The 54,645-nt window shown below is 69.7% G+C and carries 60 protein-coding genes, 2 tRNA genes and 1 riboswitch (1 of these 63 only partly in view); of the genes, 27 read left to right on the top strand and 35 right to left on the bottom strand.

All coding sequences use genetic code 11. The features are described from left to right. The 5 genes from accD to FWJ67_RS05855 form a co-directional block, all read right to left on the bottom strand. Window positions 1–275, bottom strand: the 5' portion of a protein-coding gene (gene accD, locus FWJ67_RS05875) for an acetyl-CoA carboxylase, carboxyltransferase subunit beta (protein ID WP_304173220.1). The gene continues 601 nt to the left of window position 1, outside the view; only the first 275 of its 876 coding nucleotides appear in the window; its start codon is at window positions 273–275; its stop codon lies beyond the left edge, outside the window. Window positions 276–322: 47 nt separating this feature from the next. Further along, on the bottom strand, window positions 323–526 hold the full coding sequence (locus FWJ67_RS05870) for a putative signal transducing protein (RefSeq protein ID WP_304173218.1): 204 nt from the start codon (window positions 524–526) through the stop codon (window positions 323–325). 57 nt (window positions 527–583) lie between these two features. Then, window positions 584–838 carry a trp RNA-binding attenuation protein MtrB gene (gene mtrB / locus FWJ67_RS05865; protein ID WP_304173216.1) on the bottom strand — a complete coding sequence of 85 codons (255 nt, stop codon included), beginning with the start codon at window positions 836–838 and terminating at the stop codon, window positions 584–586. 91 nt (window positions 839–929) lie between these two features. Beyond that, window positions 930–1,478 carry a phosphatidylglycerophosphatase A gene (locus FWJ67_RS05860; protein WP_304173214.1) on the bottom strand — a complete coding sequence of 183 codons (549 nt, stop codon included), beginning with the start codon at window positions 1,476–1,478 and terminating at the stop codon, window positions 930–932. Next, window positions 1,475–4,897, bottom strand: a complete 3,423-nt coding sequence (locus FWJ67_RS05855; RefSeq protein WP_304173213.1) for a DNA polymerase III subunit alpha — start codon at window positions 4,895–4,897, stop codon at window positions 1,475–1,477. The genes FWJ67_RS05860 and FWJ67_RS05855 overlap by 4 nt, the downstream gene beginning before the upstream one ends. Window positions 4,898–5,077: 180 nt before the next feature. On the opposite strand from FWJ67_RS05855, the gene FWJ67_RS05850 reads away from it, so the two are divergent. Beyond that, on the top strand, window positions 5,078–5,404 hold the full coding sequence (locus FWJ67_RS05850; RefSeq protein ID WP_304173250.1) for a YtrH family sporulation protein: 327 nt from the start codon (window positions 5,078–5,080) through the stop codon (window positions 5,402–5,404). 9 nt (window positions 5,405–5,413) lie between these two features. Next, window positions 5,414–5,920 carry a hypothetical protein gene (locus FWJ67_RS05845; protein ID WP_304173211.1) on the top strand — a complete coding sequence of 169 codons (507 nt, stop codon included), beginning with the start codon at window positions 5,414–5,416 and terminating at the stop codon, window positions 5,918–5,920. A gap of 2 nt (window positions 5,921–5,922) precedes the next feature. On the opposite strand, the gene murA is transcribed toward FWJ67_RS05845, so the two are convergent. Together murA and FWJ67_RS05835 are read right to left on the bottom strand one after the other, a co-directional pair. Further along, window positions 5,923–7,227: a UDP-N-acetylglucosamine 1-carboxyvinyltransferase gene (gene murA / locus FWJ67_RS05840; protein ID WP_414482628.1), complete on the bottom strand. Its 1,305-nt coding sequence runs from the start codon at window positions 7,225–7,227 to the stop codon at window positions 5,923–5,925. A gap of 35 nt (window positions 7,228–7,262) precedes the next feature. Further along, a complete protein-coding gene (locus tag FWJ67_RS05835; protein ID WP_414482196.1) occupies window positions 7,263–7,766 on the bottom strand; it encodes a carbohydrate-binding protein in 504 nt (167 codons plus the stop codon). Window positions 7,767–7,976: 210 nt separating this feature from the next. On the opposite strand from FWJ67_RS05835, the gene FWJ67_RS05830 reads away from it, so the two are divergent. The 4 genes from FWJ67_RS05830 to FWJ67_RS05815 all read left to right on the top strand — a co-directional run bounded on the left by FWJ67_RS05830 (window position 7,977) and on the right by FWJ67_RS05815 (window position 10,873). Next, entirely contained in the window at window positions 7,977–8,195 is a 219-nt protein-coding gene (locus tag FWJ67_RS05830) for a hypothetical protein (protein WP_304173205.1), read from the top strand. Window positions 8,196–8,404: 209 nt separating this feature from the next. Continuing rightward, on the top strand, window positions 8,405–9,211 hold the full coding sequence (gene mtnP, locus FWJ67_RS05825; protein ID WP_304173203.1) for an S-methyl-5'-thioadenosine phosphorylase: 807 nt from the start codon (window positions 8,405–8,407) through the stop codon (window positions 9,209–9,211). Window positions 9,212–9,272: 61 nt separating this feature from the next. Beyond that, a complete protein-coding gene (gene gltX, locus FWJ67_RS05820; protein WP_304173201.1) occupies window positions 9,273–10,760 on the top strand; it encodes a glutamate--tRNA ligase in 1,488 nt (495 codons plus the stop codon). A 39-nt stretch (window positions 10,761–10,799) separates the two neighbouring features. Continuing rightward, window positions 10,800–10,873 (top strand) — tRNA-Gln (locus tag FWJ67_RS05815). A 95-nt stretch (window positions 10,874–10,968) separates the two neighbouring features. Here the strand turns inward: FWJ67_RS05815 and FWJ67_RS05810 are convergent. From FWJ67_RS05810 to FWJ67_RS05760, 11 genes are all read right to left on the bottom strand, one after another. Beyond that, window positions 10,969–11,044 (bottom strand) — tRNA-Glu (locus tag FWJ67_RS05810). A gap of 168 nt (window positions 11,045–11,212) precedes the next feature. Then, window positions 11,213–12,157, bottom strand: coding sequence for an ABC transporter permease (locus FWJ67_RS05805; RefSeq protein WP_304173199.1), 945 nt, complete (start codon window positions 12,155–12,157; stop codon window positions 11,213–11,215). Window positions 12,158–12,177: 20 nt separating this feature from the next. Continuing rightward, complete coding sequence (locus FWJ67_RS05800) at window positions 12,178–13,173, bottom strand: ABC transporter permease (protein WP_414482627.1); 996 nt, start codon at window positions 13,171–13,173, stop codon at window positions 12,178–12,180. A gap of 103 nt (window positions 13,174–13,276) precedes the next feature. Beyond that, complete coding sequence (locus FWJ67_RS05795) at window positions 13,277–14,815, bottom strand: ABC transporter substrate-binding protein (RefSeq protein ID WP_304173195.1); 1,539 nt, start codon at window positions 14,813–14,815, stop codon at window positions 13,277–13,279. Between the two features lie 127 nt (window positions 14,816–14,942). Next, entirely contained in the window at window positions 14,943–15,944 is a 1,002-nt protein-coding gene (locus FWJ67_RS05790; RefSeq protein ID WP_304173193.1) for a carbon-nitrogen hydrolase family protein, read from the bottom strand. Window positions 15,945–15,985: 41 nt separating this feature from the next. Then, a complete protein-coding gene (locus FWJ67_RS05785) occupies window positions 15,986–16,369 on the bottom strand; it encodes a sulfite exporter TauE/SafE family protein (RefSeq protein WP_304173191.1) in 384 nt (127 codons plus the stop codon). Continuing rightward, entirely contained in the window at window positions 16,369–16,722 is a 354-nt protein-coding gene (locus FWJ67_RS05780) for a sulfite exporter TauE/SafE family protein (RefSeq protein WP_304173189.1), read from the bottom strand. The genes FWJ67_RS05785 and FWJ67_RS05780 overlap by 1 nt, the downstream gene beginning before the upstream one ends. A 73-nt stretch (window positions 16,723–16,795) precedes the next feature. After that, window positions 16,796–17,107, bottom strand: coding sequence for a metal-sensitive transcriptional regulator (locus FWJ67_RS05775; RefSeq protein ID WP_414482085.1), 312 nt, complete (start codon window positions 17,105–17,107; stop codon window positions 16,796–16,798). 279 nt (window positions 17,108–17,386) lie between these two features. Next, window positions 17,387–17,539 (bottom strand): CcmD family protein, encoded by a 153-nt coding sequence (locus FWJ67_RS05770; protein WP_304173185.1) that lies wholly within the window; start codon window positions 17,537–17,539, stop codon window positions 17,387–17,389. A 37-nt stretch (window positions 17,540–17,576) separates the two neighbouring features. Beyond that, the gene (locus FWJ67_RS05765) at window positions 17,577–17,975 is read right to left on the bottom strand and encodes a cytochrome c maturation protein CcmE (RefSeq protein ID WP_304173183.1); all 399 of its coding nucleotides are present in this window, start codon (window positions 17,973–17,975) and stop codon (window positions 17,577–17,579) included. A 111-nt stretch (window positions 17,976–18,086) separates the two neighbouring features. Continuing rightward, complete coding sequence (locus FWJ67_RS05760; RefSeq protein ID WP_304173181.1) at window positions 18,087–18,758, bottom strand: metal-dependent transcriptional regulator; 672 nt, start codon at window positions 18,756–18,758, stop codon at window positions 18,087–18,089. Between the two features lie 155 nt (window positions 18,759–18,913). On the opposite strand from FWJ67_RS05760, the gene ccsA reads away from it, so the two are divergent. After that, complete coding sequence (gene ccsA, locus FWJ67_RS05755) at window positions 18,914–19,603, top strand: cytochrome c biogenesis protein CcsA (RefSeq protein ID WP_304173179.1); 690 nt, start codon at window positions 18,914–18,916, stop codon at window positions 19,601–19,603. 148 nt (window positions 19,604–19,751) lie between these two features. Here ccsA and FWJ67_RS05750 read toward each other — a convergent pair whose 3' ends face one another. Further along, the gene (locus tag FWJ67_RS05750; protein WP_414482086.1) at window positions 19,752–20,822 is read right to left on the bottom strand and encodes an isocitrate/isopropylmalate dehydrogenase family protein; all 1,071 of its coding nucleotides are present in this window, start codon (window positions 20,820–20,822) and stop codon (window positions 19,752–19,754) included. Between the two features lie 147 nt (window positions 20,823–20,969). Continuing rightward, window positions 20,970–21,197, bottom strand: coding sequence for a hypothetical protein (locus FWJ67_RS05745; RefSeq protein ID WP_304174697.1), 228 nt, complete (start codon window positions 21,195–21,197; stop codon window positions 20,970–20,972). 138 nt (window positions 21,198–21,335) lie between these two features. On the opposite strand from FWJ67_RS05745, the gene FWJ67_RS05740 reads away from it, so the two are divergent. Genes FWJ67_RS05740 through lgt form a run of 3 tightly spaced genes read left to right on the top strand, consistent with a single transcriptional unit; the run spans window position 21,336 to window position 24,233 of the window. Continuing rightward, complete coding sequence (locus FWJ67_RS05740) at window positions 21,336–22,793, top strand: sensor histidine kinase (RefSeq protein ID WP_304174696.1); 1,458 nt, start codon at window positions 21,336–21,338, stop codon at window positions 22,791–22,793. Beyond that, a complete protein-coding gene (locus tag FWJ67_RS05735; RefSeq protein WP_414482626.1) occupies window positions 22,765–23,421 on the top strand; it encodes a response regulator in 657 nt (218 codons plus the stop codon). The genes FWJ67_RS05740 and FWJ67_RS05735 overlap by 29 nt, the downstream gene beginning before the upstream one ends. Then, complete coding sequence (gene lgt, locus FWJ67_RS05730; protein ID WP_304174691.1) at window positions 23,418–24,233, top strand: prolipoprotein diacylglyceryl transferase; 816 nt, start codon at window positions 23,418–23,420, stop codon at window positions 24,231–24,233. The genes FWJ67_RS05735 and lgt overlap by 4 nt, the downstream gene beginning before the upstream one ends. On the opposite strand, the gene FWJ67_RS05725 is transcribed toward lgt, so the two are convergent. The 8 genes from FWJ67_RS05725 to FWJ67_RS05690 form a co-directional block, all read right to left on the bottom strand. Further along, complete coding sequence (locus tag FWJ67_RS05725; RefSeq protein WP_414482089.1) at window positions 24,230–24,907, bottom strand: heme exporter protein CcmB; 678 nt, start codon at window positions 24,905–24,907, stop codon at window positions 24,230–24,232. The two genes, lgt and FWJ67_RS05725, sit on opposite strands and share 4 nt — an antisense overlap. Window positions 24,908–24,922: 15 nt before the next feature. Continuing rightward, window positions 24,923–25,654, bottom strand: a complete 732-nt coding sequence (locus FWJ67_RS05720) for an ABC transporter ATP-binding protein (RefSeq protein ID WP_414482625.1) — start codon at window positions 25,652–25,654, stop codon at window positions 24,923–24,925. Window positions 25,655–25,773: 119 nt separating this feature from the next. Then, on the bottom strand, window positions 25,774–26,475 hold the full coding sequence (locus tag FWJ67_RS05715) for a response regulator (RefSeq protein WP_304174685.1): 702 nt from the start codon (window positions 26,473–26,475) through the stop codon (window positions 25,774–25,776). 186 nt (window positions 26,476–26,661) lie between these two features. Next, on the bottom strand, window positions 26,662–27,120 hold the full coding sequence (gene sufU / locus FWJ67_RS05710; RefSeq protein ID WP_304174682.1) for a Fe-S cluster assembly sulfur transfer protein SufU: 459 nt from the start codon (window positions 27,118–27,120) through the stop codon (window positions 26,662–26,664). Further along, window positions 27,104–28,330 (bottom strand): cysteine desulfurase, encoded by a 1,227-nt coding sequence (locus FWJ67_RS05705; protein ID WP_304174680.1) that lies wholly within the window; start codon window positions 28,328–28,330, stop codon window positions 27,104–27,106. Before FWJ67_RS05705 ends, sufU begins: the two co-directional genes overlap by 17 nt. Window positions 28,331–28,435: 105 nt before the next feature. Further along, on the bottom strand, window positions 28,436–29,764 hold the full coding sequence (gene sufD, locus FWJ67_RS05700) for a Fe-S cluster assembly protein SufD (protein ID WP_304174678.1): 1,329 nt from the start codon (window positions 29,762–29,764) through the stop codon (window positions 28,436–28,438). A 2-nt stretch (window positions 29,765–29,766) separates the two neighbouring features. Beyond that, window positions 29,767–30,522: a Fe-S cluster assembly ATPase SufC gene (gene sufC / locus FWJ67_RS05695; protein WP_304174676.1), complete on the bottom strand. Its 756-nt coding sequence runs from the start codon at window positions 30,520–30,522 to the stop codon at window positions 29,767–29,769. Between the two features lie 247 nt (window positions 30,523–30,769). Beyond that, the gene (locus FWJ67_RS05690) at window positions 30,770–31,225 is read right to left on the bottom strand and encodes a DUF420 domain-containing protein (RefSeq protein WP_304174674.1); all 456 of its coding nucleotides are present in this window, start codon (window positions 31,223–31,225) and stop codon (window positions 30,770–30,772) included. A gap of 200 nt (window positions 31,226–31,425) precedes the next feature. After that, a riboswitch (TPP riboswitch) is annotated at window positions 31,426–31,525 on the top strand. A gap of 54 nt (window positions 31,526–31,579) precedes the next feature. On the opposite strand from FWJ67_RS05690, the gene thiM reads away from it, so the two are divergent. From thiM to thiD, 4 genes are read left to right on the top strand one after another with little or no spacing between them, the layout of a single operon-like run. Then, a complete protein-coding gene (thiM, locus tag FWJ67_RS05685) occupies window positions 31,580–32,398 on the top strand; it encodes a hydroxyethylthiazole kinase (RefSeq protein ID WP_414482091.1) in 819 nt (272 codons plus the stop codon). After that, complete coding sequence (gene thiE / locus FWJ67_RS05680; protein WP_304174670.1) at window positions 32,399–33,076, top strand: thiamine phosphate synthase; 678 nt, start codon at window positions 32,399–32,401, stop codon at window positions 33,074–33,076. Continuing rightward, a complete protein-coding gene (thiL, locus tag FWJ67_RS05675; protein WP_304174668.1) occupies window positions 33,076–34,113 on the top strand; it encodes a thiamine-phosphate kinase in 1,038 nt (345 codons plus the stop codon). Before thiE ends, thiL begins: the two co-directional genes overlap by 1 nt. A gap of 12 nt (window positions 34,114–34,125) precedes the next feature. Further along, window positions 34,126–35,046: a bifunctional hydroxymethylpyrimidine kinase/phosphomethylpyrimidine kinase gene (thiD, locus tag FWJ67_RS05670; RefSeq protein WP_304174666.1), complete on the top strand. Its 921-nt coding sequence runs from the start codon at window positions 34,126–34,128 to the stop codon at window positions 35,044–35,046. Here the strand turns inward: thiD and FWJ67_RS05665 are convergent. The 5 genes from FWJ67_RS05665 to argF all read right to left on the bottom strand — a co-directional run bounded on the left by FWJ67_RS05665 (window position 35,043) and on the right by argF (window position 39,393). Further along, window positions 35,043–35,855 carry a CBS domain-containing protein gene (locus FWJ67_RS05665; protein WP_414482092.1) on the bottom strand — a complete coding sequence of 271 codons (813 nt, stop codon included), beginning with the start codon at window positions 35,853–35,855 and terminating at the stop codon, window positions 35,043–35,045. The two genes, thiD and FWJ67_RS05665, sit on opposite strands and share 4 nt — an antisense overlap. A 60-nt stretch (window positions 35,856–35,915) precedes the next feature. Further along, on the bottom strand, window positions 35,916–36,329 hold the full coding sequence (locus FWJ67_RS05660) for a DUF3054 domain-containing protein (RefSeq protein ID WP_304174661.1): 414 nt from the start codon (window positions 36,327–36,329) through the stop codon (window positions 35,916–35,918). A 146-nt stretch (window positions 36,330–36,475) separates the two neighbouring features. Then, the gene (rlmD, locus tag FWJ67_RS05655; RefSeq protein WP_414482624.1) at window positions 36,476–37,873 is read right to left on the bottom strand and encodes a 23S rRNA (uracil(1939)-C(5))-methyltransferase RlmD; all 1,398 of its coding nucleotides are present in this window, start codon (window positions 37,871–37,873) and stop codon (window positions 36,476–36,478) included. A 70-nt stretch (window positions 37,874–37,943) separates the two neighbouring features. Then, window positions 37,944–38,243 carry a hypothetical protein gene (locus FWJ67_RS05650; RefSeq protein WP_414482623.1) on the bottom strand — a complete coding sequence of 100 codons (300 nt, stop codon included), beginning with the start codon at window positions 38,241–38,243 and terminating at the stop codon, window positions 37,944–37,946. A gap of 178 nt (window positions 38,244–38,421) precedes the next feature. Further along, on the bottom strand, window positions 38,422–39,393 hold the full coding sequence (gene argF, locus FWJ67_RS05645) for an ornithine carbamoyltransferase (RefSeq protein ID WP_414482093.1): 972 nt from the start codon (window positions 39,391–39,393) through the stop codon (window positions 38,422–38,424). 206 nt (window positions 39,394–39,599) lie between these two features. Here argF and FWJ67_RS05640 point away from each other — a divergent pair, with 206 nt between their 5' ends. The 10 genes from FWJ67_RS05640 (at window position 39,600) to dusB (ending at window position 49,550) form a co-directional block, all read left to right on the top strand. Beyond that, a complete protein-coding gene (locus FWJ67_RS05640) occupies window positions 39,600–40,148 on the top strand; it encodes a peroxiredoxin (RefSeq protein ID WP_304174652.1) in 549 nt (182 codons plus the stop codon). A gap of 28 nt (window positions 40,149–40,176) precedes the next feature. Further along, the gene (locus FWJ67_RS05635) at window positions 40,177–40,644 is read left to right on the top strand and encodes a redoxin family protein (RefSeq protein WP_304174650.1); all 468 of its coding nucleotides are present in this window, start codon (window positions 40,177–40,179) and stop codon (window positions 40,642–40,644) included. A 169-nt stretch (window positions 40,645–40,813) separates the two neighbouring features. Then, window positions 40,814–41,866, top strand: a complete 1,053-nt coding sequence (locus tag FWJ67_RS05630; protein ID WP_304174648.1) for a glycoside hydrolase family 130 protein — start codon at window positions 40,814–40,816, stop codon at window positions 41,864–41,866. Between the two features lie 222 nt (window positions 41,867–42,088). Continuing rightward, window positions 42,089–43,375: an extracellular solute-binding protein gene (locus FWJ67_RS05625; RefSeq protein ID WP_304174646.1), complete on the top strand. Its 1,287-nt coding sequence runs from the start codon at window positions 42,089–42,091 to the stop codon at window positions 43,373–43,375. 11 nt (window positions 43,376–43,386) lie between these two features. Then, on the top strand, window positions 43,387–44,271 hold the full coding sequence (locus FWJ67_RS05620) for a carbohydrate ABC transporter permease (protein WP_304174644.1): 885 nt from the start codon (window positions 43,387–43,389) through the stop codon (window positions 44,269–44,271). Window positions 44,272–44,283: 12 nt separating this feature from the next. Further along, the gene (locus FWJ67_RS05615; protein WP_304174642.1) at window positions 44,284–45,174 is read left to right on the top strand and encodes a carbohydrate ABC transporter permease; all 891 of its coding nucleotides are present in this window, start codon (window positions 44,284–44,286) and stop codon (window positions 45,172–45,174) included. A gap of 421 nt (window positions 45,175–45,595) precedes the next feature. Further along, window positions 45,596–46,597: an ABC transporter substrate-binding protein gene (locus FWJ67_RS05610; protein ID WP_304174639.1), complete on the top strand. Its 1,002-nt coding sequence runs from the start codon at window positions 45,596–45,598 to the stop codon at window positions 46,595–46,597. 1 nt (window position 46,598) lies between these two features. Then, window positions 46,599–47,396 carry an ABC transporter ATP-binding protein gene (locus tag FWJ67_RS05605; RefSeq protein WP_304174636.1) on the top strand — a complete coding sequence of 266 codons (798 nt, stop codon included), beginning with the start codon at window positions 46,599–46,601 and terminating at the stop codon, window positions 47,394–47,396. Further along, window positions 47,393–48,349, top strand: coding sequence for an ABC transporter permease (locus FWJ67_RS05600; protein WP_304174634.1), 957 nt, complete (start codon window positions 47,393–47,395; stop codon window positions 48,347–48,349). Before FWJ67_RS05605 ends, FWJ67_RS05600 begins: the two co-directional genes overlap by 4 nt. A gap of 70 nt (window positions 48,350–48,419) precedes the next feature. Beyond that, window positions 48,420–49,550 (top strand): tRNA dihydrouridine synthase DusB, encoded by a 1,131-nt coding sequence (gene dusB, locus FWJ67_RS05595; protein WP_414482094.1) that lies wholly within the window; start codon window positions 48,420–48,422, stop codon window positions 49,548–49,550. A 69-nt stretch (window positions 49,551–49,619) separates the two neighbouring features. Here dusB and FWJ67_RS05590 read toward each other — a convergent pair whose 3' ends face one another. Beyond that, on the bottom strand, window positions 49,620–50,423 hold the full coding sequence (locus FWJ67_RS05590) for an alpha/beta fold hydrolase (RefSeq protein WP_304174630.1): 804 nt from the start codon (window positions 50,421–50,423) through the stop codon (window positions 49,620–49,622). Between the two features lie 159 nt (window positions 50,424–50,582). On the opposite strand from FWJ67_RS05590, the gene FWJ67_RS05585 reads away from it, so the two are divergent. The 3 genes from FWJ67_RS05585 to FWJ67_RS05575 all read left to right on the top strand — a co-directional run bounded on the left by FWJ67_RS05585 (window position 50,583) and on the right by FWJ67_RS05575 (window position 53,387). Further along, on the top strand, window positions 50,583–51,434 hold the full coding sequence (locus FWJ67_RS05585; RefSeq protein ID WP_304174627.1) for a DUF4384 domain-containing protein: 852 nt from the start codon (window positions 50,583–50,585) through the stop codon (window positions 51,432–51,434). A 312-nt stretch (window positions 51,435–51,746) separates the two neighbouring features. After that, window positions 51,747–52,520, top strand: a complete 774-nt coding sequence (locus tag FWJ67_RS05580; RefSeq protein WP_414482622.1) for a C-GCAxxG-C-C family protein — start codon at window positions 51,747–51,749, stop codon at window positions 52,518–52,520. Between the two features lie 78 nt (window positions 52,521–52,598). Continuing rightward, the gene (locus FWJ67_RS05575; RefSeq protein ID WP_304174623.1) at window positions 52,599–53,387 is read left to right on the top strand and encodes a C-GCAxxG-C-C family protein; all 789 of its coding nucleotides are present in this window, start codon (window positions 52,599–52,601) and stop codon (window positions 53,385–53,387) included. Between the two features lie 59 nt (window positions 53,388–53,446). On the opposite strand, the gene FWJ67_RS05570 is transcribed toward FWJ67_RS05575, so the two are convergent. Then, window positions 53,447–54,645 (bottom strand): alpha/beta hydrolase family protein (locus FWJ67_RS05570; RefSeq protein WP_414482095.1); only part of this gene is annotated, 1,199 nt, incomplete at its 5' end.

The following is a 54,645-nucleotide window of genomic DNA, read 5'->3' as shown; positions in this document are numbered from 1 at the left end:
AGGTGGTCCTCCCAGACGGTGAAGGAACCCTCGTCGGCCAGCTGTTCCAGCCGCTCCCAGCCGCCGATACGGAAGTGGTAGCCGCACTTGGGGCAGATCTGGGCGTGCTGCTGCAGCTCTTTTCTGTACAGGATCGTCTCGCAGCCGTCACACTTGAGCCAGAGGCCGTCGGGCGCCTCCTTGGGCGCCACGGGACGGGGCTCCTGGCGGCTCTCCCCGGGCGTGGGGTTGATGGTGGCATACCGGGGCCGGCCCCGGAACAGATCCTTCAGCACGGGTCACGACTCCTCCCAGGATGCTGGTCTCGCCGGCTCCGCCGGGCTTATGCGCCGCCGATCACCTGGCTCAGGATCTCCTGGGCCTCCTCCACCTCCGCCTCGGGCACCAGGATCTGCACGTTGGCCGAGTCGCCCAGGTGGGGCACGCCCAGCGGGCGGAGCATGGTGAGCAGACCCTCCTTCTCCAGGAGTTCCTTCAGCATCTCAGCTACCGGACGGTTCGGCGCGATGTAAACCACCGTCCACATGTGCCTGCCCCCCAACCGGCCTCGGGCGCCCACCGGGCTGATCAAAAAAGATCCAGGCTACCGCCTGGACTCGCTCTGGGGGCCCGATTCCACCGTACCGTGGGAGGTGAGGATTCGAGCCCTGCCCCGTATCTTCATCGCCGAGGTGTGCCGGGTAAACTGGGCGATCATGACCTCGCCCGCGTCCAGCTTCTCACTGTGGTGGAAGCGGGTCTCTTTCCCCCGGGTAAGGCCGAAGATGGTCACCCCGTCCTCCAGAGCCTGGATCACCACGAAGTCACCGGCGACCGGTTCGTCCCAAGCCTGATCCATGCCGCCGGTCCCTCCTCTGGACAGCCCGGAAATCGCCATCATTATAGTCGGCGGCCAAAAGGGGTGTCAACCAGCGCCAGGGCCGCCGGAATCAGCCTTCCGCCGCCGTCGCCAGGCCGTTGGGCGGGCTCTTCTCCAGACCGGGCAGGCGGGCGGCCCCCTTCAGGGCCGCATGCTCGATCCGGGCCACGGTGGCCGCCACGATCCCCGCCACCAGATCATCCATGAAGGTGTGGATGGCGCCGCCCTTCAGCTTCCGGTTGAGCAGGCCCACCAGCCCCGGCTTCTTCTTGTCCAGGTAGCCGAAGCGGGTGAGGGAGACGGCCCCGTAGATGTTGGTGATGGAGGTGGCCAGGATCTCGTCCACGCCGTACAGGGGCAGGTCGTTGGCCACCGCCTCCTGGAGGGGCTCGGGCAGGGCCCCCGCCTCAGCCAGCTCATCCAGGGTCACCCCGGTGAGGATGGCGTAGAGGACCTCCCGCTTCTCCAGCACCTTCTCCAGATGGTTCCGGCACTCGGCCAGGGAGAGGTCCATCCCCTGCTCCTGGACCACCTGCTGGACCAGCCGGGCCATCTCCTCCAGCTGGACACCCCGTCGCGCCAGGGCCTGGAAGGCCGCTTCCTGCAACCCGTTCTTCATGCTCGTGCACGCTCCTCTCCCAACGTCCGCGCGGTGCGGACCGGGATGCCTTCCATGGCCGCCAGCCGCTCCGCCATTCGCCCACTCTCTCCATCGGCAAGCCAAAGGGACCGCGGCAGGAGGATGAGCGCCCGCTCCTGCTCCCCCTCCACCAGCAGCCAGACGGGGACCGATCCCCGCCGGCCCCGGAGGAGGGCCGCCAGGCGCTCGGTCCAGTCCAAGCCCCCGCCCGCCTCCACCTCCAGGCAAAGCCCCTGGGGGGTGAGGGGGGCGACCCAGCGGGCCTCCAGCTGGAGCTCTTCACCGCCGCTGGTGGTCCGGGTCCGGGCCTGGCCGGCCACCAGGAGGGGCTGGCCCTCCTCCAGGAGATCCCGGCACCCTTGGTAGACCGCCGGGAAGAGGACCGCCTCCAGCTGGTCCACCCCGTCGGCCACGGTGAGGAAGGCCATGGGCTCCCCCCGCCGGGTGGTGATCGCCTTGACACCAGCCACCGTGCCGCCCACCAGCACCTCCCGCCCAACGTGCCGGCCCACCTCCCGCAGGGGAAGGGCCCCCGCCCGGGCCAGCCACTCCCGCCAGGGGGCCAGGGGATCGCCCGAGAGGGTGAAGCCGAGGACCTCCTTCTCCAGGGCCAGCTCCTCCTGCCGGTCGAAGGGGGGCACGTCGGCCGGGCGGCTCCCCAACCCCCCCGTTCCCGGCTCTTCCGGGCCGAAGAGGCTGGTCTGGCCCCGGGCCCGGGGCTGGCCCGCGGCCCGGGCGTTCATCAGCACCTCCAGCTCCGCGAGCAGCCAGCGCCGGTGGCCAAAGGCGTCCATGGCGCCCGCCTTGATCAGGCTCTCCAGGGCCTTCCGGTTGGGGTGGGCCTCTTCCAGGCGATCGAGCAGGTCCGCCAGGCTGGTGAAGGGCCCCTCCTGCCGGGCCTCTTCCAGGGCCCGGACCAAATCCCAGCCCACGTTCTTCACCGCGCCCAGCCCGAAGCGGATCCCGCCGCCCTCGGGCCGGAAGACCCAGCTGCTGGCGTTGACGTCGGGCGGCAGGACGGGGATCCCTTCCCGGCGGCACGCTTCAAGGTATTCGGCCACCCGGTGGTCCTGTCCCATCACACTGCTCAGCTGGGCGGCCATGAAGGCCACGGGGTAGTGGGCCTTCAGGTACGCCGTCTGGTAGGTGATGTGGGCGTAGGCGACCGAGTGGCTCTTGGCAAAGCCGTACCCGGCAAAGTCGGCCATCTCCCGGAAGAGGGCCCGGGCCTTGGCCTCGGCCACCCCCCGGGCCATCGCCCGCTGGACGAAGCGGTCCTCCTCGGCCGCCATGGCCGCCGGGTCCTTCTTCCCCATGGCCCGCCGGAGGAGGTCGGCCTCCCCCGCGGTGTAGCCGGCCACCGCCATGGCCACCTGCATCACCTGCTCCTGGTAGAGCATCACCCCGTAGGTCTCGGCCAGGACCGGCTCCAGCTCGGGCAGGAGGTAGGTGACGGGCTGGCGGCCGTGCTTCCGCTCGATGTACTCCTGAACCCGCCCCGACGGCCCGGGCCGCCCCAGGGCGAGCAAGGCGACCAGATCCTCAAAGCGGTCAGGCCGGACCTCGGGCAGGAGGGAGCGGAACATGGAGGTCTCCAGCTGGAAGACCCCTTCCGCCCGCCCTTCGGCCAGCATCTGGTAGACCGCCGGATCGTCGGGCAGGTTCTCCAGGTCGGGAACCGCCCCCTCCCCCGCCTCCGCCCGGGCCAGCTCCACCGCCCGCTCCAGAACGGTGAGGGTCCGCAAGCCCAAGAAGTCCATCTTGAGCAGGCCCAGCCACTCCAAATCCTCCATGGGGTACTGGGTCACCAGGACCCCCTCGTGGGTCCGGGCCAGGGGCACCCGCTCCACCAAAGGCTCCCGGGTGATCACCACCCCCGCCGCGTGGACCGAGAGATGCCGGGGCGCCCCCTCCACCTGCTGGGCCAGGCGGAGCCAGCGGGCGTAGAGGGGGCCCTCCTCGCCCTGGAGCATGGCCCGCAGGCGGGGCTCCTGGTCGATGGCCTGCTGGAGGGTGACCCCCGGCCCCGGTGGGACCAGCTTGGCCACCCGGTCCACGTCGGCCACGGGCACGTCCAGCACCCGGCCCACATCCCGCAGGGCGGCCCGGGCGGCCAGCTGGGAGAAGGTGGCGATCTGCCCCACCCGCTCGGGGCCGTAGCGGCGGGCCACGTACTCCAGCACCTCACCCCGCCGGGCGTCGCTGAAGTCCACGTCGATGTCGGGCATGGAGACCCGGGCCGGGTTGAGGAACCGTTCGAAGACCAGCCCGTACCGAAGGGGGTCCACCTGGGTGATCCCCAAGCAGTAGGCGACCAGGCTGCTGGCGGCCGAGCCCCTTCCCGGGCCCACCGCGATCCCCTGCTGGCGGGCCCAGCCGACGAAATCGGCCACGATGAGGAAGTAGGACGCGTACCCCATGGAGGTGATCACGTCCAGCTCGTGGTCCAGCCGCTCCCGGACCGCCTCGCTGATCGTCCCGTACCGGCGCCGGGCCCCCTCCTCGGCCAGCTTCCGGAGGCAGGCCGCCGGGTCGCCCCCCGCCTCCGGGGGGAGGGGCGGGTCGGGCAGCTGGGTGGGTTCCGGCTCCAGCACGGGCTCGACGCTCTCGGCAATCTGAAGGGTGTTGGCCAGCGCCTCCGGTAGCTCCCGGAAGTGGGCGGCCATCTCCTGGGGCGACTTCAGGTAGAAGCGGTTGGTGGGAAAGCGGAGCCGGTCGGGGTCGGCCAGGCGCTTCCCCGTCTGGATACAGAGCAGCACATCCTGAGCCTCCGCGTCCCCCGGGTCGACGTAGTGGACGTCGCCCGTGGCCACCAGGGGCAGCTCCAGCTCCCGGGCCAGCGCCACCAGCTTCCGGTTGAGGGCCTCCTGGCGGGCCATGCCGTTCTCCTGAAGCTCGATGTAGTACCGGCCGGGGAAGCGTTCCTGGTACCACCGGGCTGCCTGGCGGGCCTCCTTCTCCCGGCCGGCCAGGAGCAGCTCGGGCACCTCGCTGGACATGCAGCCCGACAGGACGATGAGGCCCTCGCTGTGCGCCTCCAGAAGGCTCCGGTCGATCCGGGGCTTCTGGGAGGCGGTGTCGGTGAAGCCGGCGGTCACCAGGCGGGCCAGGTTCCGGTACCCTTGCGCGGTCTGGGCCAGGACCAGGAGGTGGTGCCGCCGGCGCCCCCGGTCCGCCTCGTGGGGCGGCGCGACGTACAGCTCGCAGCCCAGAATGGGCTTCAGCCCGTAGGCCTGGGCCGTCCGGTAGAAGGCGGCGGCCCCGTACATGGCCCCGTGATCGGTCAAGGCCAGAGCGGGCATCCCGTGCTCGGCCGCCCGCCGGCAAAGCCCGTCGATGGAGGCGGCACCGTCGAGGAGGCTGTAGACGCTGTGGACATGCAGGTGGACAAAGGACATGGAGCCCGCTCCCGTCAAACCGTCCGTGGCAGGCCCGTTCTCGCGGCCTTCGAATTCGTGTTCGAATTGTTTTCAGTATACCACAGGCCGGCGCGGGAAAACCACCGGCCCCCGGGTCTGCTGGCGTCCGGCGCCGCATAGGACCAAAGGAGGACGGGTCACAAGGGGGCGGGCCAGGTGATGCTCCGGGTGGCCAAAGAGCTCCTCCTCCCCTTTTGCACCGCCTTCGGGGTGGTGATGGGCGGGTCGTTGCTGGGCGCCCTGGCCATCGTCCTCACCCAGGGGTCGCCCTTCGCCTCCATCGCGGAGCTCTCCCGCCGGATCCGGCTCTGGGCCATGGCGGTGGCCATCGGGGGCACCTTCGACACCCTGACCGCCATCGAATCGGGCCTCCTCCGGGGCCAGGTCTTCCTCCTGGTCCGGCAAGGCGCGGTGATCGCCGCCGCGCTCTTCGGGGCCCACGCCGGGCACTGGCTCTTGACCGCGCTGGTCAACCTGCGGGAGTAGCCCTGATCCATGGGGAGCCGAGCCCTCTTCATCACCTGGAGCCGCCGGCAACTGCAGAGCCACCTGGCCTGGCTCCTCCTGGGCATCGTCGTGGGGATGGTGGCCGGGACCCTGCTTCTGGGCGGGGAGGTGGACCGGCTGGAGCTGGAACGGCGCCGCCTGGAAGTGGAGCTGGCCCGCCGGACCGACCAGATCAGCCGCCTGGAGGAGAGCCTGGAGGTGGCCCGGCGGCGGCCGGCCATCCGGGAGGTGGAGGCCCGCCTCCTCGAGTTCCCCGACCCCCGCCGGAAAGTGGAGCTGGAGGCGGCCGCCCACGAGCTGTACCGCCACGCCATCGGGAGCGACCTCTCCGAGCTGGACCCGTCCATCCTCCGGGCGGTGGCCCACAACCGGACCGTCCGCCTGGAGGAGGCCACCTACACCTTGACCGTCGACTTCATCTGGGCCGTAGGGGACCGGCTGGTCGTCTGGCTTCGGGCCGCAGAGGGGGGCGCAGACCGGGCCCCCGGCCCCTGAGCCTACGACTCCAGGAGGACGACGGGCGAGTGGTTGGGCGACGGCCGGTCGGGGTCGAGGCGGCGGGTTCGGGCCCCCAGGCGGTTCAGCTTCGCCTCCAGCCGGTGGTAGCCCCGGTCCACGTGCTCCATCCCTTGTACCTCGGTCACCCCCTGGGCGGCCAGACCGGCCAGGATCAGGGCGGCGCCCCCCCGGAGGTCCGTCGCCTCCACGGGCGCGCCCGTCAGCCGCTCCACCCCCTCCACCAGGGCTTGCTGCCCCTCCACCCGGATGCGGGCCCCCATCCGCCGGAGTTCGTCGACGTACCGGAACCGGTCGAAGATGGTCTCCCGGATAACACTCGTCCCCCGGGCCAAACTGAGGAGGGAGACGAAGGGCTGTTGCAGGTCGGTGGGAAAGCCGGGATAGGGCGCGGTCTCGATCTCCAGGGCCTGGGGCCGGCCCTCCATGACCAGGCGGAGCTGGTGGGGCCCTTCGGCCGTCACCTGGGCCCCCGCCTCTTCCAGCTTCCGCAAGGGGGCCCGCAAGTGATCGGGGTTCACCCCGTGGAGGACCACCTCCCCTTGGGTGATGGCGGCCGCCAGGAGGAAGGTGCCCGCCTCCACCCGGTCGGGGATGATCCGGTGGCGGGCCGGGCGGAGCCGGTCCACCCCGGTGATGCGGATCTGGTCCGTCCCCGCCCCCTCCACCAGCGCGCCCATCCGGTTGAGGAAGGTGGCCAGATCGCTCACCTCCGGCTCCCGGGCCGCATTCTCGAGGACGGTGGTCCCCTCGGCCAGGACGGCGGCCAGCATCAGGTTGACGGTGGTCCCCAGGCTGGCCCGCTCCACATAGATGGGACGGCCCTGGAGGCGGCCCCCGGTGCGGGCCACCATGTAGCCGTGCTCCACCGTCACCCGGGCCCCCAGCCGCTCGAAGCCCCGCATGTGGAAGTCGACGGGGCGGGAGCCCAGGGCGCAGCCCCCGGGCAGGGGGACCTGAGCCCGCCCCAGCCGGGCCAGGAGGAGACCGGCCACATAAAAGGAAGCCCGCATCCGCCGGACCAGGCTGTAGGGCGCCCGGTGGTGCCGGAGCCGGGTGCCGTCGATGGCGCACGCACCCTCCGGCAGGAAGGCGACGGTGACGCCCAGCTCCCGGAGGATGCGGGCCATGATGAGGGTGTCGGTGGTGGGGGGAACCCGCTCCAGCACCGACTCCCCCTCGGCCAAGGCCGCGGCCACCATGATGGGCAGGGCCGCGTTCTTCGCCCCGGAGATCTCCACCTCCCCGCAGAGGCGGTGCCCCCCTTCGATCAGGAGCCGAGCCACGGCGGTTCCCCCCTTCGGCCTTCACCCCTCACCGGCTACCAAGGCATGCGGCCATCATGGATCTCGTAACTCCAGTTCCGCCCGGCGTTGTTGTCCCAGTTGTAGGCGTTGTCCCGGAAGCAGAAGCTGAAGCGGCCGCCTTCGTTCAAGGTCACCAGGGCCTCCCAGTGGCCCTCGGGCGTCCGTTGCATCACCTGCTCCTGCACCTTCCGCCAGGGCCCGGGGCCGTACCCCCAGTGGAGGATCACCTGCTGGGCTCCGGCTTTGGCCAGGAGGCCGTCGTAGGTGACCGTCACCGTCTCGTACCGGGTGATGGGGACGGGCTCCACCTTCACGCCGTCATTGGGGCGCAACTGGTACGCCTCCAGGGCCGGCTCCGCCGTGGCGGTGCGGGCGCTACTCTGGCCGTTGTAGAAGCTGGCCAGCTCCTCGGCCGCTTCCATCCGGGCCCCACTCACCCGGCGCAGGCGTTCCTGCTCTTTGAGGCTCACCTCATCGCTCCAGCCCAAGAGGTCCTTCAGTGTCTCCCACCAGCTCACGCGCGTCCCTCCCTTCGCCCTCGCCGCTAGTCTGAACCCGCCCCCGCGGCCCTATGGCCGGGACTTGGAGGCACGATCCGCCCAGGGCTCCCTTTCCCGCCCGGCCCCTCCCTCCGGCTCCCGATCCCTCCCTCCAGTCCCGGATGGCCCCGCGGGATCGGGCCGGCATAAGGGCCGGCGCCGGCGCGCCAGACTAGCCCCAGGAAGCGAGTGGAGGGATGGTCCCTGGCCCAAGCCAAGGAACGGGTGGAGCGGATTCTGGACTTTGTGCGACGCCATCCCGAGTCCTACGCCAGCCTGGCCGTCTGCCGCCGGGCGCTGGACGGTGAGGTGGCCCGGGTGACCCCGGAGATCGTCGACGAGCTGGCCCGCTCCCTGGAAGAGGCGCCGGAAGATGAGGTGATGGCCTACTTCTCCATCGTCAGCTGACATCCCAGGGTCGGCGGGCCTGCGGCAGGCGATGGTCAGCGCTCCGGGGCCCCCGGGGAGGGGGGCGGTCCGGCGCCGGGGCGGCGAGCCCCGCCGGCGGGACCCGGCTGGCAGGGGAACCCAGGGCCCAGGGAGGAGGCGGCCACCTCCTGGCGAAGGAAATGATGACTCCGGCGGCACGTGGGTTCTCAGGCGGAGGAGGGGTGCCGATGCGCGTCGGACTCATCGGTGGCACCGGCCTGTACCAGATCGGCTCGGGTGAGGCCCAGGAGGTGCGGGTCCAGACCCCCTTCGGCCCCGTCCGGCTGCGCCAGACCGAGTGGGCGGGCCAGGAGGTCTTCTTCGTGCCCCGGCACGGGGAGCAGCACCAGACGCCGCCCCACCGGATCAACTACCGGGCCAACATCTGGGCCTTGCGCGAGGTGGGCGTGGAGCGGGTGCTCTCCAGCTCGGCCGTCGGCTCCCTGCGGCGGGAGATGCGCCCCGGCGACCTGGCGGTGGTGGACCAGTTTCTCGACTTCACCCGGGGGCGGGTGAGCACCTTTTATGAAGGGGGGCCGGCGGGCGTCTACCACGTGGACGTCACCGAACCCTACTGCCCCGAGCTGCGGGCCACCATCCAGGCGGCGGCCGCCGAGCTCTTCGGAAACCAAGAGGCGTTTACCGTCCACCCCTCCGCCACCTACGTCTGCGCCGAAGGGCCCCGGTACGAGACGGCCGCGGAGATTCGCGCCTTCCGCCAGCTGGGCGGGGATCTGGTGGGCATGACCAACGTCCCTGAGGTGGTTCTGGCCCGGGAGGCGGGCCTCTGCTACGCCACCATCGGCATCGTCACCAACCTGGCCGCCGGCCTGGCGGACACCCCCCTGTCCCACCAAGAGGTCGTCGACGTGATGAACCGCGCCTCCGAGCGGCTCCAGCGCCTGCTGGAGACGGTCATCGGCCGCCTCCCTGCCCGGGGCTGCGCCTGCGCCTCCCTCGGCGGTCCGTGGCCCCCAGCCGTGGCCGCCCCGTAACCCGTCCGCGCTCGGCACGGGACCTCGTGGGACGCCATCTCGTTTAAGGAGAGGATCGGGCTTGGCAGAGGTTCGGACCCGTTTTGCGCCCAGTCCCACCGGCTACCTGCACGTGGGTGGGGCTCGCACGGCGCTCTTCAACTGGCTCTTTGCCCGCCACTACGGCGGCACCTTCGTCCTCCGCATTGAGGACACCGACACCCAGCGCTCCACCGAGGAGTCCCTCGCAGCCATTCTCGACGGCCTGCGCTGGCTGGGCCTCGACTGGGACGAGGGGCCCGAGGTGGGCGGCCCCTATGGGCCGTACCGGCAGACGGAGCGGCTGGAGATCTACCGGGAGTACGCCCAGAAGCTCCTGGAGGCGGGCCGGGCCTACTTCTGCTACTGCACCCCCGAGGAGCTGACCGAGCGCCGCCAGGCCATGCTGAAGCGGGGCGAGGCCGTCAAGTACGACCGCAAATGCCTCCACCTCACCGAGGCCGAGCGCCAAGCGTACGAAACCGAAGGGCGGAAGCCCGTCATCCGCTTCCTGGCCGAGGATGAGGGTGAGACGGTGGTGGAGGATCTGATCCGGGGGCCCGTCCGCTTCGACAACCGCCAGCTGGACGACCTGGTGCTGATCAAGTCCGACGGCATGCCCACCTACAACTTCGCGGTGGTGGTGGACGACGCGCTCATGCGGATCACCCACGTGATCCGGGGCGAGGATCACCTCTCCAACACGCCCCGGCAGATCCAGATCTACCGGGCGCTGAACCTCCCCGTCCCCCACTTCGCCCACGTCCCCATGATCCTGGGCGCGGACCGCCAGCGGCTCTCCAAGCGCCACGGGGCCACCTCCGTCGACCAGTACCGGGAGCAGGGCTACCTGCCCGAGGCGATGATCAACTACCTGGCCCTCCTGGGCTGGTCCTTGGATGACCGGACGGAGCTTTTCACCCGGGAGGAGCTCATCCGCCACTTCTCCCTGGAGCGGGTCTCCAAGAACCCGGCCATCTTCGACCTGAAGAAGATCGAGTGGATGAACGGCGTCTATCTCCGGCAGATGCCTCTGGACCGCCTGGCCCAGGAGGCGGCCGCCCGCCTGGAGGCGGCGGGCTACACCAAGCCCGAGGAACGGGAGGCGGTCCTGCCCCGGCTGGAGACGATCCTGAAGGAGGTCCAGACCCGCATCAAGCGGCTGGATGAGCTGGTTCCCTGGACCTACTACTACTTCACCGACGACATCCAGTACGACCCGGCCGCGGTGGAGAAGTTCCTCAAGCAGGAGGCCATCCCTGAGATCTTCGCGGAGGCGGCCGATGGCCTGGAGGCCTTGGAGCCCTTCACCCTCGAGGGGATCGAGGCCGTCTTCGAGGGGATCCGGGAGCGGCGGGGCATGAAGCTGGGGGCCGTGCTCCAGCCCGTGCGGGTCGCCCTGACAGGGACCACGGTCTCCCCCGGCATGTATGAGGTGATCCACTTCCTGGGCAAGGAGGCCACCTGCCGGCGCCTCCGCCGGTGGGCCGGCCGCGGCCGAACGGGTCTTGACAGGCAGCAGGAGTCATGATACCCTCTTAGGCGTCGGAGGCGTGCCTTCCGACCCCGTTGGGGAGTGGTGTAACGGGAACACGCTGGACTCTGGATCCAGTAATGAAGGTTCGAATCCTTCCTCCCCAGCCAAAGCCGGTGGGTGTTCCACCGGCTTTCTTCTTTCTCCACCGCGCCCGAAAAGGGAAAGAGCGCCGGCGATTGTCGCCGGCGCTCTTCGAAACGATTGGTACCCCCACCGGGATTCGAACCCGGGTCTCATGGCTGAGAACCATGCATCCTAGGCCGCTAGACGATGGGGGCTTGTCTGGAGGCTTTCCCTCGGCCGTGCGGCCATGAGCAAGTATAGCAGGGTCGCTACCAAGATGCAAGCCCTTTTTCAGCTTCTCGTCGGAGGGGGCCCCGCCCCTACCCTGCCCCCTATCCCTACCCCTCCGGCGGGCCCACACCGGGCGGCTCTTCCCCGGGCGCTCACTCTCTCAGCCGGGGGTCCAGGGCGTCCCGGAGGCCTTCCCCCAGCAGGTTGATGGCGAGCACCGTCACCAGGATGGCCAGGCCCGGAAAGGTGGAGATCCACCACTGCTGGAAGATGGCGCTCCGCCCGTCGGCCACCATCACCCCCCACGAGGGCGTGGGCGGCTGCACCCCCAGCCCCAGAAAGGAGAGGGAGGCCTCCATCAGGATGACCCAGGCCACCCGGAGGGTGGCGATCACCACCGCGGAGGCGAGCACATTGGGTAGGATGTGCCGGAACATGATGCGGGTCCCGCTGGCGCCCAGGGCCCGGGCGGCCTCCACGTACTCCCGGCTCTTCACCGCCAGCACCTCGGCCCGGACCACCCGCGCGGCGGTAACCCACTCTTTGTAGACCAAGGCCACCAGGAGGTTGACCAACCCCGGGCCCATCACCCCCATGAGGGCGATGGCCAGCACCAGGTAGGGGAAGGCGAGGAGAATCTCCACCACCCGCTGGATGACCGTATCGATCCACCCGCCGAAGTAGCCGGAGATCAGCCCCATGACCACGCCCACGGTGGTGGCGATGAGGACCACCACCGCGCCCACGGCCAGGGAGACCCGGGAGCCGTAGATCAACCGGCTGAGGAGGTCCCGGCCCAGGTGGTCGGTGCCCAGAGGGTACTCCCAGCTCCCGCCGGGCATCCACGCCGGGGGCTGGAGGCGCCGGAAGGGGTTGATCTGGGCCGGATCATGGGGGGCGATCCAGGGAGCCGCCAGGGCGACGCCGATGAGGATGAGCACCACCACCGCCCCGACCAAGGCCGGCCGGTTCTTCCGGAACTCCCGCCAGACCAGGCGCCAGCTGGTGGGGGCGCCCTCCCCTTGCCTGGGGTCCGCCTCCACCTCCAGCCAGGGCGTGGCCATCTCGCGGATGGGCAGCGATTCCAACTCCTTCAAGGGTCCACCTCCCCTGCCTGCTAGAGGGTCACCCGCGGGTTGAGCCAGGTGTAGAGCCAGTCGGCCACCAAGTTCATCAGGATGTAGGTGAGGGCGTAGATGAAGACCGCCGCCTGGACCACCGGGTAGTCGCGCACGTAGATGGAGTCCACCACCAGCCGGCCCAGCCCCGGCCAGCCGAAGATGGTCTCGACGATCATGTTGCCGCCGAGCAAGGTCCCCGCGTTGAGGCTGACCACCGTCACCGTGGGGATGAGGGCGTTCCGCAGCCCGTGGCGGACCACCACCGCCCACTCGGACAGCCCCTTGGCCCGGGCGTAGGTGATGTACTCCTGGCGGATCACCTCCAACATGGAGGAGCGGGTGATCCGCATGGTGAGGGCGGCCATGGCCGTCCCCAGGGTGACGGCGGGCAAGACCAAGTGCCGTAGGGCATCGCCGAAAGCGGCCCAGTCGCCGGCCAGGAGGCTGTCCACCAGGTAGAGCCCGGTCACGGGCGGGGGTTCCATCCCGTAGGTGATCCGCCCCGCAATGGGCAGCCACCCCAGGGAGACGGAGAAGAGGAGGATCAGCACCAAACCCAGCCAGAAATCGGGGAGGGAGACACCCAGCATGGCGCCGACGCTCCCCACCCGATCGGCCAAGCGGTTGCGGCGGACCGCGGCCAGCACCCCGGCCGGCAAGGCGATCACCACCGAGATGACCATGGCCGCCACCGTCAGCTCGATGGTGGCCGGCAGCCTGTCGGCGATGAGCCGGCCGACGGGCGCCCCCCGGTAGTAGAAGGAGTGGCCCAGGTCGCCCCGGGCGAGACCGGCCAGGAAGCGGAGGTACTGGCGCCAGAGGGGCAGGTCCAGCCCCAGCTCCCGCCGGAGCTGGTCCATCTGCTCCTGGGTGACGCTCCCCTGCCCGGCCATCATGGCCTCCACGGGATCGCCGGGGGTGAGATGGATGAGGGTGAAGACGAGCAGGGTCACCCCCAGCACCACGGGGACCGTCTGGAGCAGGCGTCGCACAAGATACGGGCCGCTCAGGGGCCTCACCTCCCCAAGGGCTCGCCACCCACCCAAGGGCGGCAGGGATGGGCCCGGCCAGAGCCGGGCCCCTCCGGTTCCAGGGCTAACGCTTCACCGCGTCGTGGAGGTTGATCCGGCTGTCGGGGCTGGGCCGCCAGCCCTCCACCCGCCGGTTGATGGCGTAGAGGTCCTGGGCGACCCACCCGAAGAGCATGGGGGCTTCGTCGTAGATGATCTGCTGGACCTCCCGGTAGGCCGCCTCCCGGGCAGCCGGGTCGCTGCTGCGCGCCGCGAGGGCGAGGAGCTCATCCACCCGGGGGTTGGAATAGCCGCTGTAGTTCCCCCGGCCGCCCGTCTGGAGCTTGGGCTCCGCGATGTCGCTGGGATCGAGGGTGGCGTTCCCCCACGAGTCGACCCAGGCGTCCCGATCCCCCCGGCGGATGGCGTCGATCATGGCGCCGTAATCGCCCCAGGTCTGGACCTGGGCCTGGATGCCCACTTGCTGGAGGTAGAAGGCGATCACCTCGGCGGCCGAGCGGTTGTCCGGCATGGTGTCGATGGTCATGGCGAACCCCCGCCCCACACCGGCCTCCTCCAGCAGGGCCCGGGCCCGCTCGGGATCGTAGGGGTAGGGCTCCAGGCTGTCGTCGAAGGCGAAGGCCTGGGGCGAGAGAAGGGTGGGCGTGCGGGTGGCCAAGCCGTTGAGGACCCCGTCCACGATGGCCTGGACATCCACCGCGTAGTTGATGGCCTGCCGCACCCGGGGGTCGGTGAAGGGCGGCTTCTGGACGTTCATCTCCATGAAGAAGCTCCGGGTCCCGTTGACCGCGAGGAGTTCCAGGTTGGGGTCGGCCTCGATGGCGCCCATCTGATCGACGGGCACGTCGACCATGATGTCGATCTCGCCGGCCCGCAAGGCGGCAAGACGGGTCGCCGGCTCGGGCAGGACCTGGAAGATCACCCGCCGCACCTGCGCGGGCCCCACGGGCGGGAGCTCCGGGGAGCCGCCGTAGTACCCGTCGTACCGTTCCAGCACCACCCGCTGACCCCGCTGCCACTCCACAAAGCGGAAGGGCCCGGTTCCGATGGGCTGCTCAATCAACCCGTCGCCCGTGGCGGCGGGCACCATCAGGTGGAAGGGGAGGAAAGAGAGGAGGGCCGGCCACGGTCCATCGGTCTCGATCTTGAGGGTGTACTCATCCAGTGCCTCCGCCCCGATGACGTTCCCCAGAAGTCCCTGGCGCGGCGAGGTCTGGCCTCCCATGGCCCCTTCTTTCACGGTGCGGTTGATGCTGTAGGCGGCATCGGCGGCGGTGAACGGTGTTCCATCGTGAAAGGTCACACCTCGGCGCAGTCGGAAGATCCAGGTGGTCTCATCCACCTGCTCCCACGATTCGGCCAGTTCCGGGACAATTTCCATATCGGGGGTCCGGGTGACCAGCCCGTCGTAGATGTTCCGCAGAATGGTCTCCGTCTGCCGGTGGCGGAAGTTCATGGGATCCAAGGTGATGGCATCCTCATCAATGCCTACGACCAGCGTGTCGGCAGGCGCGGCAGCTTGAGCTGGGAGGGTCAGGGCGGTGAGCACCAGCAGGCTCACGGACGCCACGGAACGCCATACCACAGCCAGCCTGCGTCGCACGGGCATGCTCCTTTCCGAAAGAAAATGAAGATGGGAATCGATCCCATCTTCCTTGCCCGTTTCGCTGCGCAGGTCTGAAACTCCTGTCACCAGACGACAAATCGGCTCAGAAAGGGCGTCCTGTGGCTCAAAGGGGCACCTCGTCGGGGTGGGGCACGGCGACGGCCAGCACCTCGCCCTCTTGCCAGCTCCGGGCCAGGGCGAGCACCCCCGGCCGGGCGGGCCGGCCGGCGTAGCCCGCCTCCCGCCCGAGGGCGGGATGCCCTGTGAAGATTCCCGATTGACCCTCGAAGCCCAAGTCGAAGAGGGAACCAACCAGCATGGGGTTGACCGCGTAGAGGGGGCATCCCGGGTGGGCCAGCACCGCCGCCCAGGCGCCCCGAACCCAGTCGTCCCGCTGCCACTCGTCCCAGACCCGGGGGTTGGCCGAAGGCTGGACCAGGATCTGGACGCCCTGCGCCTGCAGGCGCTGGAGCACATCCTCGTGGAAGGCATCGAAGCAGATGGCGACCCCTACCCGGCCCACGGGCGTGGGCACCACCGTGAGCGCCTCAAGGGGCGCGGGGGTGAGGTCCAGGTAGCCCTCCCCTTCCAGCTCCACCAGATGGACTTTCTTCTGGCTGGCCACCACCCGGCCGTCGGGGTCGAAGAGGTAGCTGGTGTTGTAGACGTGAGGGCCCGGGAGCAGGCGAGCTTGGCCGTCTTCCAGGCGATGGTCGGGGAAGACGCCGCTCCCGGCCACCAGGTAACAGCCGTACCGCCGGGCGAGGCCCCCGAAGAGCTCCACGTACGCCTGATGGGCCCGGGCCGCCCGCTCCAGAAAGAGGGCCCGGATGGTGCTCACCCGTCGGGTGAGGCGGAGCCGGAGGGCCCCCCACAGGTGCCGCAGGGCCAGGGCCCGCACCGCCGCCGCGAGCTCCCCGTGGGCGGTGAGCAGGTCGCCGTCCTCCGCAAAGGCCAGGAGGGTGCCCGTGTCTTCCGGGAAGGCCACCAGGGTGGGCAGATCCCCGGGGAGCTGGCCCAAGCCCTCCTCCACCAGCGCCGCCAGCCGCCGCTCCAACCGAGAGAGGTCCGCGTACTCCTCTGGCTCCAGCCGCTGCTGGATGGCCACCAGGCCCACCTGGCGCATGCCCTCGCCCCCTCCTCCGGCCGCCTCGCCGGCGGCCCCCTTTAGGGCTTCGCCTCGGCCCTGGCCTCCCCTCCCGGGACGACCCACTGGTAGAGGCCCATGGCTATAAGGAAGAGCCCGTAGGCCGTGCGGAGGCCACTGGGGTCCACCCGCTGGGCCAGGAGCGCGCCAAGGGCCGCGCCCACGACAGCCGTTGGGAAGACCCGCCGGGCGACGGCCCCGTCGAAGGTGCCCTGCCGCCAGTGCTGGAAAGCGGCCAGCGCCGCCAGGGGCAGGAAGGCCAGGAGGACCGCGCCCTGGGCTGTCTGCTGGGTGAAGCCCAAGAAGAGGACCAGGACAGGAACGACCAGCTTGCCCCCACCCACCCCCAGGCCGCTCAACACACCCATGGCCACCCCCAGGGCGGCCCCCACTAGCGGCCCCATCAGCCCGTCACCATCCGGAAACCGGCCACCACCACCACCGCCGCGAAGAGCCGGCGGAGGAGCCGGTTGGGCAGGCGGGGCGTGAGCCATGCGCCCAGAAGCCCCCCGGCCGCACTGCCAGCGGCCAGGGGCCAGGCCTCCGCCAGCGGAACGGAAGCGCCCAGCTGGTAGAAGAAGAGGCTGATGGTGGACGTGATGAGGATGACCACCAATGAGGTGCCGTGGGCCACCCGCTGCTCCAGGTGCAGGACGTCCACCAAGGCTGGGACCAGAAGGGTGGACCCCGCGGCCAGCAAGCCGTTCAGCAGGCCCACCAGCAGACCGACGGCCGGGCCCAGGGTGCCTCGCTCCACAGGCCTCCCTCCCCCCATACCCTTCCCCGGGAAAGAGGCCCTCAGGCAGGATCAAGGCGCTCCTGAGGCAAGGTCAGCGGATGAACTGGGCGATGGCATCCATCAGCTCGTCGATGGCCTCCTGGCTGCCATCTTCGTGGACGGCCCGGGCCACGCAGCCGCGGGTGTGGTCTTCCAGGAGCAGGAGCCCTACTTTCTCCAGGGCCGCCCGGGCCGCCGACACCTGGATCAGGATGTCGACGCAGGACGCGTCTTCCTCGATCATCCGTTGAATCCCCCGGATCTGCCCTTCGATCCGCCGGAGGCGCTGGGTCAGAGCCTTCTTGTCCCGCTCCCGGTACTCCCCGTGGCCGCCGTGAGGCCGCTGGCCGGCCTGGCCCGCCATGGCTCCAACCTCCTCGAAGATACCATCTACCGGTATATGGTCATATCCATGGTATGAGTCTAAAAGGCGATTGTCAAGGTGATACCCCCGGCGCCAAGCGTGCCTCGAACCTGGCTCCGCGGAGGGTGGCGGGGTCCCGTGCGACGGCCCGGCCAGCCACACGGAAAGGCCCTGGGACCGATCCCAGGGCCGAGAAGGGCGCATCCATGGGCGCGGCGAAGACCAGCGCCCGGCTCCGAGCGCTGGTCGAGGACGGTTCAGCTCGAGGGCGCCTCCAGCTCAGGCCTCCCGCTGGTGGGCCTGCTCCGCCTGGAGGGCCCGCTCCAAAGCTTCCAACTGGCGGCCCAGCTCCCGCTGGCGCTGACCCAACCGGATGAGGTAGCCGAAGAGAATCACCCAGAGCAACAGGTACGCAGCGACTAAGAAGGACAAGCGGCCTTCCTCCTCCGCGGGTCTGGCACGCTCCTGCTCAGGCGTTGGGCAGGGCCGGCTCGTAGTGGGCCGGGCACTGCATCAAGAGCTGCTCGGCCACCAAGGTGCCGCTCGCCTCCCAACGGCCCTCGACGATAATGGGCGCCCCGGCGGCGAAGGTGTCCGGCCGCGCGCCGTGGTAGACGGCCGGAATCCGGTGGCCCCCTTCCTGCACCTCGAAGGTGAGCACCATGCCCACGGGGTCCCACTGGATGGTGTCCGGCGCCACCTCGCCGTTGATGCGCAGAAACCGGCCTTCCAGCTCGGGCCTCAGGGCGACGGCCTCGGCCACGGTGTAGTAGTACATCCCCGTGTTGGCGATGGCCGTGGAGATGAGGTACCCGAGCGCTGCCACAAAGAGTGCGCCGACGATGGCCAAGCGGATCTTCCGGTTCACCCGAGCGCCTCCCCAAAAGCGCAGCCCTAGCGGCGACGCGTGTTCTTAACGAGATTCGCTCGTATTATAAGAACCTGACCCCGCCTGGTCAATCGGAGGCCCCGGGATGGGCTAGGCCGGGGCCGTCTCCGGCTCGCGCACGTAGACGGCCTGGGCGATCCGGGAACCGACCGTCCGCTCTTCACTCCCCACCTGGAGCACCATGGGCTCGTCGAAGGGAGGCTTGCGGATCACCCGGATCTGCTGGCCGGGCGTCATGCCCACCTCCGCCAGATAGCGCAGGAGCTCCGGATCCTCCTCGTCCACCCGCGTGATGACGAACTCCTGCCCCTCTTCCGCCTCCTGCAGCAGGAAGTCATGGAGGGGCGCCACATTCCCCTCGGCATCGGGAATGGGGTAGCCATGCGGGCAGGTGGTCGGATTGTCCAGGATCCGGGCAAACCCTTGAATCACTTCGGCAGGGAGGGCGTGCTCCATCCGATGGGCCAACGCGTCGACCCGGTCCCAAGGGATCTCCAACACGTCGGTCAGGAACCGTTCGGCCAGCCGATGACGTCGGATGATGTCCAAAGCGGCGGCCTCACCGGCCTTGGTAAGGGACACCCCCGAGTACTCCTTGTACCGGACCAAACCCTCCTGGGCCAACCGCTGGAACATGTGGGTCGTGGAAGCAGCCGAGACGTTGAGCCGGCGGGCGATCTCGCTGGTGGTCGCCGTGCCGTTCTTGAGCGTGGCCCGGTAAATGGCGGCGAGATAGTCCTCCACGGAGCGGCTGAGCGCCACGGCACTCCCTCCCCTTGCACCGTTCATCTTACCACGGCCTCACTCCTCCGACCAGCGCCGGCGGCGCGCGGGTGCTCCCCCACCGGGCGTGTGCTATACTGGTCCCGTACATGCCATGGTCCCGGCTTCGCCGGCCTTTGCAGGAGGCGTTCCACGTGACGGTCCAATCCCCTTCAGCCCCCGGCTCCTGGTCACCGCCCCGCTGGCTGGGCCTGATCACCGCGCTCTTGATCCTTTTGGGCCTGTACTTTGCCCTGGTCTACGCCCCGCCGGAGCGGACCATGGGCGATGTCCAGCGGATCTTCTACTTCCACGTGGCCTCGGCCTGGAATGCCTTTTTCGCCTTCTTCGTGGTGGCCGCCAGCAGCATCGGCTACCTGATCACCCGCACCCCCCGCTGGGACCACATCGCCCACGCCTCCGCGGAGGTGGGGGTGCTCTTCACCACCTTGACCCTCATGGGCGGCACCCTCTGGATGCGCCCCATCTGGAACACGTGGTGGACGTGGGATCCCCGCCTCACCACCACCCTGATCCTCTGGTTCATCTATGTGGGCTACCTACTCCTCCGTTCCCTCACCGAGGGCGCCGAGCGGCAAGCCCGGTACGCGGCCATCTTTGGGATCATCGGCTTCATCGATGTGCCCATCGTCTACCTGTCGGCTGTCTGGTGGCGGACCATCCACCCCTCGCCGACGGAGACCAGCTTCGCCTCGCCCATGGTCCACGCCCTGGTGATCAACGTCCTGGCCTACACCGCCCTCTACGTCTTCCTGACCCTCTTCCGCAGCCGCCAGCTCCGGCTGGAACGCCGGATCCGGGAGCTTCGCGAGGCCCTGCGGTAACCCCGGGGGGGCGCGGCCGTGCCCCTGGCGGCCCCCGGGCCGGGCGGCAACGCCCCCAGCGGATGAGGGCGGCGGCCCCGGAAGGTTTCGACCGCCTGAAAGAGAGAGCCCCGGCCGGAGCCGGGGCTCTCTCTGCGCTTGGGGTGACTCAAGCCATGGCAGCAATAATGGCGTCGGCCATCTCGGAGGTGCCGACGGCGGTGGGATCGTTGGGATCCGCCTTGAGGTCATAGGTGACCGACCTGCCCTCGGCGATCACCCGGGCCACCGCCTGCTCGATCCGGTCCGCCGCCTCCCGCTCGCCCAGGTGCCGGAGCATCATGACCCCGGAGAGGATGATGGCCGTCGGGTTCACCTTGTTCAGGCCGGCGTACTTGGGGGCGGAACCGTGGGTGGGTTCGAAGAGGGCCACCCCGTCGCCGATGTTGGCCCCCGGGGCCATCCCCAGGCCGCCCACGAGGCCGGCCGCCACATCGGACAGGATGTCCCCGTACAGGTTGGGCATGACCAGCACGTCGTAGGCCTCGGGCTTCAGGACGAGCTGCATGCACATGTTGTCGACCAGGCGTTCCTCGTACTCCACCCGGCCCTCGTACTCCTTGGCCACCTCCCGGCCCACGTGGAAGAAGAGCCCGTCGGTGTACTTCATGATGTTGGCCTTGGCCACCGCGGTCACTTTCCGCCGGTTGTTGGCCAGCGCGTACTCGAAGGCGTACCGGATGATCCGCTCGCTCCCCGTCCGGGAGATGGGCTTGATGGAGATGGCCGCATCCTCCTGGATCTTGGCAGGGGCCCAAGAGCGGATGGTTTGGGCCTCAGGGCTGCCAGCCTCGAACTCGACGCCCGCGTACAGATCCTCGGTGTTCTCCCGCACAATGACCAGATCCACCTGGTCGTAGCGGGACCGGACACCGGGATAAAGCTTGCAGGGCCGGACGCACGCGTAGAGGTTCAGCTCATGCCGGAGCGCCACGTTGACACTGCGGAAGCCGGTGCCGATGGGTGTGGTGATGGGACCCTTGAGCGCGACCCGGTTGCGCCGGATGGAGTCGAGGACGCTGTCGGGCAGGGGGGTGCCGTACTTCTCCATGACGTCGGCCCCCGCCTCCTGGACCTCCCACTCAATGGAAGCCCCCGAGGCGTCGATCACCCGGCGAGCCGCCTCCACCAGCTCGGGGCCCGTCCCGTCCCCCGGGATCAGGGTCACACGATGAGCCATCCAGATCTCCTCCTGCCGAGTCCGATGTGCGCGAAAAAGGCCTCGATTGACGCACCAACAGTTATCGTTTCTTCCTCCTGGGAGTGGTTCCTGCCCCGGGACAGCGCCTGCCCCGCCCGGCGGGACGGAAGGGAGGATCGGGCTGGCTCACGAAAAGATCCGGAGCGCTGTCATCCCAAGAAGCGTGGTCCAGGCCAAGCTCCCGCCCACGCCCACGCCCCACACGCCCAGGGCCTCCAGCGCTGGCACGGGCGCACCCACCGCCCGGAAGCCGCGCAGGCGCCGGAGGCTCGGCTGCAGCTCCCGGAAGATCAGGCTCGTCCCGTAGGCCGAAACGGCCAACCAGGCGATGAGGGGGAGGAGGTATCCACCCATGGGACCCGCTCCTTTTGTCTGCCAGCCCTCAGGAGGAAGGGAGGGGTGCCATGGTCCAGGCCGGCCGACTATGGTACAATCGTAGTATAGCCGGTATCAGGGGAGAAGGGCTAGTAGGGATGGGGGCTTTTTTCTGTCATGGAACTGCTTCAGCAGTTCTTTCGGACCAATGAAATCGTCATTCTCTTCGGTTACGGCCTGGTCTTCTTTGTCATGGGCTTTTCCATCTACCTGGAAGCCCGCCGCCCGAGCCAACTCCGCCTCGCCCGCCATCTCCCCTTGCTGGGACTCTTCGGCATGATCAACGGCGTCGCCGCCTGGGGCCAAGTCTTCATCCCCATCCAGCGGACCTACCTGCCGGAGGCTATCGTCGCCGGCCTGGAAGGCCTGATGGCCATTCTTCTGGCCCTCTCCTTCGCCTTCCTCTTTAGCTTCGGCGCGCGGCTCCTGGCCGAGACCCGCCCCCGCCTGGGGTTCTTGCCCTGGCTGGGCTGGGTGGCTTTCGCCGCCTGGTTCGTCGCCTTCGTCTGGTCCGGCCTGCGGGAAGGCGCGACGGGGATCCGGGGCTGGCTCCTCCTGAGCGACGTCTGGTCTCGGTACCTCTTGGGCTTTACCGGCTCCATCCTGGCCGCCTGGGGGCTTGCGGAGCAGCGGGCCCAGTTCGATGAGATGGGCTTGGGCCACCTGGAGCTCCACCTGGGGTTGGGTGTGGTCGCCTTCTTGATCTTTGCCTTGAGCGGCGGCCTGGTGGTGCCGGCGGCCACCTTCTTCCCGGCCAACCGGCTGAACGACGCCGCCTTTTTCGCGTGGTTCGGCATCCCGGTCCACGCGCTCCGGGCCCTGGCGGGCCTGGCCATCGCCTACGTGACCATCCGCCTCTTGGAGCTGTACGACGTGGAGGCCGCCCTCCAGCACGAGACCCACCAGCGGATGGTGGCCGTTCTCAACGAGCGGGACCGGATCGCACGGGAGCTGCACGACGGCGTCATCCAGCAGCTGTACGGGGTGGGCCTCCACCTGGAGAGCTCCCTCTACCTGCTGGAGAAGGCCCCCGACGAGGCCCGCCGCCAGATCCGGGAGAACATGGACCGGCTGGACCAGGCCGTCAAGGACATCCGCCGGTACATCACCGGCCTGCGGAGTTCGGGAGAAGAGGCGGCCCCCCTGCCGGCCCGCCTGCGGCGACTGGCCGACGAGTTCCGCCGCACCTACCCCGTCGAGGTGCGGGTCCAGGTGCGGCGGGTCGGCCGGACCAACCTCTCCCCCGAGGCGGTGGAGCACGTGGTCCAGATCGCCCGGGAGAGCATGACCAACGCCGTGCGGCACGGCCAGCCCCGGGTGATCACCGTCCGCCTGGAGGGGACGGGCCAGGGGCTGGTGGTCTCCATCGAGGACGACGGCCGCGGCTTCGATCCCAACGGGGTCGTTCAGCGGGAGGACGGCCGGGGCCATGGCCTGCCCAACATGCACGAGCGGGCCGCCCTCATCGGGGGGCGCCTCGAAATCTGGAGCCGTCCGGGTGAGGGGACCCGGGTGACGCTCATCCTATCAGGTGGTGATGAGGCCCGTGGAAACCATTCGTATCCTGATCGTTGACGACCACGAGGTGGTCCGGATCGGCCTCAGGTCTCTCTTGGAACGGATCGGCCAGTTCGAGGTGGTGGGCGAGGCAGCGTCCGCCCAGGAGGCCATCGAGCTGGCCCGGTCCCGGAAGCCCGACGTGGTGGTGATGGACATCCGGATGCCCGACGGTTCGGGGATCGAGGCATGCCGCGCCATCCGCTCGGAGAACGAAGCGATCAAGGTGATCATGCTCACCTCCTACACCGACGACGAGGCCATCTTCGCCTCGGTCATGGCCGGCGCTTCCGGCTACGTCCTCAAGCAGATCGGCAGCCACGAGCTGGTGGAGGCGATCCGGACCGTGGCCGCCGGGGGCTCCCTCCTGGACCCGTCCATCACGGGGAAGGTGCTGGAGCGCATGCGGGGCATGACCCGGGAGCAGCAGCATGAGAAGCTGACCGACCAGGAGCTCCGGATCCTGCGCCTCATCGCCGATGGGCGGACCAACAAGGAGATCGCCGAAGCGCTCTACTTGAGCGAGAAGACGGTGCGGAACTACGTCTCCAGCATCCTCTCCAAGCTGAACCTTTCGAACCGGGCGGAAGCGGCCGCCTACGCCGTCCGGCGCCACCTCTTGGACGAGCCGGATCCCTTCCTGTGAGTCCATGGGCTGAGCCCGTCCTGCTCCGGATCGGGCCCGTGGCGATTCGCTGGTACGGCCTCCTCTTGGCGCTGGCCATCCTCCTGGCCACCGGGGCTCTGGCCGCCCTCCTCCGCCGGCAGGGCCACCCCCGGGCCTGGGATGAGGCCGTCTCCCTGGCCCTGGCCGTGGGTCCCCTGGGCCTGGTGGGGGCTCGTTTGGCCTTTATTCTTCAGAATTTTCCTCTCTTTCTTGGTGACCCCGGCCGGATGGTCGCCATCTGGGAGGGGGGCCTGGCCCTCCACGGGGCCCTGGTTGGGGGGCTCCTGGCCCTCGCCTGGCGGGAGCGGCGCAGCGGGCGCTTTCTGCGCCGGGCCGACGAGCTCCTCACCGTCCTCCCCCTGGCCCAGGCGGTGGGCCGGTGGGGCAACCTCTTCAACCGGGAGCTCCTGGGCCGTCCCACCCAGCTCCCCTGGGGGGTCCTCGTCGAACCGGCCTACCGGCCCGCCCCCTTCGCCGCCAGCGCCGCCTTCCATCCCGTCTTCCTGTACGAGTCCCTCGCCTGCCTGGCCCTCTTCGCCCTCCTCTGGCGGCGGGCCGTGGCCGCCGGGGCAGAAGGGCCCAAGAGCCGGCCGGGCCTGCAGGTGGCCTGGTACCTGCTGGGCTACGGGGCGATCCGGTTCGTGGTGGAGTTCCTCCGGATCGGCGAGCCTGTGGCCTGGGGGCTCACCCTGGCCCAGTGGGTCAGCCTGGTCATGGTGGCCGGCGGCGGGGCCCTCCTCGGGTGGGCCCGTCCGGCTCCCAGGGGATCCAGGCTCAAACCCCGGCCCTAGAGTTCGATCACCTGTTCAAAGAGGAGCAAGGGAAGGACCAGAAAGATCAGGTCATAGGCGGCCAGGAGCTGGAACCAGTGGCGCCAGCCGGCGGGGTCCAGGTTCAGGAGGAGGCCCTGGGTGATCTGCACCACCCCCAAGACCACCGGCACCAGGATGGGAAAGAGCAGGACGGGGAGCAGCATCTCGCCGGACCGGGTGCCGGCCGCCAGGGCCCCAAGGAGGGTGCCCGCCAAGGTGAAGCCGACACTCCCCAAGAGGATGGCGGCCAGAAAGAGATGGAGGCCGCCAGGCAAGGTCTGGCCCAGAAGGACGAAGAAAAGCGGCAGGACGATGGCCTCGGTGAAGAGCAAAAGGAGCAGGTTCGAGAGGGCCTTGGCGTAGAAGACGGTGCTCCGGTCCATGGGGACCAGCATCATCCCCCAGAGGGCGTGATCTTCCAACTCTTTGGTGAAGCTCCGGTTGAGCCCCAAGACCCCGGCGAAGAAGACGGCCACCCAGAGGATCCCGGGAAAGAGGGGCCGCACCTCACTCCGGGCCGGATCGAGGCCGAAGCTGAAGATCACCACCACCAACAGGGCGAAGACAAACATGGCGCCCAGGAGCTCCTTGCTCCGGGCCTCCACCACCAGGTCTTTCCAGGCGAGGAGCACCACTCGCCGCAAGGCCGCCACCGCCCGCCCCACCTCCTAGCCCCGTCCCAACCCGGAGCCCACCCGCTCCCGGTACCAGCGGCGGAGCCACCCAGCCTCCCGGCCTGGCGGCACCGCCACTCCGTCCACCAGCCGGCCCCGGTCCAAGAGGACGGCCCGGTCCACGGGAAGGGGGCTTCCCCCTGGCTCCAGCTCGTGGGTGACCACCACCACCGCCGTCCCCTGGGCGGCCAGGCGCTCCAAGAGCCCGTTCAGGAGGGCGCACCCCTCCTGGTCCAGGGCCGTGTAGGGCTCGTCCAGCAAGAGCAGCTGGGGGCTGTGGACCAGAGCCCGGGCCAGGGCCAGGCGCTGGCGCATCCCCCGGGAGTAGGTCCGGACCGGCTCGTCCCCGAAGAGGGCGAGCCCCACCAGCTCCAGCAGCTCCGCCGCCCGCTTCCCCGCCTGGGGCACCCCGTAGAGGCGGGCGTAGAGGGTCAGGTTCTCCCGGGCGGTCAGGCTCAAATAAAAAAGGGTCGGCTCCAACACCACCCCCACCTGGGCCCGGACCGACGGGTCGTCGCCCGCGGGCCGGCCCCCGATCCAGACGCGGCCGGAGGAAGGTTTGAGAAGGGTGGCCGCAATCCGGAGCAGGGTGGATTTTCCCGCCCCGTTGGGCCCCAAGAGGGCCACCCGCTGGCCTCGTTCCACCTCCAGATCCACCTGGTGGAGGATGGGGCGGTGGCCGATCTGCTTGGAGATGTGCTCCAGGCGGAGCATGGGTTGGCTCACAGCTCGTGGTCCCCCGTCCTCATCACCCGCCAGCCCTCGGCCGCTCCGCTGGCCAGCCGGCCGCCCGGCGGAGGGGCGAGCCTCCGCCGATGGCCGCAGCGACCGTCAGGCGCCGGCTCTTACCGGTGGGCTTCGGCATCTTCCTCCTCGGGGATCAGCCCGTGCTGAAGGGCGTAGGTCACCGCTTGGGCCCGGTTGCGCAAGCCCAGCTTGGCCAGGATGTTCCTCAGGTGGTTTTTCACCGTGTTGGCCGAGATGTTCAACTCCTGGCCGATCTCCTCGTTGGTGGCCCCTTTGCTCACAAGGCGGATCACCTGGAGCTCCCGCTCGGTGAGGCTCCGGTGGCTTCCCGGCTTGGGCGTCGGGGGCAGCCGGGACCGGGAGGCCGCCGAGCGGTCCCGGAAGCCGCGCATCAGCTGGGTGGTGAGGCTTCCGGAGATGGGGATCTCACCCCGGCACGCCCTTCGGATGTAACTGAAAAAGAGCTCGGGCGCCAGATCCTTCACCAAGTACCCCTGGGCGCCCGCCTCCAGGGCGGCGATCAGGTCCGCCTCCCGCTCTGAGGAGGTCAAGATCAAGACCCGCACGTCAGGCTGCCGGCTCCTCAGCCGGCGGGTCGCTTCCACCCCGTCCATGCCCGGGAGCTGCAGGTCCATGAGGACCACGTCGGGCTCACAGGCCGCACAAACCTGAAGGGCCTCCTCACCGGAGGCCGCCTCCCCCACCACCTCCATGTCCTCTTGGGTGGAGACCAGGCTGGCGATGCCGCGACGCACCAGTTCGTGGTCGTCCACGAGACAGAGCCGGATCTTTTGGTCCATGGAAGCCTCCCCCTCACCCTAGCAACCCCATTATCTCAGACCCAAATGGCGAGGTTCGAGGGAGGATCTTCCCCCAGGGCAAGGACAAACGTCCCGGAGCCGGGCCCGGGACGGCCCTTCCCTGGCACGAACTGGCAACCGCGGCGCCCCAGCGCGCGGCCGGCCCTGCCCCCAGGCGCGGGCGGCTCAGCTCTGGGGCGACCGGACCTGCTCGATGCTCCGCTCCAACGCCTCCCAGGCGAGCGCGGCGCACTTCACCCGGACGGGGAACTTGCTCACCCCCTGCAGGGCGACCAGATCACCCAGCCGCTCGTCCTTGGCCGCCTCCGCATCCCCCCGGAGCATTTGGTGGAAGCGCTCGGCCAGCTCCAGGGCCTCATCCAGGGAGAGCCCCCGGATCCGCTCGGTCATCATGGACGCGGACGCCTGGCTGATGGAACAGCCCTGCCCCTCGTAGGTGATCCCCTCCACCCGGCCGTCGGGGCTGGTCTTGAGAAAGAGCTCGATCCGGTCACCGCAGGAGGGGTTGGTCAGGCGGATGGTGGCCGCGGCATCCTCCATGCGCCCCTTGTTCCGGGGGTGCTGGTAGTGCTGGAGGATGACCTCCCGGTAGAGGGCTTCCAAGGGGTTAGCGTCTGATCCCATGGGCGAAAAACTCCTTTGCTCGCTCGATTCCCCGCGCGAGCGCATCAATCTCCTCGGGCAGCGTGTAGACGTAGAAGCTGGCCCGGGCGGTGGCGGGCACGCCCAGCGCCTCCGTGAGGGGCTGGGCGCAGTGGTGGCCCACCCGGATGGCGATCCCTTCCTGATCCAGCACCGTGGAGAGATCGTGGGGGTGGATCCCCTCCACGTTGAAGGCGATCACCCCGCCCCGGGGGGGCTCGGGACCGTAGATGGTCACCCCGTCCACCTCCCGGAGAACGTTCAGGGCGTAGCGGACCAGCTCCTGCTCGTGCTGAAAGACCGCCTCCATACCCAGATCATTCAGGAAGTCGATGGCCGCCGCCAGACCCACCGCGCCGGCCACATCAGGGGTGCCCGCCTCAAACTTGTGGGGGAGCTCGGCCCAGGTGGCCCGCTCCAGATCCACCTCGGCGATCATCTCACCCCCGGCCAGGAAGGGCTCCATGCCCTCCAGGAGCTCCCGCTTCCCGTAGAGGAACCCGATCCCCATGGGGGCCAGCATCTTGTGGCCCGAGACAGCTAGGAAGTCGCAGTCCAGGGCCTGCACGTCCACGGGCATGTGGGGGACGCTTTGGGCCCCGTCCACCAGGACGGGCACCCCCTCCCGGTGGGCAGCCTGGACGATCTCGGCCACGGGGTTGATGGTGCCCAGCACGTTGGAGACGTGGGTCAGGGCGACCAGCCGGGTCTTGGGGGTGATGAGGCGGTCCAGGTCGGTCACATCCAGGGTCCCGTCGGGGTTCATGGGGATGTAGCGGAGGCGGGCGCCGCTCCGGCGGGCGGCCAGCTGCCAGGGGATGAGGTTGCTGTGGTGCTCCATGGGGGTGAGGAGGATCTCGTCCCCCTCCCGGAGGCGGGCCCCGTAACTGTAGGCCACCAGGTTGATGGCCTCGGTGGCGTTCCGGACGAAGATGATCTCCGCCGGCTCCCGCGCGTTGATGAAGCGGGCCACTTTGGCCCGGGCCTCCTCGAGGGCCTGGGTCGCCCGTTCCGAGAGGGTGTGGAGCCCCCGGTGCACGTTGGCGTTCTGTTCCCGGTAGTAGCGGTCCACCGCCTCGATGACGGCCAGAGGCTTCTGGGAGGTGGCCGCCGAGTCCAGGTAGACCAGGGGACGCCCGTTCACCTCCTGGTTGAGGATGGGAAAGTGCCGCCTCACCGCTCTGGCGTCCATACCCACCAGCCTCCCCACGGTCTCAGGGTATCCGAACTTGGCCCCAAACGCGCCGCGCAGGGCGCACCCGTCGGGCACGCCCTGCGCGCGGCCATCTCGCCTGGACTACTCAAGCCGCTTGGCGATGAGCCGGGCCACGCTCTCGCGGGCTGCCTCCACCGGGATCTCCTGGAGCAAGGGGTCGAAGAAGCCTTGCACGATCATCCCGATCGCCTGCTTCTCCGTCAGCCCCCGGCTCCGCAGGTAGAAGACCTGCTCCTCATCCACTTGGCCGGAGGTGGCCCCGTGCCCTGCCTTCACGTCGTCCTCGTCCACGTAGACACTGGGCTCCGCGTCGGCCCGGGCCTCGGCGCTCAGAAGCAGGTTGTCCTCGTGCTGCTGGGAGTCGGCCCCCTTGGCCCCTCGCCGGATGTAGCTCTTCCCCTGGTAGATGCTGCGCGCCCGGTCGGTCAACACGCCCCGGCCCAGCATCTCCGCCTGCGACATGCGGCCCCAGTGGTCCACAAAGGTAAACAGGTCCATGTACTGGTCGCCGTTGCCGAAGAAGACCAGCAGGTGCCGGGCCTGGCTCCCCTGGCCGTCGAGGCGGGTCTCGAAGCGGGAGATGGTCCGCTGGCCGCCAAACTCACCCACGCTCCAGTGGACCTGGGCATCCTGCTCGAGCCAGGCGCGCCTCAGGGTGATGTTCGTGGTTTGCCGGCCCCAATCCTGGAAGGTGGCGAAGGTGACGCTCGCCCCCTGGCGGACGATCACCTCCACGACCCCCAGGTGGAGCCGCTCCTGGCTGTCCTGAGAGGTGGCCCCCTCCACCACCGTCACCCGGCTGTTGGGCTCCGCGACCACCAGGGTGTGGGGGAAGAGGTAGGCGTCACCGTCGAGGGCGTGCTGGAAGAGCTGGATGGGAAGCTGCACCTCAACCCCTTGGGGGACGTAGATGAGCCGCCCGCCCGCCCAGAGGGCCCCGTGGAGGGCCTCCAGCTTGCCCTGGTCCGGCGTCACGGCCCGGGTCATGAAATACTCCTTCAGGATCGCCTCGGCCTCGTGGACCGCCTGGTCCATCTCCAGGAGGAGCACCCCTTGCCGGGCCAGGGCCTCATCCAGCGTGTGGCGGGCCACTTCGCTCCCCACGTGGACCAGCACGCCCGCCAGCTCCTGCTCTCCGCCCAGGAAGGGGTTGACCGCCTCCAAGGCCGCCTCCCGGGTGGCGGGGCTCAAGCCCACGTTACCGTTGGCCTGGGCCTTGCTGTTGACCGAATAGCCCGCCAGGGGCAGATCATCCAGACGGGTCCACCGGCCCCGGGGCCACTCGTGGCGCTCGAAGGCTTCCCAGGCCTGCAGGCGGCGCTCCCGGAGCCAGCCGGGCTCCCGCCGCATCTCCGACAGGGCGGCCACCTGCTCGCGGGTGATGGCCGCCTGGGTGCTGACATCGGCCATGGTTACGCCCCAACCTCCTGACGCAGCCACTCGTAGCCCTTGGCCTCCAGCTCCTCAGCCAGCTCCGGCCCGCCGGACCGGACAATGCGGCCGTTCATCATGACGTGGACCACATCGGGCTTGAGGTGGTGGAGGATCCGCTGGTAGTGAGTGATCACCAAAGCGCCGAACTCGGGCCCCCGGAGCGCGTTGACGCCCCTGGCGACCACCTTGAGCGCGTCGATGTCGAGCCCCGAGTCGGTCTCGTCCAGAATGGCCATCTTGGGCTCGAGCATGAGGAGCTGGAGGATTTCGTTGCGCTTCTTCTCGCCGCCCGAGAAGCCCTCGTTCAGGTAGCGGCCGGCGAAGCTCTCATCCATCTCGAGAAGCTCGAGCTTCTCCAGCATCTTCTTCTGGAAGTCGAGGAGAGAAATCTCGTTGCCGGGCCCCCGCACCGCGTTCATGGCCTGCTTGATGAAGTTGGCCACGGTGACCCCCGAGACCTCGGCCGGGTACTGGAAGGAGAGGAAAAGCCCAGCCCGGGCCCGCTCATCGGGACCCATCTCCAGCAGGTCCTCACCGTTGAAGAGGACGCGGCCCTGGGTAATCTCGTAGTGCGGGTGGCCCATCAGGGCAAAGGCCAAGGTGGTCTTCCCGGAGCCGTTGGGGCCCATGAGCGCATGGAGCTCGCCGCCCCGGACCTCCAGGGAGACACCCTTCAGAATCTCGTTCCCTTCCACTGCGACGTGTAGATCCTCGACCTGGAGAGTGACAGCCAAGTCCGGTCCACCTTTCCGTCCGCTCCCCGCCACCGGAAGCGGCAGGGTAATCCCGAGTGAAATAGTTGCCTTTCTTCCCGACCCAGTATAACACCGCGCGGACCGGTGTCAAGGGTCCACTGGTCACCCTTTCCTGCTCCGCCGGGCCGCCCCTTCCCCTCCCCCGAAAAGGGCCGCCAGGCCACCTCCTGCCCAAGGCTCCCGGTTCGGGTGACGCGGCGCGCGCCCGTCTCGAGAAGGCCCGGACCTAGAGGAGCCCCAGGGCCTGGAGCCCGTACCCCGGCCGGCCCAGGCCGTAGAGCATCAGGTAGGTGAGGGGGCCGGTCACCGAGACGAAGAGCCAGACGGGGTAGGCCCACCGGCCGAAGGCCCGGTGCTTCGGGTAGCGGTGGCGGAGGCCGAGAATGAGCGTGATCAGCACCAAGGGCGCGCCCACGGTGGCCGCCAGGGTGTGGAGGCCGAGGATGACCAGGTAGACCAGCCGCAGGGTCCCGTCGCCCACGAAGGGGGTAGTGCCGAAAAGGGCCGACTTGGCCAGGTACAGAACCAGGAAGATCGCCTGCAGGAAGGTGGCCAGCAGCATGAGCCGCCGGTGCGTCGGGGTGTCCCGGCCGGCGATGGCCCGCCGGGCCCGGACGATGACCACGGCGCTGGCGGCGTTGATGAGCGCGTTGACCGATGCCAGGAGAAAGGCTGCTTCCACAGGGAACCTCCTTCGCCAGGACCGCACGGGAATGGTTCTTCTCGCGAAAGAGCCCTCCTGCCTGGGAGCGGGCCCGCCCAAGCCCCCCGGACCAGCTCCCTCTCCCGGTCAGCCCTGCCGGCCACGGATCCCGGGTCGGGGGTGCCGGTTGACGCCCCCGCCGGATCGGACTACCATACCCCTAAGCCGGCCCCGTGGCCGGCCAAGCCGGGGGGTGCCCTTCGGGGCTGAGAGGGAATCACCCAACCCTTGGAACCTGATCTGGGTCATGCCAGCGCAGGGACGGCTTCCATCGGTTTTTCCCTCCCCGCCGTCTGGGTGGCAGACGGCCCCCCTCTGCAGGAGGGAATCCCAGTGAGCTCTTCTCCCACCGGCCTGCTGGCGACAGCGGCCGCCATCCTGGAACGCCTTCGGCAAGAACGGCCTCTGATCCACCACATCACCAACCTGGTTGTCACCAACACCACCGCCAACGCCACCTTGGCCATCGGCGCCTCGCCCGTGATGGCCCACGCGCCTGAAGAGGTGGCCGAGATGGCCCGGGCGGCCCGGGCCCTGGTCCTGAACATCGGAACCCTCTCCCGGGAGCAGGTGGAGGCCATGCTCCTGGCCGGCGAGGCGGCGGCGGAGGCGGGGGTGCCCATCATCCTCGACCCGGTGGGCGCGGGCGCCACCGCCTACCGGACGGAGACGGTCCAGCGCCTCCTGGACCGGCTGCCGGTCACCGTCCTCCGGGGCAACGGGGCGGAGGTGGCCATCCTGGCCGGCGGCGAGGCGACGGTCAGGGGGGTGGACGGGGTCCAGGCGGGGGACGTGGCCACCCTGGTCCGCACCTTGGCCCAGGAGCGGCAGCTGGTGGCGGCGGCCACCGGCGCCACCGACTGGGTGAGCGACGGCCGGGCGGTCCTGGCGGTGGAGAATGGCCACCCGTGGCTCCAGCTGGTGACGGGCACGGGCTGCATGGCCACGTCGGTGGTGGCCGCCTTCGTGGCTGTCCATCCCAACCCCTTGGAAGCGACCGCGGCCGCCCTGGCCGCCTTCGGCCTGGCCGCCGAGCAGGCCGCCCAGGAAGCCCAGGGCCCGGGCACGCTGCAGGCTCGTCTTCTGGACAGCCTCCACGGCCTCACCCCCGCCCAGCTGGCCCAAGGGGCGCGGCTGAGGAGGGTGGCTTAGATGGCCGGCGAGAGCGGCCGGGCCTCCTCCTTGCGCCCGCTGGATCCCAACCGGCTCCGGCTCTACGTGGTGACCGACCGGGCCCTCGCCCGGGGCCGCTCGGAGGTGGAGGTGGTCCGGGCGGCCCTGGAGGGCGGGGCGACCGCGATTCAGCTTCGGGGGAAAGACTGGAGCAGCCGGGAGCTCTACCGGGTGGGCCGGGAGCTCCGCCAGCTGACCCGGGAAGCGGGCGCCCTCTTCGTGGTGAATGACCGCCTGGACATCGCCCTGGCCGTCGAAGCCGACGGCGTGCACCTGGGCCAGGAGGACCTGCCTTTGGCGGAAGCCCGGCGTCTGGCGGGGCCTCACCTGCTCATCGGGATCACCGCCGAGACGGTGGAGCAAGGGGTGGCCGCCCAGGAGGAGGGCGCGGACTACCTGGGCACTCGGGCCATCTTCGCCACCCCCACCAAAGCGTACCGGGAGCCCATGGGTCTGGACGAGCTGGCCCGGCTGGTCCAGGCGGTCCAGATCCCCGTGGTCGCCATCGGCGGGATCCACGCCGGCAACGCGCGCCAGGTTCTGGCCACGGGGGTGGCCGGGCTGGGGGTGGTCTCGGCGGTGGTGGCCGCCGAGGATGTCCGGGCCGCGGCCGCGGAGCTGGCCGGGCTCATCCAAGCCGAGAGGGGCGAGGCCTGATGCCCGCTGAGTTCGATCTGATCGCCCGCATCCGCCGCCAGGTGGGGCCGCCGGGTCCTGGCGTCCTCCGGGGCATCGGGGACGACACCGCCGTCCTCACCCTGCCGGGGGGCAGCCTGCTGGCCAGCTCCGACGCCCTGGTGGAGGGGATCCACTTCCGCCTGGACCTGATGGACCCCCGCCAGCTGGGCTGGAAGGCGCTGGCGGTCAACTTGAGCGACATCGGCAGCATGGGGGGCCGGCCCCTCTTCGCCCTCATCACCCTGGGCCTCCGGCCGGGCCTCGATGAGGCCTTCGTGGAAGCACTCTACGACGGCCTCCTTCGTCTGGCCCGGGATCACGGCGTCCAGGTGGTGGGTGGCGACACGGTGACCAGCCCTGAACGCCTCTTCATCGACGTGGCCATCCTGGGCGTGCCCGGCCCCGGGCAGCCCCTCTTGCGGAGCGGCGCCCAGCCCGGCGATCGGGTGGGGGTGACGGCCCCCCTGGGCGCCTCCGCCGCGGGGCTGGCCTGGCTCCTGGCACACCCCGGCCCCCTCCGGGCGCTCCCTCCCCCGGACGCCCGGGCGGTGGAGGCCTGCCTCCGGGCCCACCGGGAGCCCGAGCCCCGGGTGCGGGCCGGCCAGCTCCTGGCCGCCTCCCGAGGGGTGCGGGCCATGATGGATGTGAGCGACGGGCTGGCCTCGGAGGTGCACCACCTGGCCCGCGAATCGGGCGTGGGCTTCCGCCTCTGGGCCGACCAGGTCCCCATCGCGCCCGAGGCCCAGGTGGTGGCCCGCCTGCTGGACCAGGACCCCTGGGCCTGGGCCCTGGGCGGCGGGGAGGATTACGAGCTCCTCTTCACCTACGATCCGGCGGTGGAAGACCGGGTGCAGCAGGCCCTGGCCGAAGCGGGGCTGGCCCTCCACACCCTGGGGGAGGTGACCCCGCCTGAGGCAGGCATCACCCTGGTGCGGGACGGGCGGGAGGAGCCCCTGGCCGCCACTGGCTGGGTCCACCGGCCCGATGCCGTTCCCTCGTCCAACGTGCCGACGTAAGGAGGGGTGATCATGGTTCCCGCGCCTCCCCCGGGGGATCCCGGGGGCGAGCTGACGCTGCACCTCCCGCCCAAGGGCCGGGAAGGCCCGCCCACCGAGGGGGACGCCCGGCCCCCCATCGCCCTCACCATCGCCGGCTCCGACTCGGGCGGCGGGGCTGGGATCCAGGCCGATCTCAAGACCTTCACTGTGCTGAGGTGCTACGGCATGTCGGTGGTGACCGCCATCACCGCGCAGAACACCCTGGGCGTCCAGGCGTCCTCCGCCCTGGACCCGGAGCTGGTCCGGCAGCAGATGGACTCGGTCTTGGGCGACATCGGGGCCGACGCGGCCAAGACCGGGATGCTGGCCAACGCCGGGGTGGTGGAGGCGGTGGCGGACGGGGTGCGGGCTCACGGGCTGTCGCCCCTGGTGGTGGACCCGGTGATGGTGGCTAAGGGGGGCGCTCCCCTCCTCGCGCCCGAGGCCCGGGAGGCGGTGATCCGCCTGCTCCTGCCTCTGGCCACGGTCATCACCCCCAACCTACCGGAGGCCGAAGCCCTGACGGGCCTGCGCCTCGAGACCCCCGAGGCGGTGCGGGAGGCGGCCCGGCGGCTCCACGACCTGGGGCCCGCCTGGGTGGTGATGAAAGGCGGCCACCGGCCGGGGCCGGTGGCGGTCGATGTGGTCTACGACGGCCAGAGCTTCCACGAGTTGCGGGCGCCCCGGATGGAGACCACCCGGACCCATGGCACGGGCTGCACCTTCGCGGCGGCCATCACCGCCTTCCTCGCCCAGGGCCGGCCGGTGCTGGAGGCCATCCAGCTGGCCAAAACCTTCGTCACCCGGGCCATCGAGACCGCGCCCGCCATCGGCGAAGGCCACGGCCCCACCAACCACCTCTGGCCCCTGGCGGAGCCGGGTTGGCCCCCATCGGCGCCGCCGGGCGGCTAGCGGAGGGGTTCACCCCGGATGGCAGCGAGAAACTCGCCGGCGTACACATCCAGCAGCTCGCACCGGTCCGGATCGAGCTTCCGGTTGTGGGCCACCCGGTTGCGGAGCTCCCGGAGGTCGGTGAAGCGGCGCATCACCCACTCCTTGGAGCGGAAGATGGGCTGGAAGAGCTCTTGCCAGTTCCGGTCCTCCAAGATGATGGCCAGGTAGTCGCCGAAACTGGCGTACTCCAGAAGAGGGGTCTCTTGCTCCACTTGGGCCAGGGCGGCGGGGAGCCCGGCCAGCTCATCCTGGCGGCGGGACTCACACCGCTTCCGGACCGGGGTGGGCACCCGCCGCTCCCACCAGTCCGGGCCGGTGCGGGCCAGCTCCCGGGTAAGGAAGGCCCGCAGCTCATCCTCCAGCTCATCGAGGATGATGGCCGGGCGGACCTGGACCACCAGGTCCATGGAGGTGACGATGCCGTACCCCTCGTCGCAGGCCACCAGGACCGCGTGGTGCTCATCCAGGAGGCGGAGGAGCCCGCTCAGGCTCCGGTCGGGCTCCACCACCGGCAGGGGCGGGCTGCAGACCTGGCCCACGCTCCGCCGGGCCAGCTCTACCCGGAGGTCGATCTCGCCCTCTTTTTCCGCCACCTCCCAGTAGAGGTGGCGGACATCGGCGGCGACAAAGGTGCCCACCAGCTCCCCGTCTTGGACCACGGGGAGCTGCGCGTAGCCGCTCTGATCGAGCAGGCCGATGGCGTAGAGGACCGGCGCCCGGCTCTCCACCACCACCGCCGGATACTGCATGACGTCTCGTGCCCGCACCCTGATCCCGTCCCAAAGGGTTCTTGGCTCAGGGTTTCGCTTCCGGGCAGGTCCCCTCCTTTACCGGGGGCGGCCGGCGGTGGCGGCCCGGGCCCACCCCTGGCGGCCGGCCAGCCACCCGTACGCCGCCCGCCACAGGCCCAGGATGACCAGGTTGGTGCCCAAGACCACCAGCGCGAAGGTCCAGACGATGGGCCGCTGGAGGATCCAGCTCCGGAGCAGGAGGCCCACAGGCCAGGCACCCCCCCAGGTGAGCCAAGCCCATTTGATGGCCTCCAGGGGCCGGGCAGCCCGCTCCGGCCGGAGGGTGCCCAGGAGCAGGCCCATCCCCAGCCAGGCCAGGGCGAAGGGGGAGGCCGCCCCGACAGCCGTCCCCAGGCTCACCTCCAGCCCGTGGCTCGCCCGCCCCAGGGCGCCGAAGAGAAGGAAGGCGAGGAGATCGCCCACCACCAAGACCACGTGCTGCACCGGCACAGCCTTCGCCTCCTCGCGGATCTGACGGGCGCGCCAGCCACGGGCCGCACCGCTCGTCCCGCGCTTCGCACCCATCAGCCAGGGGCCCAATCCCAACGACGAGTGGGTCTCGTTCTTCTTTCCCCGTGGACGGGAGAAGGTCCTGGCTAGGCGGGGGCCCTTTGGAGGAGGGCGACCACCTCCACGTGCGCGGTCCGGGGGAACATGTCCACCGGCTGCACGTGGACCACCCGGTAGCCCCGGGTCACCAGGTGGGCCAGGTCCCGGGCGAGGGTTTCGGGGTTGCAGGAGACGTAGACCAGCCGCTCCACCTCAGCCGCCGCCAGGGCCTCCAGGGCTTCAGGCCGGACCCCGCTCCGGGGCGGGTCGACCACGGCCACCCGGGGGCGGAAGCCTGCCGCCACCCGACGGGGGAGCCACGCCTCCAGCCGGGCCGCGGCGAACCGGGCGTTGGGGACGCCGTTCCGCTGCGCGTTGGCCCGGGCGTCGGCCACCGCCTGGGGGTTCTCCTCCACCCCCCAGACCAGACCGGCCCGCTGGGCCAAAAAGAGGGTGATGCCGCCCACACCGCAGTAGCCGTCGAGCACCGTGTCGTCGGGGGTGGGATCGGCCAGCTCCACCGCAAGCCGGTAGAGGCGCTCGGCCTGGACCCGGTTCACCTGGAAGAAGGACTGGACACCCAGGCGGAAACGGAAGGGCCCGAGGCGTTCCTCCAGGTAGGGCCGGCCCCAGAGGAGCCGCTCCTCCGGGCCCAGGATCCGGTTGGTCCGCTCAGGCTGGACGTTCTGAACGATGCCCACCAGCTGGGGCAGCCCCTCCACCAGCCCTTGGATCACCGCCTCGGGAACGGGCTCGGGGGTCCGGGTGACCAAGGCGAGCAAGAGCTGGGCCGGATCGACCGCCTCCCGGACCACCAGGTGCCGCAGGTCCCCCTCATGGGTCGTCGCATCATAGGGGACGAGGCCCGCCTCCTGGGCCAGACGGCGGGCCAGCTGGGCCGCCCGGACCACCGCCTCGCTTTGGATGAGGCAGTCTTCGGCGGGGACGATCTGGTGGCTCCCCCTTCGGAAGAAGCCCACCACCACCTGCCCGCCCCTCCGCCCCACGGGGAACTGGGCCTTGTTCCGGTACCGCCAGGGGTCGGCGGGCATGCCCCAGACGGGCTCCACCGACACCGCCCCCAGCCGCCCCACCCGCTCCAGGGCCGCCTCCACCCGCCGCCGCTTCCAGGCGAGCTCGGCCGGGTAGCTCAGGTGCTGGAGCTGGCAGCCCCCGCAGAGGCTGGCCACGGGGCAGGCGGGCGCCACCCGATCCGGCGAGGGCTCGCGCACCTCCAGCAGGCGGGCCCGGCCGTACCGGGCCTGGACCGCCTCCACCACCACGGTCACCCGCTCGCCCGGCAGGGCCCCCGGCACGAAGAGGACGAAGCCCTGGTGCCGGCCCACCCCCTCGCCCGAGTGGTTGAGATCCACCACCTCAAGCTCGATCTGGTCACCGGGGGCCGGCCTGGGACCAGCCGTGCCCACCGAGGCCTGCCGGGCCACCCACATCCCTCCACCCGCCGATCTCGGAGGCCATCATACCCTCCGCCCCGGCGGCGTGCAAGGACAGGGCCTACGCGAAGCGGCGCTCCCCGCCCCGGGGCCGGCGGAGGCGGAACTTGCCGCAGCCGAGGACCGTCAACCCGGGCCGGGGGGACGTCTGGAGCTGGCAGCGCCCGCTGCCGTCGTTCTCTTCACAGTGGAGCGCAAGGCAGGAGATGGGGAAACGGAAGCAGTACCCGCAAGGATCGTAGCCCTCGGCCTCCGCCTGGGACCGGGGCAACACCCGGCGTTCCGCCCGCGAAAGGAGCGGGCACCGGGCCCGATGATACCGTCGACCGTATCGCCCCCCCACAAAGACCGGCTCCTCCAACCGCCCTCCCCCCTCAAAGGGGTGCGTGCCATCCCCTTCTAACGAGGGGATACACACTTCCAGGCCGATTGGTGACGGTCCACGCGGAGCTTTCCCCAAATTCGAGGGCCTCCGGCCCGGCAGGCGGGAAGGCTCGCCCCTTCCCGCCCACCGGGGCCCTCTCGGGGCCGGGCACCCCTTAGACGGGCTCGGTGCCCAGGAAGAGGGTGAGAATCGCCTTCTGGGCGTGGAGCCGGTTCTCCGCCTGGTCGAAGACCACCGACTGGGGCCCGTCCATCACCTCATCGGTGATCTCCTCGTTCCGGTGGGCGGGCAGGCAGTGGAGGACCACCGCGCCCGGCCGGGCCCGGCTCAGGAGCTCCTGGTTCACCTGGTAGGGCCGGAGCAGTTCCAGCCGGCGCTCCCGCTCGCCTTCCTGGCCCATGCTCGCCCAGACATCGGTGTAGACCGCATCCACCCCGTCCACCGCCTCGGCGGGGTCGTGACAGAGGAGGATGCGGGCCCCCGTCTCCTCCGCCTTCTGCTGGGCCATGCGGACCACCTCCGGATCGGGCGCCAGCTCGGGCGGCGTGCAGACCCGCAGCTCCATCCCTACCCGGGCAGCGCCCAGCATGAGGGAGTGGGCCACGTTGTTCCCGTCGCCCACGTAGGTAACCACCAGCCGGTGCAGATCGCCCTTGTGCTCCCGGAGGGTGAGGAGATCGGCCACGGCCTGGGTGGGGTGGAAGGTGTTGGTCAGCCCGTTGATGACCGGCACCGTCGCATGGCGGGCCAGCTCCTCCACCTCCGCCTGCTCGAAGGTCCGGATGAGGATCCCGTCCACCATCCGGGAAAGGACCCGGGCCGTGTCGGCCACCGTCTCGCCCCGGCCCAGCTGGAGGTCTTGGGGGTTGAGGAAGAGGGCGTACCCCCCAAGCTCGTACATGGCCACCTCAAAGCTGACCCGGGTCCGGGTGGACGGCTTGGCGAAGATCATGGCCAAGGTCCGCCCCTCCAGCAGCCGGCGCGTCCAAGGGGCCCGCCGGGCCTGCTTCAGAACCTGGGCCGCGTCGATCAGCCGCTGGAACTGCTCGCTGGAGAGATCGGCGATGGTAAGAAAATCGTGGCCCGCCATCTCCCGGGCCACATCGTCGCGGAAGATGCGTTCCATGGTCAGCCTCCCTTCTGAGCCCTCCCCCACCGCCCCGCGGGGCTGGCAGCACCTGCCAGCCCCTCCCTTGGAACCCTTCATAGGGCCCAGGCCGTGGGGGATGCTTCATTACGGCCGGCACCCGACGACCCCGGCGGAGACCCCGAAGGACGCTCCGGGCATGCCCGAGGGCCCTCCGGGCACGAGGCTTTGGGAGGGATCGCAGCATGACCCTGGTAGGGAAGCCCGCGCCTGTCTTCGAGATGGCCAGCACCAAGAACTTGGAGCAGCTGAACGAGCCCGTTCGCCTCCAAGATTACCGGGGCCGATGGCTGGTCTTCTTCTTTTACCCAGCCGATTTTACCTTCGTCTGCCCCACTGAGATCCGGGCTCTCAGCGAGCGCTACGAAGAGTTCCAGGCGCTCAACTGCGACGTCCTGGGCTGCAGCGTCGATTCGGTCTACGTCCACAGGGCCTGGATCAAGACCCCTCGGGACGGGGAGTTGGAGGGGCTGGGCCCCATCAACTACCCCCTGGCCAGCGACCCCACCCACCAAGTTGCCCGCAGCTACGGCGTGCTGGACGAGGTAACGGGGACAGCCCTGCGGGGACTCTTCATCATCGACCCCGAGGGGATCGTCCGCTACGAGGTGATCCACGAGGACGCGGTGGGGCGGAGCGTGGAGGAGACCCTGCGGGTGCTCCAGGCCCTTCAGTCGGGTGGCCTCTGCGGGGCCGGCTGGCGGCCGGGCGACGAGCATGTGGAAGGCCAGTAGGGAGAAGGCCCGGTAAGGAGGCGAACCTATGCCTTTAAGGCTGCGAAGCCCCCTGCCCTCCCTGGAAGGGGCGGTGGCCTGGCTCAACACCCCGGAACCCACCGAGACCGAAGGCCCCATCCAGCCGGGCCGGCCCCTCTTGGTCCACTTCTGGGCCGTCTCCTGCGGGCTCTGCAAAGAGGCCATGCCCCGGGTGAACGAGTGGCGGGACCGGTACGGACCCCGGGGGCTCCAGGTGCTGGCCATTCACATGCCTCTGGAGAAGGCGGACACCGATCTGGACCGGATCCGGGAAGCGGTGGAACAGCTTGGCCTCACCCAGCCCGTGGCCGTTGATTCCCGGCTGAGCATCAGCGATCGCTTTCAGAACCAGTTCACCCCGGCCTACTACGTCTTTGACGGGGAAGGCCAGCTCCGCCACTTCCAGGCGGGGGCCCAGGGGCTGGACCTGGTGGAGCAGCGGATCGAACGGGTCCTGGAAGAGGCGGGTGGGTAGGAGCCAGGCTCTCTTCCCCGCTTCTTCCCCGCCGCCAACCCCTCTCCCAGCCCGGAACGGCCCCCCACGCCCCCAAGGGCCCGCCCCGTCCCCTTGCCCTCCCCCGACCCCTCCTGGAGAATAAAGAAAGAACCGCTGGCGTGCGGGCAGATGCTGAGGAGGGTGTTCCATGGTACGACGCGACCCGGCCCGGCCCATCATCACCCCCGAGCAGATCCCGCCCTCCCGGCCCGACGTGGAGGTGATCGGCGCCTTCAACCCGGGCGCGGTGCGGGTGGGGTCGGAGATCGTGCTCCTGATCCGGGTGGCCGAACGGCCCCTCTGCCCCGACCCCGAGTGGGTCGCCTTCCCGGCGGTACGGCCCGGCGCCCGGGGTGTGGAGGTCCTCCGGGTACGGCGGGACAACCCGGACCTCAACCTGGCCGACCCCCGTTTCGTCTTCTACCGGGGCCAGATGTACCTCACCTCCATCTCCCACCTGCGGGTGGCCCGGAGCTCCGACGGCGTCCACTTCCAGGTGGACCCCGAGCCGACCCTCCTCCCCGAAGGCCCCTACGAGTGGTACGGCCTGGAGGACCCGCGCATCACCCCGCTGGAAGGGCGGTATGTGATTGCCTACACCTCCGTCTCCCACCTGGGCGTGACGGTCTCCTTGGTGGAGACCGAAGACTTCCGCCGCTTTGAGCGCCTGGGGGTGATCTTCCCGCCTTCCAACAAGGACGTGGCCCTCTTCCCCGAGCGGGTGGGCGGCCGCTACGTGGCCCTCCACCGGCCCAGCGACCTGACCCTGGGCCAGCCCGAGATGTGGCTCGCCTTCTCACCTGACCTGCGCCACTGGGGCGAGCACCACCATGTGCTGGCCGTCCGGCCAGGCCGCTGGGATGGGGTGCGGTTGGGAGCGAGCGGGGTACCTTTCCGTACCCCGGCCGGGTGGCTTTCCATCTACCACGGGAGCGACGGCACCCGCTACGGGCTGGGCGGCCTGCTCCTCGATGGGGAGGCACCCTACGTGGTCCGGGGCCGCTCGGAAGAGCCCATCCTCCTGCCCGAAGCTCCCTACGAAACCGAGGGCTTCTTCCCCAACACCGTCTTCACGTGCGGAACGGTGCCTGAAGAGGACGGCACCCTGCGGATCTACTACGGCGCGGCCGACGAGTCCATCGCGGTGGCGGTCACCACCGTGGATGAGGTACTGGCCAGCCTGGAGCCGACGGTAAGCTGAGGCGAAAGCCCGCCCGGAGGGGGCTGACTTCAGAAGGAACGATCTTGCAAAAGAGCGAACTTAGCCCTACGAGAGTCTTTTCTTCTGCCTTCGGGCGCCCACCCGGAGCGGTTTGGCACGCCCGAAGGCAGCTTTGTCGGCAAGTCGAGCCCGGAAGGGAACCGGATCTTGGGCAGCCACCATCGCGAGGGATCACCAGATTCGTGAGAGGAGGTACGGTCGATGAGGCGGATCCGAGCAGCGGTTGTTGCCCTGGGGCTCGCGCTGGTGCTTGCAAGCCCGGCGCTGGCAGCGACGGAGGTGACCTTCTGGAGCGCTCCCAACCCGCCCCAGGAAGTCTTCTGGCGTCAGATGGCGGAGCGGTTCAACGCCAGCCAGGATGAGATCCGGGTCACAGTTCGGGCCATGGCCGAATCACCGTCGTCAGAGGCGACCATCCTGACCGCTCTGGCCGGCGGCACGGCGCCCACGGGATCGGAGAACATCTTCATCGGCTTCGGCAGCCAACTCTTCGAGAGCGGCGCGCTCGTGCCCTTGGACACCCTGCCCGGCTGGGAGGAGCTCATCAAGGCCCGGAACATGGAACAGAGCATCGAGGCCTGGAAGTTCCCCGACGGGCACTACTACATCCTGCCCATCTATGCCAACGCCATGCTCTTCGGCTGGCGGATCGATCTCCTCAAGGAGCTGGGGTACCAGGAGCCGCCCCGCACCTACAGCGAAGTGATCGAGGTGGGCCGGCGGCTCCGGGAGCGGGACCGGAGCATGTTCCTTCTGGCCCGTCCCGCCCTGGCCCAGAACACCTGGTGGGAACGGTGGTTTGACTTCCTTCTCCTTTACAACGCGGCGAGCGATGGCCAGCCCTTCATCAGCGGCGCGGACATCACCGCCGACGAGGAGGCGGCCATCGGTGTCCTCCAATTCTACAAGGAGCTGAACGACCACCAGCTCCTCCTCACCCGGACGGTCACCGACCCCTTTGCCACCGGGTTGAGCATCTGGCAGGAGCTGGGCCCCTGGACCTTCTCTGACTGGGCCGAGCGGTTCCCCGAGCTCCAGTACGGCGTCCACTTCACCCTCACCCCGCCCCCGGTTCCCGACCATGTCCCGGCGGACCAGCCGGTGAAGACCTTCGCGGACGCCAAGGGGCTGGTCATCTACGCGCAGAGCTCGCCCGAGGAGCAGCAGGCCCTCTTTGAGTTCATCCGGTGGGTCTTCTCCGACCCGGCCAACGACCTGGAGTGGCTCGAGGTGACCGGGCTGCCGCCGGTGCGGGATGACCTGGCCGCCAACCCGGTCTTTCAGGAGTTCTTCGAGGCGAACCCGGTCCTCCGTCCGTACGCCGAGGCACTGCCCTACGCGGTGCCGCCCTTCACCAACTCCCGTTTCGCGGACATCCAGACGACCTTGTCCGATGAGGGCCTCCTGCCCGTCCTTGCCGGGCGGAAGAGCCCTGAAACGGCCTGGCGGGACGCGAAGGCAGCCATTCAGGCCATCCTGGACCGGTAGGTGGATTGCCCATGAGTCAGCGGATTCAGGAGGTGAGGGGATGGCTCATGGCCTCCCCTTACCTCCTCTTTGCTGCCGTCTTCTTCTTTATCCCGCTCCTTTGGAGCGTCGTCTTGATGTTGAGCGACTGGAACCTGATCTCACCCGAGTGGCGGTGGGTGGGCCTGCAGAACTTCCTGGAGGCGCTGCAGAGCCGGCGGGTCCAGCAGGCGTTCTTGTCGCCCTTCCGCTTCATGGTGATCATCGTGCCCTTGGGGATCACCATCTCGCTGGCCATCGCCCTCTTGGTCAACTCCCTGAAGCGCTTCCAGGGGCTCTATGCTGTGGGCTTCTTCCTGCCCTATCTCGCCTCAGGGGTGGCCGTCTCGCTCGTCGTCCGGGGGGTGTTGGCCTTCAACAGCCCCGTCGGCCGGTTCTTCTTGAACACCTTCGGCGACGTGCCCGACTGGCTGGGCCACCCCACCCTGGCCATCCTGGTGATCAGCCTGATGATCGTCTGGAAGTTCTCAGGGTACTACGCGCTCATCTTCCTGGCGGGGCTGCAATCCATCCCCCGGGAGCTGTATGAGGCCGCTCAGATCGACGGGGCCAGCTCCTGGCGCGCCTTCTGGTCCATCACCCTGCCCATGCTCTACCCCGCCCTGTACTCGGTCCTCATCCTGATGGTGGGGCTCATGTTCACCATCTTCACCGAGCCCTATGTGCTGACCAAGGGCGGGCCTGACCTGGCCACCCACACCTGGTACTTGGAGATCTATTACCAGGCCTTCTCCGCCCTCCGCTCGGGCTATGCCACGGCCATCGCCACCCTGAACGCGCTGGCCGTTTTCCTCATGGTGACGGTGGTGCGCCGGAGCATGGAGCGGTGGGGCCGCAGCCTGGGCTGGGTGGAGTGAGGAGGTGACCGCATGAACGACGCTCCCGCAGTACTCACCAAGCGGCCTGCCAGCGCTCTCCGGGTGCGGCCCGCGGTCTGGCGCCGTCGCGCCAAAGAAGGGCTCAAGTACGTGGTGGCCACGGTGGGGGTGCTCATCGCCATCACCCCTTACCTGTACATGGTGGTCCAGTCCCTCGCGCCGTGGAGCGAGGTGGACCGCCGGTTGATCCCGTCAGAGCTAACCTTGCGGTCCTATGAGTGGCTCCTCCAGGGCTCCCGCACCGTGGCGCCCAAGCCCTGGTTTCGGGCGCTCTTGAACAGTGCCCTGGTGACCGCCAGCTCCACCGTCCTGATGGTGGTGAGCGCGCTGGTGGTGGCCTACGCCCTTTCCCGGCTCCGCTTTCGGGGGCAGAAGGCCATCTACAACGTCATCCTCTTCCAGATGTTCTATCCGGCCATCATCATTCTGGTGCCCACCTTCCTCATCGTGCGGGCACTGGGGCTCTACAACACCTACTGGGGGATGATCGTGCCCAAAGCGGTCAACCTGTGGGCCATTTTCATGTACACGTCGTTTTTCAAATCGATCCAGCAGGAGATCATCGACGCCGCCCGCATCGATGGGCTGTCGGAGCTGGGGATCGTCTTCCGGGTGGTCCTGCCCATGTCGGTGCCCATCACCGCGGTGATCACCCTGTTCCTCTTCATGGAGCGCTGGAGCGAACTGCTCTGGGACCTGATCGTCATCCAGGAAGAGAGCCTCATGACCCTGAACGTGCTCATCGCCACCATGAGCGGGCCCTACGGCAACTACCCCGGCGGGCTCTACGCGGCCAGCGTCATCCTCACCCTGCCCATCCTCATCCTCTTCCTGCTCTTCTCCAAGTACTTCCGCCAGGGGTTCCAACTGGTGCTCAAGTAAGCCCCACAGCAGGGCGCGCAGCCGCGCCCGGTACGGCCTGCCACGAAAGAGGAGGTGGTGGGATGACCCCACCACCTCCCTGGCGCGTGGCCATGCACGGGTTGCAGCGCGCCCGTGCCGAGCGTAGAACGGGAGCTAAGACTCTATCCCACCATGGTTCCATTAAGACACGGCGCGACCGCCTCTGGGTTCTTCCGTTCGAGAAGGAGCGGGAAGACCCTGCTCCACCATCCACGCGACCGGAGGTATGAGGCACCCGCCCCGGTAAACTGACGCACCGCTCGGCCTCGAAGCCAGCTCAGTTCCCCGAGGCCTCTCCCCCGCCATTGACGCTTCTGGGAGCGTTTGCTAGATTGCAGATAGTTCTGGGGCATCTTGGAGCGCCGCAGGGCCTTGAGCCGGCGCACAGGGGGTCATACCGGTGCGGAAAGTCAGCCACTGGATGGTGGTGGCCAGCCTGCTGGCCGCTGTTCTTATTCTGAACACGCCCGTTGGGGCCCAGGATGTGGTCCGCTTGGGCACTTTGCGCCTTATCGGCGGGGCGCCCATCTTCGTGGCGCTGGAGAAGGGCTACTTCGAGGAGGAAGGAATCGAGGTCGATGTCCGCTGGTTCGCCGCCGCGGCGCCCATTGCCACCGCGGTGGCCGCGGGTGACATCGACGTGGGGGCCACGGGCATTTCGGCGGCCCTGTACAACTCCGTGGCCGGCGGCAGCCGGATCTGGCTGGTGGCCGACCGGGGTTCGGAGCATCCGGGCTACCGGCTGAACGCCCTGGTGACCAACCGGGCCAACTACGACAGGGGACTCCAGAGCGTCGCCGACTTGAAAGGGAAGCGGATCGGCATCACCACCCTCGGCTCCACCTACCATTACCAGGCGGCCCAGATCCTGGCCACCGCGGGGCTGGACCTGGCCGACGTGCAGCTGATCCCCTTGCGGGACATGAGCATCATGATCGGCGCGGTCCGGGAGGGCACGGTGGATGCGGCCATCCTCTCGCCGCCGTGGGGGGCCAACGCGGAGGAAGAAGGCTGGGGGCGGGTGCTCTTCTGGGCCGGTGAGATCCCCTACCAGGTGACGGGCGTCTTCGTCTCCGACCGGTTCCGGCAGAACCGGGATCTGGCCGTCCGTTTCTTGCGGGCCTACGTGCGGGGCGTGCGCTACTACTACGACGCGGTCTTGACCAACCCGCCCGGGCCCAACTACGACGAGGTGCTGGCCATCGTGGCCAAGTACACCGAGCAGACGCCGGACGTGATCGCCAAGTCCCTCTCCTACATTGACCGGGACGGCATCCCCGATGTGGAGGATCTCCTCCGCCAGCAAGAGTGGTACGACGCCCAGGGGATGATCACCCGGGTGGTGCCGCTGGAGGAGTTCGTCGATTTGAGCCTCATCCAAGAAGCGGTGGCAGGGCTCTGAGATGCGGGTGGTAATTGAGGGCGTCTCCAAGCGGTACCGGGGCCGGCGGGGCGAGGTGGAAGCCCTCCGGTCCGTTAGCTTTGAGACGCGGGACGGCGAGTTTGTGGCCATCCTGGGGCCCAGTGGCTGCGGCAAGTCTACCCTGCTCAGCATTGTGGCGGGGCTGGTCAAACCTGATGAGGGCCGGGTCCGCTTCCTCCAGGCGGCCGGGGGCCCACCCCCGGCCAACGGCCGGCCCCTCACCGCCGTGGTCTTCCAGGAGTTCGCCCTCTTCCCCTGGCGGACGGTCCGGCAGAACATCGCCTTCGGCCCCGAGGTGCGGGGCCTGCCCCGGGATCAGGTGGCGGCCCGGGTGGAGCGGTACCTGGAGATGGTGGGCCTCACCCCCTTCGCCGACAAGTACCCGAAGGAGCTTTCCGGCGGCATGAAGCAACGGGTGGGCATCGCCCGGGCGCTGGCCAACGACCCTGAGGTGCTCCTGATGGATGAGCCCCTCTCGGCGCTGGATGCCCAGACCCGCTCCCTCATGCAGCTGGACCTCCTCCGCCTCTGGGAGGAGAGCCAGAAGACGGTCCTCTACGTCACCCACAACCTCCAGGAGGCCGCCTTCCTGGCGGACCGGATCCTCCTGCTCTCCCGGCGGCCCGGCCGGGTGCGGGCGGTCGTGGAGGTCCCCTTCCCTCGGCCGCGAACGGAAGCGTTGCAGGCCAGCCCGGCGTTCGCCGCCTTCTGCCAGGAGCTGTGGGAACTCTTGCGGGATGAGGCCCGGGCGGCCATGGAAGCGGGTGAAGACGGATGAACCTCCCTGTGGGCCAGGCCGGGGAGACGGGGCGGAACGGCACCCCGGCGGCCAACCGTCCCTTCCGGCTGGAAAGCACCGCTCGGGCGGCAGCCCACGAGGCGGGCCTGGGCGCCGGGCCTGCCCGCCGTGGGGAGGCTGCAGGCCCTCTCCCGCGTGAGGTGGAGGTGCTCCCCGAGCCCCTTCCCGCCCTGGATGAGCCGGGGCCTGGATACGGGTGGCTGGGCGCCGTGGTGATCGTCGGGCTCCTGGCCTTCTGGGAACTGGTGGCCCGCCTGGGCTGGGTGGCCCCCCTGTACCTCCCAGCCCCCACGGCCATCGCCCAGGAGCTGGTCCGGATGGCGGCCAGCGGCACCCTGGGCGCGAGCCTCACCGCCAGCCTCTCCCGGATCCTGTGGGGGCTCCTCTTGGGCGCGGCGGCGGGGTTGGCGGTGGGGATGGCCGTCGGGCTCTCCCGGGTGGCTGAGGGCGCTTTGGATCCGTTGATCTCGCTCCTCTACCCCATCCCCAAGATTGCCGTCCTGCCCCTCTTCGTCCTCTGGCTGGGGATCGGGGAGGCCTCCAAGGTGGCCATCATCGCCACAGGTGTCTTCTTCCCTGTGGCCATCAACACCATCGCCGGGGTCCGCCAGACCAGCCCCCTCCTCATCCGGGCGGCCCTCAGCCTGGGGGCCAACCGCCGGCAGGTGGTCACCAAGGTGGTCCTGCCCAGCGCGCTGCCCGTGATCTTCTCCGGGCTCCGCCTGGGCACGGGGATGGCCCTGCTCCTGGTGGTCTCCGCGGAGATGGTGGCCGCCACCACCGGGCTGGGTTTCCTCATCCTCAATGCGGGGGATCTGATGCTCACCACCCGCCTGATGGCGGGGATTGTGGTCCTGTCGGCCCTGGGCATTCTCTCCACCTGGCTCCTCCGCCAGCTGGAGCGGTGGCTCCTCCCGTGGCATGAGCCGTGAGCCGCCCGCCCCGTGCGGGCCCTGGGAGCCATGCTATACTGGGGCGGAGACCAGTCTGGGAGGGAAGGCAGTGAGCCGCCAGGCGAGCACCAGCGAGATCAAGGACCAGGGGAGCGAGACCCCGACGGGACCCTTCACGGGCCAGGCCGACACCTTGGTCCGTCCCTTGCAGATCGGCTCCGTTCGCCTGGACCACCCTGTGGTGCTGGCCCCCATGGCGGGCGTGGGCAACCTGGCCTTCCGGCTCCTCTGCCGGGAGCACGGGGCGGCCATGGTCTGCTCTGAGTTCGTCAGCGCCAAAGCCCTGGTGATGGGCAACCGGCGGACCCTGGCCATGCTCCGGATCCACCCCGAGGAGCACCCGGTGAGCATCCAGATCTTCGGCTCGGACCCGGAGGAGGCGGCGGAGGCGGCCCGCCGGGTGGAGGCGGCGGGGGCGGATGTGGTCGATTTCAACATGGGCTGTCCCGTCCCCAAGGTGCTGAAGGCCCAGGCGGGCGTCGCCCTCATGCGGGAGCCCAAGCGGGCCGCCGCCATCCTGGGCGCCATGGTGCGGGCCGTCTCCATCCCCGTGACGGTCAAGATGCGGGCGGGGTGGGATGAGGAGAACATCAACGTGGTGGAGCTGGCCCAACGGCTGGAAGATGTGGGGGTGGCCGCCATCGCGGTCCACGGCCGCACCCGGACCCAGGGCCGCTCGGGGCAGGTCCGCTGGGACTGGATCCGGGCCGTCAAAGAGGCGGTCTCCATCCCCGTCATCGGCAACGGCGGGCTCTTCACGCCCCAGGATGTGGAGCGGATGCTCTTGGAGACGGGCTGCGACGGGGCGATGATCGCCCGGGGCGCCCTGGGCAACCCCTGGATCTTTGCCCGCACACTCCACTACCTGAAGACCGGGGAGCTCCTCCCGGAGCCCACCCTGGCCGACCGGGTGGCCATGGCCCGGCGCCACCTGCGGCTCCTGGCCGAGCTGAAGGGGGAGAAGGTGGCCTGCCTCCAGATGCGGGAGCACGCCTCCCAGTACCTAAAGGGGTTCCCCGGCGCCGCGGCCGCCCGGGCCCAGATCGTCCAGGCCACCACGATTCAGGAGTACGACCAGATCTTCGACCAGATCCTGGAGCAGGCGGGCGAGCTGGCCCACCAGCCCACGGCACCGGTGGTGGGGCGGCCGGACGAGCTGCCCCCCAGCTGCCAGGGGTAACGGCTCATCAAGCGCGCGACCTCCTGTTCTCAAACGTGCGACCTCCTGAACCTCATGGGGCCTGCAGGCTCAGAGTCGCTCGAGGAAGCCTGCCACCGCGTGGGCGAAGGCCTCCGGCTGCTCCAGGGCGGCGAGGTGGCCGGCGCCAGGGATGCGGACCAAATCGGCCCGGGGCAGGGCCTCGGCCATGGCCTGGGCCTCCTCGGGCGGGGTAACCGTGTCCTCCTCGCCCACGATGACCAAGGCGGGCACCTCGATCTCCGGCAGGAGCGGCGTGGAGTCGGGGCGCCCGGCCATGGCCCGGGACGCGGCGGCGATCCCCTCAGCCGGGTTGGCCAGCACCCAGCGCTCCAGCTCCGCCAGCAGGCCCGGCTGCGCCTCGCGGGTGGTGGGCCCCACCAGGTTGGGGAGCGAGCCCGTCGCCGCCCGGGAACCCTCCTCCTTCAGGCGGGCGATGAGGTTGAAGCGGCCCTCCCGGGCCTCCGGCGTGTCCGCCCCAGCCCGGGTGTCGGCGAGAATGAGGCCCGCCACCCGTTCCCGGTGCTGCCGCCAGAAGGCGAAGGCAAGGTAGCCGCCCATGGAGAGGCCGCAGAGAACCACCCGGTCGACGTTCAGGGCGTCGAGGAAGGCGGCGATCGCGGCGGCGTACCCGTCCATGGAGGGCCGCTCCGGGACGGGACGGCTGCCGCCGAAACCGGGCAGATCCACCGCCAGAGCAGCCCGGCCCGCCAGCCTGTCCACCACCGGATCCCACATGGCCTTCTGGAGGGGGAAGGCGTGCAGGAAGAGGACGGGCGTCCCCTGCCCTTCGGCCTCCCGGTAGCTCCACCGGAAGCCTCCCGCCTCCAGCGTCTTCACCGTCCCTCGGGTCATGGCCCCACCCTCCTTCGGAATGCTCTGAGGCCATTGTAGACCATCGACGGGACGGCTGTCTGCCCGCGGCTCGGGACGCCTCTCTGCCTCAAACACAGGACGTGGACCCATCCATGGCGTATGGTGGCAGCAAAGAGCAGGTCCACGGAGGTGGAAGGGATGAACCGGAGGCTCCGAACGCCCCTGCTCGCGTTCCTTCTTCTTGGGCTGCTGGGTACGGTTGGTCTCCTTGGGTTGGTCCGGGTGGGGACGGCGTTCGCTCTGCAGGCCAATCTGGGCGGGGACGGGGTGGCCCCTGCCCAGGTGGAGCCTGAAGCCATCGCCCCCGAGGCCCTTATCGTCAAGCCCGCGCCGGGCGATGTGCGGGTCCGCATCCAGACGGACCGGAGCCGCTATCGGGTGGGCGAGAGCGTCCAGATCCGCTTCTGGGTGAGCGAGCCCGCTTACGTCTACATCTACAACGTGGACAGCCGCGGGCGGGTCCGCCTCATCTTCCCCAACCGCTTCGACGCCAACAACCGGGTGCGGGCCGGCGAGCACCAGCTCCCCGGCGCCGGGTACCGCTTCCGGGTGGACGGGCCGCCCGGCACCGAGTACCTCCAGATCCTGGCCACCCGGACCCGCCTCCGGCCTCTGGAGCGCTGGAACGCCCGGGATCCCTTCCCCCTCCTGGGAGGCGACCCGCTAGCGGTGAAGGAGGAGGTCCTCCAGTTCCTGGACGTGGTGCCCGAGCGCTCCTGGAGCAGCGCCTGGACCCAGTTCGAGGTGATCGGGCGGCAGGCTCGGGGGCCCCGGCGGGAGACGGGTACCGTCCGGATCAACTCGGAGCCCCCCTGGGCCCAGGTCTACCTGGATGGGGCGTATGTGGGCCTCACCCCCCTCCTGCAGGAGGTGCCTGCGGGCGGTCACTGGGTGGAGATCCGCCTGGAGGGGTACCGGACTGCCCGGCGCTGGATCCTTGTGGAGCCGGGAGAGCTCACCCCCGTCTTCCTCCACCTGGAGCGCTGGTAAGGGCCGGCGTTGGAGGCGGGGCTGGGAGGGCGCCCACCTGCGCCCGGAAGCCCGCCGGAACGCCGCCTCCCGCCCCTGCCGTCCTTGAGGGGCTGACGCAGCCCTGGGGCCAACGGCAGGGGCGTCGCCCTCCACCCCGGGTCTCGACCCGATTTTTCTCCTTTCTCGACCCTATTCCCCCGCGGACCTTTGCCACCACCTGCGGTGACGTTCCTCCCCACTTCCAGCCCACCTCTCGACCGCTCCCGCCGCCGTTCCCTACGATTGAAGGGGACGGCTCTGTGAGCCATCGGGCCCATCGGAGGTGGAAGCATGGAGCGTCAGGAAGCTTGGCAAAAGCCTGTCTCTCGGAGAGCTTTTCTTGCTGGCACAGGCGGTTTTCTGGCTGGCGCCGCTCTGGGCAGCCGCCTTCTGGGCGCGGTTGGGTTGGCGGCCCCGGCCCAACCGGACGTTCCCGCCTGGCCTTGGACCTACGTCCCCCTCGATCCGGAAGTGGTCCGCCGCAAGGGATACGACGGTTTCATGGAGGGTGGCTGCTGCTACGGCGTGGCTTGGGCCATCTTGAGCGAGCTGCAGGAGAAGGTGGGCCACCCCTTCACCGGCGTGCCGGCCGACATGTTCCGGTACGGCGCCGGCGGGGCCGCGGGCTGGGGCACCCTGTGCGGCGCCTTGAACGGCGCGGCGGCCATGATCAACCTGGTCACCCCCCAGTCCGACTGCACCCCCCTCGTCAACGAGCTGTTCGGCTGGTACTGTGACACGGCCCTACCCACCGAGAAGAGCAACGGCTTCGGCCCGGCCAACGTCCCGTCGGTCGCCGGCTCCCCCCTCTGCCACATCTCCTTGAGCCGCTGGGCGGAGGCGGAAGGGACCAAGGTCACCGAGAGGAAGCAGCGGTGCGCGAAGCTGACGGGCGACGTGGCCGCCCGGGCCGTGGAGCTCCTCAACGCCTGGCATGCGGGCCAGTTCGTCCCGGCCTACGTGCCGGCCGAGTCGGTGGGCGAGTGCATGACCTGCCACGGGCCCGACGGCTTGGCTGACACCCACGGCAAGATGGACTGTGTCCAGTGCCACGAGCCGCACTAGTTCCGATGGCATTCATCTGCAAGGTTCAACCCCCGGTCTTGAGGTCCGGGGGTTTCCCATCACTAAGGAGGCGTCTTCATGAATCAGGCAGATCAATCCCTGTCCTCGAAGCAGGTCTCACGGCGCGCCTTTCTCGCGGGGACGGGTGGGTTCGTCGCGGGCGCGGCCTTGGGCAGCCGGCTCTTCAGCGCGGTGGGGCTCGCAGCCCCGGCCCAGGCCGACGTTCCCGAGTGGCCCTGGCCCTACGTGCCCCTGGATCCGGAGGCGGTCCGGCGGAAGGGGTACGAGGCGTGCAAGAGCATCAACAACTGCATGTACGGCGGCGCTGAGGGGATCCTGAACGAGCTGCGGGAGAAGGTGGGCCACCCCTTCACCCTCATTCCCTCCGACATGTTCCGCTACGGCGCCGGCGGCATCGTGGGCTGGGGGACGGTCTGCGGTGCCCTCAACGGGGCGGCGGCGGTCATGAGCCTGGTCACGCCCCAGGAGGCGTGCTTCCCCCTGGTCAACGAGCTGATGGGCTGGTACTGCGAGACGGCCCTGCCCACCGCGAAGAGCAACGCCTACGGCCAGCCGCTGGCCCAGTCGGTCTCTGGCTCGCCCCTCTGCCACGTCTCCGTCAGCAAGTGGTGCGACGCCTCGGGCATCGCTTTCGGGACGCCGGAGCAGGCCGAGCGGTGCGCCAGGCTGACGGGCGACGTCTGCGCCAAGGCGGTGGAGCTGCTCAACGCTCATGCGGCCGGCAAGTTCGTGCCCGCCTACACGGCACCGGCCAGCGTCGCCGAGTGCATGAGCTGCCACGGCCCCGAAGGCATGTTCGACACCATCGGGAACATGGACTGCCTCGGCTGCCACGAACCGCACTAACCGCGGCGAAGCCCCCGGAACCCAAGGCCCGGGGGCTTCTTCGTCTCTCCCTGGAAGCCTCAGCCGGGGCCCGCCCCGGGCCCCAGGAGCTTCCGCTCGAAGAACTCGGCCGCGGCCCGGAAGGCTTTCAGGTTGTTGGCCCGCTTGGTAAAGCCGTGGCCTTCGTCCTCGAAGAGAAGGTACTCCACCTCCCGGCCCAGCTCCCGCAACCGGGCCACCATCTGCTCCGACTCGTTCCGGTGGACCCGGGGGTCCTTGGCCCCCTGGATGACCAAGAGCGGGGCCCGGATCTGGTCCACGTAGGTGATGGGCGACCGCTCCCGGAGAAGCTCCGCATCCCGCTCGGGATCCCCCACCCACTCGGCCATAAAGTCCCGCCAGGTGGGGGGCACGCTTTGGGCGAAGGTGATGAGGTTGCTGGGGCCTACGATATCCACCGCGGCGGCCCAGTACTCAGGCAGCCGGCTGATGCATGACAGGGTGGCGAAGCCGCCGAAGCTGCCGCCGAAGACACCGATGCGGTCCGGGTCCACCCAGTCGAGGCTCCGGAGGAAGCGGGCCGCCTCCCCCAGGTCCTTCAGCTCGCCGCCGCCCCAGTCCCGGTAGATGAGGCGCTGGAAGGTGCGGCCGTAGCCGGTGGAGCCCCGGATGTTCGGCGCGAAGATCCCAATCCCCCGGTGGAGCAGGAGCTGGTAGAAGGCCGAGTAGGTGGGCCGCTCCTGGGCCTCGGGCCCGCCGTGGATGGAGAGGACCACGGGCACCCGATGCTCGGGGCTCGCTTCCCGGGGCCGGTAGAGCCAGCCGGAGATGCCCCGCCCGTCCCAGGTGACGTAGCTCACCGGCTCCGGCACCACCAGCTCCTCTTCGGGGATGGCACCGATGAAGCCGTCGGTCACCTGGCGGGGCGGCGCGATCTGCCGGGAGGGGCCCACCTCGGCCAGCTCCACGGTGTAGACCTCGGCCGGCCGACGGGAGCGGTTGATCAGGAGGACCGCCCGCCGGCCGTCAGCGGAGAGGGCCAGGGCCGCGATCACCCCGGCCTCGGGCATGGGCACCTCCACCACCGGGGCGGCCCGCCAGGCCTCCCCGTCCAGGGCCCCGGCGGCCAGGCGCCGGACGAAGAGGCGGCTCACCCCGTTCTCGTTCACCACCCAGGCGGCCACCCGCCCATCCCGGCTGAGCTCCACCGCCTCCACATCCCAGGGGGGTGTCTCCAGCCACTCCAGGTTGCCCGGCGGCCCGTCGGGCCGGTGGAGGG

Source organism: Limnochorda sp., from assembly GCF_047459355.1.
Lineage (GTDB): Bacteria > Bacillota > Limnochordia > Limnochordales > Limnochordaceae > Limnochorda.
This window is presented reverse-complemented; position numbering and strand designations above follow the sequence as displayed.

Excerpts from the sequence above, each read along its gene's own strand:
- thiL (WP_304174668.1), top strand. The coding sequence starts at position 33,076 with ATGCCCGCTGAGTTCGATCTGATCGCCCGCATCCGCCGCCAGGTGGGG.
- FWJ67_RS05580 (WP_414482622.1), top strand. The coding sequence starts at position 51,747 with ATGGAGCGTCAGGAAGCTTGGCAAAAGCCTGTCTCTCGGAGAGCTTTT.
- sufD (WP_304174678.1), bottom strand. The coding sequence starts at position 29,764 with ATGGCCGATGTCAGCACCCAGGCGGCCATCACCCGCGAGCAGGTGGCC.
- mtrB (WP_304173216.1), bottom strand. The coding sequence starts at position 838 with ATGGATCAGGCTTGGGACGAACCGGTCGCCGGTGACTTCGTGGTGATC.
- FWJ67_RS05575 (WP_304174623.1), top strand. The coding sequence starts at position 52,599 with ATGAATCAGGCAGATCAATCCCTGTCCTCGAAGCAGGTCTCACGGCGC.
- FWJ67_RS05635 (WP_304174650.1), top strand. The coding sequence starts at position 40,177 with ATGCCTTTAAGGCTGCGAAGCCCCCTGCCCTCCCTGGAAGGGGCGGTG.
- FWJ67_RS05715 (WP_304174685.1), bottom strand. The coding sequence starts at position 26,475 with ATGGACCAAAAGATCCGGCTCTGTCTCGTGGACGACCACGAACTGGTG.
- thiE (WP_304174670.1), top strand. The coding sequence starts at position 32,399 with ATGGCCGGCGAGAGCGGCCGGGCCTCCTCCTTGCGCCCGCTGGATCCC.
- FWJ67_RS05870 (WP_304173218.1), bottom strand. The coding sequence starts at position 526 with ATGTGGACGGTGGTTTACATCGCGCCGAACCGTCCGGTAGCTGAGATG.
- mtnP (WP_304173203.1), top strand. The coding sequence starts at position 8,405 with ATGCGCGTCGGACTCATCGGTGGCACCGGCCTGTACCAGATCGGCTCG.
- FWJ67_RS05775 (WP_414482085.1), bottom strand. The coding sequence starts at position 17,107 with ATGGCGGGCCAGGCCGGCCAGCGGCCTCACGGCGGCCACGGGGAGTAC.
- FWJ67_RS05585 (WP_304174627.1), top strand. The coding sequence starts at position 50,583 with ATGAACCGGAGGCTCCGAACGCCCCTGCTCGCGTTCCTTCTTCTTGGG.
- FWJ67_RS05620 (WP_304174644.1), top strand. The coding sequence starts at position 43,387 with ATGAGTCAGCGGATTCAGGAGGTGAGGGGATGGCTCATGGCCTCCCCT.
- argF (WP_414482093.1), bottom strand. The coding sequence starts at position 39,393 with ATGGAACGCATCTTCCGCGACGATGTGGCCCGGGAGATGGCGGGCCAC.
- FWJ67_RS05590 (WP_304174630.1), bottom strand. The coding sequence starts at position 50,423 with ATGACCCGAGGGACGGTGAAGACGCTGGAGGCGGGAGGCTTCCGGTGG.
- FWJ67_RS05600 (WP_304174634.1), top strand. The coding sequence starts at position 47,393 with ATGAACCTCCCTGTGGGCCAGGCCGGGGAGACGGGGCGGAACGGCACC.
- FWJ67_RS05625 (WP_304174646.1), top strand. The coding sequence starts at position 42,089 with ATGAGGCGGATCCGAGCAGCGGTTGTTGCCCTGGGGCTCGCGCTGGTG.
- thiD (WP_304174666.1), top strand. The coding sequence starts at position 34,126 with ATGGTTCCCGCGCCTCCCCCGGGGGATCCCGGGGGCGAGCTGACGCTG.
- FWJ67_RS05845 (WP_304173211.1), top strand. The coding sequence starts at position 5,414 with ATGGGGAGCCGAGCCCTCTTCATCACCTGGAGCCGCCGGCAACTGCAG.
- FWJ67_RS05785 (WP_304173191.1), bottom strand. The coding sequence starts at position 16,369 with ATGGGGCCGCTAGTGGGGGCCGCCCTGGGGGTGGCCATGGGTGTGTTG.
- FWJ67_RS05615 (WP_304174642.1), top strand. The coding sequence starts at position 44,284 with ATGAACGACGCTCCCGCAGTACTCACCAAGCGGCCTGCCAGCGCTCTC.
- FWJ67_RS05745 (WP_304174697.1), bottom strand. The coding sequence starts at position 21,197 with ATGGGTGGATACCTCCTCCCCCTCATCGCCTGGTTGGCCGTTTCGGCC.
- sufU (WP_304174682.1), bottom strand. The coding sequence starts at position 27,120 with ATGGGATCAGACGCTAACCCCTTGGAAGCCCTCTACCGGGAGGTCATC.
- FWJ67_RS05740 (WP_304174696.1), top strand. The coding sequence starts at position 21,336 with ATGGAACTGCTTCAGCAGTTCTTTCGGACCAATGAAATCGTCATTCTC.
- FWJ67_RS05860 (WP_304173214.1), bottom strand. The coding sequence starts at position 1,478 with ATGAAGAACGGGTTGCAGGAAGCGGCCTTCCAGGCCCTGGCGCGACGG.
- FWJ67_RS05750 (WP_414482086.1), bottom strand. The coding sequence starts at position 20,822 with ATGGCTCATCGTGTGACCCTGATCCCGGGGGACGGGACGGGCCCCGAG.
- FWJ67_RS05605 (WP_304174636.1), top strand. The coding sequence starts at position 46,599 with ATGCGGGTGGTAATTGAGGGCGTCTCCAAGCGGTACCGGGGCCGGCGG.
- FWJ67_RS05630 (WP_304174648.1), top strand. The coding sequence starts at position 40,814 with ATGGTACGACGCGACCCGGCCCGGCCCATCATCACCCCCGAGCAGATC.
- FWJ67_RS05790 (WP_304173193.1), bottom strand. The coding sequence starts at position 15,944 with ATGCGCCAGGTGGGCCTGGTGGCCATCCAGCAGCGGCTGGAGCCAGAG.
- FWJ67_RS05705 (WP_304174680.1), bottom strand. The coding sequence starts at position 28,330 with ATGGACGCCAGAGCGGTGAGGCGGCACTTTCCCATCCTCAACCAGGAG.
- FWJ67_RS05850 (WP_304173250.1), top strand. The coding sequence starts at position 5,078 with ATGCTCCGGGTGGCCAAAGAGCTCCTCCTCCCCTTTTGCACCGCCTTC.
- FWJ67_RS05855 (WP_304173213.1), bottom strand. The coding sequence starts at position 4,897 with ATGTCCTTTGTCCACCTGCATGTCCACAGCGTCTACAGCCTCCTCGAC.
- FWJ67_RS05640 (WP_304174652.1), top strand. The coding sequence starts at position 39,600 with ATGACCCTGGTAGGGAAGCCCGCGCCTGTCTTCGAGATGGCCAGCACC.